The sequence below is a fragment of the Colwellia sp. 75C3 genome (assembly GCF_002836255.1).
In the GTDB taxonomy this organism is placed as follows: domain Bacteria; phylum Pseudomonadota; class Gammaproteobacteria; order Enterobacterales; family Alteromonadaceae; genus Colwellia.
In genome coordinates this window covers 173,015-230,685 of record NZ_PJAU01000054.1, presented here as the reverse complement: position 1 = coordinate 230,685, position 57,671 = coordinate 173,015, and the positions used below count along the sequence as shown (strand labels likewise).

Sequence of the window (57,671 nt, the reverse complement as noted above, 5' to 3'; positions counted from 1 at the left end):
GCAGACTGCCTATTTGTCAGATCTTCCCGGCTTAAGTTCATTGGAACGCCATGCGGAACAAGGTAAAGACCTCACAATTTCCCAGTCATTTTTACAAGATAATGACATTGATTGTTTAGTTAATGTTGTTGATATTAATCAGCTGAGTCGCCAACTTTATTTAACCAGCCAGTTATTAGAGCTGGGAGTACCTATGATAGTGGTACTCAATAAAACCGATCGACAAAAACATTTAGATATCGATATCTCACAGTTAGCTGAAGAATTAGGTTGCCCTGTTATTGCTATCAGTGCGCAAAATGATGATGCCTTAGCAAAAGTACAACAAGCACTAGGTCAAATGACCGCTGACATATCAGTTAATCATCAAAAAATTGTTGATAGTGCTAGCTTAGAAAAAAATAATGAGCAGCCCAAGACAAATGTTAAAGCAATGCAAGGCCGTTATGATTACATTAGCGATATGCTTGCGCGTGTTAGCAGTGTTGAAGCAACTAACGCTGCATATGCCAATCCAGCGTCGGCTAATAAACCTTTCTCAGAGAAAATAGATAGTATCGTCTTACATCCATTATTGGGCGTGCCGGTATTCCTTGGCGTGATGTACTTACTCTTTATGTTTGCCATTAATGTAGGCAGTGCTTTTATCGACTTCTTCGATATTCTCAGTGGTACTTTGTTTGTTGCTTATCCGTTGCATTTTCTTGCACCGTTAGATTTACCCCAATGGATTTTGACTATTGTTGAGGGCTTTGGCAGCGGATTACAAACAGTAGCGACATTTATCCCTGTGATTGCTTGTTTATTTATTGGTTTATCACTGCTTGAAAGCTCAGGTTATTTAGCGCGAGCTGCCTTTGTTGTCGACAGTGTCATGCAAAAAATTGGCTTACCTGGCAAGGCTTTTGTGCCTTTGATTGTTGGTTTTGGTTGTACTGTTCCGGCGGTAATGTCAGCAAGAATTCTTGATAGTGAACGAGAGCGCATTACCACCGTAATGATGTCACCCTTTATGTCATGTGGTGCAAGGTTACCTGTTTATGCACTATTTGCTGCAGCATTTTTTCCTGATAATGGTCAGAACTTAGTGTTTTTATTGTATTTAGTGGGTATTGCCGCCGCTATATTTACCGGGTTTTTATTAAAGAAAACCGTCTTATCAGGTAATACCTCATTAAACATAATGGAATTACCTAACTATGAAATGCCAAAAATTAGCAATCTAAGTAAGCGAGTATGGCAGCGTACCAGTGGCTTTGTCACCGGAGCAGGTAAAACCATCGTGATTGTGGTTTGTATATTAAACTTTTTTAACTCAATTGGCACTGATGGTCAATTTGGTAATCAAGACAGTGAAAACTCGGTCTTGAGCCAAGGTGCAAAAGTAGTTATGCCACTATTAGCACCTATGGGCGTTCAAGAAGATAACTGGCAAGCAGGCGTGGGAATTATCACGGGAATATTTGCCAAAGAAGTACTGGTTGCTACGTTTAACAATTTATACTCACCGCATGCGGGAGAGGGCGAAACAGAACCATCATTATCACAAAGTTGGCAGGATGCTACTGATAGTATAAAAGAAAACTTATTAGGTATTGCCCCTGATGATCCTTTGGGTTTCAGTGTTGGCGAAATCAGTGACTTAAACCTTGCAGCTCAAGAGCAGGGCGTTGAATTAACAACTTATCAGCGCATGCAATTAGCTTTTGTTAGTCAGTTAGGCGCTTTTAGTTATTTATTGTTTATCTTACTTTATACGCCTTGCGTTGCTGCGATGGGAGCCATTAAAAATGAAGTAGGCAGTCGCTGGGCAGGATTTGCCGCAATATGGAGTTTTACTTTTGCTTATTTGGTCGCAACTTTATGTTATCAAGTTGGTACTCTTTTGGTTACTCCTGTTAGCTCTAGTATCACCATTGCTCTTGCTTTATTAACTTTTGTGCTGATTTATTTTTGGCTCAAACATAAAGGTAAACAGGTGTTAACAATTCCCGTTCGAGTCAGTTACTCTTCTTAGCTATTATTCTTAATAATTCGTTATAGCCATTTTATTTTTTATTGTGATAAATAAGATAGTTAAACACTTGCCTAGCAAGAATAACCCACGTAATTTAACCGCTAAGTAGGGAATAACTTAGGGTTAGATTATGTGGTTTTTAGGTCAACTTTTTCAAACGGACAGGCTAACGTGCTTAACACGTTCATTCACTTTATTTTACAGTGCACTCTGTGTTGCTTTCATGCTCTCGGGTTGCGGTGACTCTCGCTCAAGTTCCCCAGAGGTAGTCATTGATGAAATAGTCATTCAGCCGAGCATCGCTGAGAAGACTAATTTTTCCGATGAAAGTTATAATTTAGTAAGCTTGGACGGTTATGAAAAATCCAGCTTACAAGTTTACTGGCCAGGTAGTAGCGATATCCCTGTCGCCTTGCAAGCACGTTTACAATTATTAATCCCCCAACTAAATAAATTATTCACCCAACAAAACTTTGCCTTTAGCCACCCCTCACCCGAAGGGTTTGTGCCTCTTTATAAAAAACTGCTTTTCAGTCCAATAACATCAACAGTCGTTGATGAAGAGCCGGCTGGCGAACTTAGTTTTTCACTAACGAATAATGACTCAATTATTGTGATGTTAGATGTTGATGCACTACTTAATAACGCTAATGGTAATACGTTATTAATAGAATTAACCAACAGCATTTACCAAAGTGAGCGCATCAAACACCAAGTTGATAATGGTCTATTAAATCGCTTAGTTTCTCGCGGTTTAGCATTACATTTCTTACAACAAAACTTAGCGACGGGTGATTTTACATTGGTTGTCGATATTGAAGAAACTGAATTGTCGGTAGCTTTAGCACAAGTTAAAGTTGGCTTAACTGGAGGTGGTCTTATCGATAACTGGTTTACTGAAGAACGATTGAGTGAACAAACTAAAGCCAACGCGGTAGGTTATTATTTAGCGGCACAACATTTTTTATTTTATAGTGGCAGTGATGCGACTAATAGCTTCGCTGTTTATAGTGAGCTATTTTTACCTTGGTTAGATAAAGTGAATAATGCCGATAAAAAATCTGAGCAATATGTTCGAACAGGTAATGTTCCCGATCAAATTGTCATTGAAGAGTTAGCGAGACAAGCCAACTTATACCAAGGTAGTTATTTTATTGAAGGATTAAACCATGAAAAACTCATCGCTTTGTCCTTTGATGACGGGCCGTCAGAGTACACCACACAAATTTTAGATGTACTGGAAAGCGCAAATGTACCAGCAAGTTTTTTTTGGCAGGGACAGAACTTAGCTAACTATCAGGCTGTTATTGATCGCAGCATAGCAGCAGGTCATACGGTGGCTAATCATAGTTGGAATCATGTTAATGGCATGAGCTCAACTAGTGAGGAGTTATGGCAAAAACAGGTTTCTCCAACGAATGATGAATTTCAACAATTATTTAATATTACCCCACGCTTTTATCGACCACCCTACGGTGAAATTACTGATGCTCAAATTGAGTATTTAGCCAGTAAGGGTATGAAAGTCTTACTCTGGTCAGTCGACTCAAGAGATTGGAATCCCGCTTTAAATAGTGTTACTAACATTGAAAGTGCCCTGATAAATAATCAGCATGAAGAGATGATTACCTTGATGCATGATGCTGGCGGAAATCGACAAAATACGGTTGATTCATTACCTGCAATTATTACCCATTATAAAACCCAAGGTTATCGTTTTGTTAATCTTGAAACCTTGCTAGGTATTAGTGATAAACATTAGCATTGATGTTAATCAGATAGAATTTAGTTACAAATTATCAAAGCTTAAATCATGGTTGAAATGGAAATCCCAGTCAGATGAATCATACTTATTGAGGTGAAAATTATGCTTTTATGCATAACTTAATAAGTGTTTTTTATTAGATTGGAGAAATTACTATGATGATCGCAAAATGGTATATTGATGCTAAATTTGGCCACAAACCAGAAGTCGTAGAGTCATTAACTCAGTGGTTTGAAGAGATAGGCTCTCAAATAGGTTGGACTAAAGATAACTCTAGAATTTTAGTCGGCTCTGTTGGAGCGCTTGAGTCGAGTATTATTTCGGAAATAACGATAGAAAGTTTGACTGAGCTCAATGATGCTTGGCAGAAACTAGGTGATATTGAAGAACATAAAGCATGGAGTAAAACCTTAGAGCCACATGTGGTTTCGGGTACGCCCAAGTGGGAAATATACCGAATCATTGATTAAAAGGATCGAGTTATCACTAGCAATGCAGCGATTAAAATTAAACGAATTGGCATTTTAACTAGTGGTGGCGATGCGCCAGGAATGAACGCCGCTATTCGTGCGGTAGTGTTAGCTGCTCATCACCATCATATAGAGGTGGTAGGATTTTATCATGGCTTTAATGGTTTGGTATGTGAAGAGCATATTGCTATGGCTGAACCATTAACCTTGGTAAAGGTAAATAGCATCATCCACCTAGGTGGCACAATATTGAAAAGTGCTCGCTGTCAGTTAATGCATGAAGAAAAAGGTTTAAAAATAGCAGCAAAGACGTTAAATGAGCATGATATCGATGGACTTATTGTCATAGGTGGTGATGGCTCTTTTTCTGGCTTATTGGCGCTTAAACAACATTGGTCGGGTCGGATGATTGGTATTCCCGGCACGATAGATAATGACTTAGATGGGACTGACTACACCATAGGTTTTGCCACGGCTGTTAATACCGGCATAGAAGCGATTGATAAAATTCGTGATACCGCTGATGCATTTGAACGGATATTTATTGTTGAATTAATGGGACGACATAGTGGCCACATTACCTTTAATGTTGGTATTGCTTGTGCGGCAGAGCAAGTGCTCTCTTTTGAAAATTTCCCTGTTGATGATCAACAAGTAAGGTTATTGCAGTTAGCTAATGAAATTAAAGCGGCGCAAAAAAATCGTCATGGTAGTTATATTATTGTTATTGCGGAAAACCTTTGGCCTGGTGGCGCTTTTGAACTAGCTAAACAATTAAATAAGCAAGCTGACATTGAATGTACCGCTTGTCTTTTAGGGCATATTCAACGAGGTGGATCACCTATTGCTAAAGATAGAATATTAGCAACAAAGATGGGCGTGGCTGCTGTTCAAGCTATTATTAGTGGTGAAAGCAATGTGATGGTGGCAGAGAAGAATAATGCTATGCACCTTATCGCCCTTGATGAGGCGATTAAGCATCAAAAGCTAGTAAGTAAACAACTGATTGATGCACAACAAAATATCTTGGCGTTAACGGCACAAACGCAATGTTAAATTAGCTTAGTTACTCATTTAAATCCATTGTGTGACTATACATAATGTCACCGCGAATGACGCTGAGCTGATTATACTACTAGGTTTTTTCAGGCTACAATAATACAAAATCGTAGCAAGAGGAGCCTTTCATTTTTGAATTATCAGGCGACCAAAAAATTTCGATTATTGCTTTATCCCTGTAATCACTTTTACGACAGATTCTCTTTTAATGAGTTCAGGGGAAAATAAATTCTTTATCTCTAGGTCTTTTTGCTTGTAAACATTTTTTAATATCCATTCCGTGGACATTTTTGCCATTGCTTTAATTGGGTTGTTAATTGTCGATAATTGCGGAAATAAATACTCTGTAAAATAAGCATTATCAAAACCAATAATTGAGCAATCAGAAGGAATATTAATGCTATTATCTCTTGCTCCCCTCATTGCTCCTGATGCCATTTCATCATTTGCACAAGCTACAGCAGTGAATAAAACTTTATTTTCGATAAAATTGCTAATTCCGTCTCTACCACTTTGGGTCAGATAATCACCTTCATAAAATAAAGCCTTATTAAAAGGGATTTTAGCTTCGATTAATGCTCTTTTATGACCCGTTAAGCGTTCAGTCGAATCTTGTTTTGATAGTGGACCCGAGATATATGCGATATCTTTATGACCCAATTCTATTAAATGTTTCGCGGCTAAATAGCCACCTAATTCATTATCTAAATAGAAACAGTTTTCTCTTATTTCAGGGATATTACGGTTTAAAATAACGAAAGGTGTTTTATTTCGACTGAGTTTAATTAAATCGTCATCTGACATTGCATCTACTAATAATATAAGCGCATCGCAATTTCGATCTATTAAAAAATCTAAGCCCTTCTTTTCACTTTCTTCATCACTGTGTCCTGCTGTTATCACAGCGTGCTTTCCTGCATTTCTTAGCGCTAATTCAATACTACTTAACATGTCACCAAAAAATGGTCCGTGAAGCTCTGAAACTAATACACCGATACTGTCTGAACGACTGGAAGCTAAAGAACGAGCAACCGGATTTGGGCGATACTCTAATTCAGCCATTGCCGCCATGACTTTCTTTTTAGTTTTTTCACTAACGTGCTCATGATCATTTAAAACTCTTGATACAGAAGATAGTGATACGCCAGCAAGTGCTGAAACTTCGTAGATCGTCGCCATTATTGTCCTTTAGCGTGATAATGAATATAAATATTTTGATTACTTTAACATGAAAATAAATGTCATACCCAGCTGAATACCTGATGCGACATAAGTTTACTATCCCATAGGCGTCTATTGATTGAAAGCGCTTCCAGTTTTTTCTGTAAATGTGTTGCAATTTGTACGATATGGATCAAGAATGGAAGCGCTTCCAGTTGTTTGGCAGGCGCAAAAAAAACTAAAACACATATTAGTTAATACATAAAACAAAGAACTTACGCGGGGAGAAAAAGATGGCGAGCTCATCAATACAGACACAGAATATTGAATATTCAACCAAAGGTGGTAGTGAAAATTATACTTTTGCACTAACGTCATTAACCTCTTTATTTTTTATGTGGGGGTTTATTACCTGTTTAAATGATATTTTAATTCCGCACTTAAAAGGCGTGTTCGACTTATCGTATAGTCAGGCTATGTTGGTACAATTTTGCTTTTTTGGAGCTTATTTTATTGTTTCTCTGCCTGCAGGTTTGCTGGTTAAAAAGCTTGGTTATCAAAAGGGCATTGTTTTAGGCTTGGTCATTGCAGCCATTGGTTGTTTATGTTTTTATCCCGCGGCCAACATGCACAGCTACCCGGTTTTCTTGATGGCACTATTTATCCTTGCCAGTGGAATTACTGTATTGCAAGTATCCGCTAACCCTTATGTCAGTATGTTAGGCGATGCTAAAACGGCTTCATCTCGTTTAACCATGACTCAAGCGTTTAATGCTTTAGGTACGACCGTAGCACCATTTTTTGGCGCATTTTTGATATTGAACCATGCCTCAGAATCAATGTCTGCTCAAGCGTCAGCAGAAGCGGTGCAAATGCCTTATGTATTTCTTGCCGCAATGTTATTAGGGCTTGCTGCTATTTTTGCTTGGTTAAAACTACCTAACTTATCGGTTACAGATGATATAGATAATAAATACTTATCTAAAGATACGGGTAGTGCATGGCAATACAGCCACTTAGTACTCGGTGCTGTTGGTATCTTCGTTTATGTTGGTGCCGAAGTCGCAATAGGGAGTTTTTTAGTTAGCTTTTTAGCTGACCCTACTATCGCTGGTCTGGAAGAATCCGAGGCGGCAAAATATATTGCTTATTACTGGGGCGGAGCCATGGTTGGTCGTTTTGTCGGTGCTGTTGTTATGCAGAAAGTAGCTGCGGGTAAAGCGCTATTTTTTAACGCGACTCTTGCCGTTATATTGATTTTAGTGGCTGTTTTATCATCTGGCACACTTGCGATGGTAGCCATTTTATTGGTTGGATTATGTAATTCAATTATGTTCCCAACTATTTTTAGTTTAGCGATTAATGGTCTTGGCAAACATACCAGCCAAGGGTCGGGTATATTATGTTTAGCGATTGTTGGCGGAGCCATTATACCTCTTTTTCAAGGGCTTTTAGCTGACAGTATTGGTGTTCAACCTGCATTTGTCCTACCTATATTCTGCTATTTCTTTATCGCTTATTACGGTCTTTCAGGCAGTAAAGTCAAAGTGAAAGCCAACTAGATGGTATTCGATTTTTCGCGGATTAAATATTAATAATTAGCGCCAATAATTAACGTAATTAAGAAAAAACTATGAAACATATAATTAAAAGCAACCTACTTAGTTCTAAGGCTAGTGCCAGTATATTTTGCTTGGCGATAACATCGCTGCTTGTTGGCTGTAATGGCACAAAGCAAGAAACAGACTCGACCATAACGCTCGATAAAGCCGCATCATCGGAACAGTCAAAAGCATCAACTAATGTTGGTATCTGGCCAAAACTTGATATAGCAGTAAAGGCCGATCCGATTATTGAAGCTAAAGTCGCATCATTATTAGCTACCATGACACTTGAACAAAAAGTGGCACAAATGATTCAACCAGAGATTAAAGATATTACCGTTGAAGATATGCGTAAATATGGTTTTGGCTCTTACCTTAATGGAGGAGGTGCTTTTCCAAATAATGATAAACATGCAACACCGAATGACTGGGTCAATTTAGCTGAAGACATGTACCAAGCATCAATCGACGATAGCTTAGATGGCAATAGTATTCCTACTATCTGGGGCACAGATGCCGTTCACGGACATAACAATGTTATCGGGGCTACTTTGTTTCCTCATAATATTGGTTTAGGGGCAACAAATAATCCTGAGTTAATTGAAAAAATTGCTGCTATTACCGCAACAGAAGTCATGGTCACCGGTATAGACTGGGTTTTTGCGCCCACAGTTGCTGTCGTGCTTGATGACCGTTGGGGCAGAACGTATGAAGGTTATTCTGAAGATGCTGAGATTGTTAGAAAATATTCATCGGCGATAGTAGAAGGATTGCAAGGCGCTGCGAATAAAGATTTTCTTGGTGATAAGCGTGTTATCAGTACAGTAAAGCACTTTATCGGTGATGGTGGGACTGAAGGTGGCGATGATCAAGGAAATAATATCTCATCTGAGCAAGTCTTACTTGATGTGCATGGTCAAGGTTACGTTGGTGGTTTAACTGCTGGCGCTCAATCCGTTATGGCATCGTTTAATAGTTGGCATGGTAAAAAGAATCATGGCAATAAATACTTACTCACCGATGTGTTAAAAGATCGTATGGGGTTTGATGGTTTTGTTGTGGGTGACTGGAATGGTCATGGACAAATCAAAGGTTGTTCAAATGAAAGCTGTGCTCAAGCGGTAAATGCGGGTTTAGATATTTTTATGGTGCCAACAGATGCTTGGAAGCCACTTTATGAGAATACTATTGCCCAAGTAAAAAGTGGTGAGATTGCGCAAACTCGTATCGATGATGCTGTCACTAGAATATTGCGGGTTAAGTTTAGAGCGGGGATTTTTGATAAACCAAGCCCTGCTAAAAGAGCACTTTCAGGAAAAACAGCACTAATTGGTGCTATTGAGCACAGAGAAGTTGCCAGACAAGCCGTAAGAGAGTCATTAGTTTTATTGAAAAACAACGGCAATTTATTACCGCTGTCAGCAAACCAGCATATTCTTGTTGCGGGTGATGGCGCCGATAATATTGGCAAACAGTCCGGTGGTTGGACTATTACATGGCAAGGCACTAATAACGTTAATGATGACTTTCCTGGTGGCAGTTCTATTTATACGGGCATTGAGCAGATAATTAAGACTCAAGGAGGCAGTGTTGAACTCAATGTTGATGGCATTTATAAAGCTAAGCCTGATGTTGCTATTGTTGTTTTTGGTGAAGAGCCCTATGCAGAAGGCGTAGGCGATATTGAAAACCTAGAATACCAACAAGGTGTTAAACAAGATTTAGCATTATTAACGAAACTTAAAGCAGAGGGCATACCCGTTGTTTCGTTATTTATTAGTGGTCGTCCACTGTGGATTAATGCTGAACTAAATGCATCAGATGCGTTTGTTGTCCTGTGGTTACCAGGCTCAGAAGGTGTTGCAGTGGCTGACGTGCTTTTTACTCAGGAAAATGGTGCTATCAACTATGACTTCACTGGTAAGTTGTCATACTCTTGGCCTTCAGCCGCTAACCAAACTAAGGTAAATCGTTTTGATAAAGATTATCAGCCGTTACTGCCTTATGGTTTTGGTTTGAGCTACGGTGATAAAAGTATATTGTCCGATGATTTAGACGTTAGCATCCAACAAACTACAGCAAGTTTACAAAAAATCACCCTCTTTGAAAGCGCTATAAAGGCACCATGGAAAATGGTGATAACAGATAGTGATTCTTCTCGTGTTATGACCAGCAGTATCATTGAAAATAAAGCGGTATATTTACGAACCATTGATAGAAATGTTCAAGAAGATGCCAGAAGAGTTGTCTTTAAGGGCTCAGAAAAGGGTAACGTTGCTTTTACTAGCTTACATGCCATTGATTTAACGCCTTATAACAAGGCTAATTCGATACTTGAACTAACGGTGCGCTTACCTGAGAAGCAAGATTTATTAGCACAGCAAGGCATATATGTATCAATGTCTTGTGGTGATAAATGTCTAGGTAAAGTCAATATCGCGAAGACGCTATCATCATTAAAGGTTAATGAATGGCAGACCCTTACTATTGATTTACAGTGCTTTGAAAAAGCGGGGGCAGATTTAAGTAAAATTATCGGTCCATTTGCTTTATCCACTGAGGCACAATTGGACATCGATTTCATGGATGTTTTTATAAAGCCAAATAGTGCTGATTCAGCAAATATCTCTTGTCATGAATAAATAGGTTAAGTTTAAGTAATGCATAGTTTTTATAGCATTTTCATAGTGATTCTCTTCTCAATGAGCAGTGTAGCTCACGCTACTGATACTATATTTTATCCTTGGTATGATGAGGGGAAATTCAAAGAGGATGCGTATTACCTGGCATTACTTAAACTAGCGCTTGAAAATTCGAAAGAAGAATTTGGTGAATATCAGCTTAAAAAAGCTATTCAACCTATGTTTCAAAATAGAGCGATAGTTGAGATTAAAAATAATCGAAACTTAAGCGTCATTTGGACGATGACCTCGCAAAAGCGTGAGCAAGAATTAAATCCTATCAGGATACCAATACTCAGAGGTTTAGGTGGTTACCGCATTTTTTTAATAAAACAGGGCCAACAAGACACGTTTTCTAAAATAAAAAGTGCGAAACAACTTAAAAAACTCTTTGCGGGACAAGGATATGATTGGCCAGATTCTTATATTTTAACCGATAACCATTATCGGTTAATCACTGGCCCTGGCCATAAAACTTTATTTAATATGCTCCAGCACGGTCGCTTTGATTATATGCCCAGAGCATTACATGAACCTTGGAATGAAATAACGATGTTTAAAGGACTGCAAGTAGAGTCATCACTGGCGCTACACTATCCTTCGCCCTATTATTTTTTTGTCAGTAATGATAATCAAAAACTAAAAAAACGTATAGAAATAGGTTTAATAAAAGCTGAAAAAAACGGAAGTTTTCTCCGACTGTTTGATAGTCACCCCGTGACTAAAAATATGCTAACGTCCGCAAAACTTGGTCAAAGAAAAATATTCAACTTAAAAAATTCATTTTTGTCTAAGCAGACTCAAGAGGTTATTGAAAAAGTAGCGCCTTTAACGTTTTAGCGTCTCTTTTTTTCATAAAAACTCACCTAATGAAAATGAATACATAATAGACTTTTAGAAAGTCACTACAGAAGTTTCTTGAACGTTTAAGAATATGGATAAAATATGAAACAGTTTTCAAAAAAGATGATGATAATTTGTGTTGTCATCATCTTATCATTTGCCTGTAATTTTATTTTATATAAAGTTACAGCCATAGCTTTATAGAAGACTTTAACTAACTAACTAACTAACTAAAATAATAAAAATAGAGGTGAAATTATGAGACGTTTTTCAAAAGGCATGATGATAATTTGTATTACCATCGGCTTAACCGCTTGTGGTGGCAGTTCTGAATCAGCAGCACCAGCAGAATTAACAACTCCAGATAACTCAATAATACCTGATACCATTACTGACACTAATACTGAAGATCCTGCCCAAATGGTATTAATTAGTGACCAATGGCAACTGGTTTGGCAGGATGAGTTTGAAAATGAAATCATTGATTTAACTAAGTGGTCTTTGGAAGTTAATTGTTTTGGCGGAGGTAATAACGAGCAGCAATGTTATACCGACCGCGCTGAAAATGCCTTTATTGAGCAAGGTATTTTGAAAGTCGTTGCTTTGAAGGAAAACTTTACTGGTCCGGCGGCTCAAGATGATGATGCTAATTATAATCCGAGTAATACCCGCACTTTACCTTATACTTCGGCGAGATTACGCAGTAAAAGCAAAGGTGATTGGACATTTGGTCGCTTTGAAATTCGCGCGAAATTACCACAAGGACAAGGGACTTGGCCTGCTATTTGGATGTTACCCACTGACTGGGCATACGGCGGTTGGGCTGGCTCTGGCGAAATCGATATTATGGAAGCGGTTAACTTAAAAGCCAAATCTGATGAGAGTGGTGCCTCGGCAGATCAGGAAGAATCAAGAGTTCATGGTACCTTACATTATGGACGAGCATGGCCTGAGAATGTGTATTCGGGGCAAGCATTTAATTTACCTGGAGGCATAAACCCAGCAGATGATTTTCATGAATACGCGGTTGAATGGCAAGCCGGAGAGATTCGCTGGTATGTTGATGATATTCATTTTGCTACGCAACGGGATACTGGATGGTACTCACAATATATGAATAATGATGGCGTATTAGTTAATGGTGAAGATGGTGCCCCATTTGACCAAAAATTTCATTTATTGTTAAACTTTGCTGTGGGTGGCGCTTGGGCTGCCAATGTTAATGGGAAAGGTATTGATGAAAGTATTTTTCCTCAATCATTAGAAATTGATTATGTCAGAGTGTATGAATGTTCTGTTTCGCCATCAACAGGAGCAGGTTGTGAAGCGATTGCTGATGATGCTGCGTTGGTCGAAGGCCATCAAGCACCAGCGCTTTAATATATACCCGTTACTAATCAAAGAAGCGCTTGAGCAACATCACTCCATCGTTGCTGTGAAATTGCTCAAGCACTCTGAGACCCGCATCTTAAATGATAACGGGTATAAATATAGTTAAGTGCTTTTTTTTCAGTATTATAAACAAAAATAGCGACCTATAGGTCGCTATTTTTATTTAAAAACCAATGATTGTCAGGGCTATTTATTGAAGGGGAGTGTTATTGTTCTTATTAATATAGAGGCTGATATTGCGGTATGTATCTACCCAATAACTGGCTTTGTTTTTTGCTAAATAGTCTAAAAGTTGTTGGTGAGCCTCAGTAGAAACCGCCAAATGCTCAGCGCCGATACCATGAAAGGTAAAGCTAGCAATACTATTGTTTTGTGCCGCTAATATAACCTGATCTATTAAGGCTTGACCGCTGACTCCTACAGGCGCAACAACGGGGGCATTCATCGGATTAAAGCTACTCATGGAGGTTGGAATAACATTAACATGGCTTTTAATACCGATAAAGTACTCCGCTATTTCAGGCAGTAAATTTTTTCCGTCAACGATAGCGTCGCCGCAGGGCAGGGTGAAGGTTCTAATGGTTTGACCGTCAATGGCATTTAATAAGTTATTAGCGTCGATAATTTCTTGTTTTATCTGCGCCATTGTTTTGTTATCAAGATCGTTATGTTTATCTACCCATTGCCGGTTGGGTAAAGAGCCGCTACAGGCATGATTGATAGTATGGTTACCTAGTTCATGGCCTTGCTCGGCAATAGTGCGCCAATCTTCTCTACGTTCCTTGACTACCTTTGAAGCTAAAGTCAGGTAAAAAGATCCTTTAAAACCATATTTATTAAGCGCCGGAATAGCGTTATCTAACTGACTATTCAGGGCGTCATCGTAAGACAAGCTGACCGCAGCTCTAGCGCCACCGGGCCAGTTAAAGCTATCGTCATTAGGGTTATTGTCATTAGGGGCAATGTAGGCGCTGACATTAGCAGAAATCATGCAAGTGATAGTCATCATGCTAACGATAGGAAGGTGAGAAATAGTGAACCGTTTTAGTCTGATGTCCATGTTTTAAATACCTCTTAACTTATCATCCGAAATATTATTGACTAACAGAATGTTGTTTTAAGCATTAAATATCAATTTATTGTAACCATGTGCCTTAATCATTACTTATTAAACACTTAGAGCCGTATCAAAGTGATAGCTATGCTCTAAGTATTTATTATTACGGTGATTAGATTTTTGATTTACAATATTGATCTAAATATTGTTTATGCGTAGGTAGTGACTTGACTGTTTTCTCTATCGAGTTTTTGATACCACCTAAGAACAGCTCTTGTTCATCTACTGATAACATATCAGCTATTGGATGATGACTTTGTGGCGATAAACCTTGTCCTAACATAACTTGAATCCAAGAGTTTTCAGCAAATAAATCCCATGGTGCTTTAAATACATAGCCGTGCTCCTTAAATAGCTCAATACGATGACTCAGTGAGCTTGGCACATCCATTTTGCTGCAATAACGCCAGAAGTTTGAATCGTTTCTATTGGTAACATGATAGTGCAAAATGATAAAATCTCTAATGTATCGAATCTCTTCTTCGGATTGATAATTATATTCATTTATTACAGAGTCAGTTATCCCTGTTTTAGGGAACATTTGCATCAGTCTAATAATACCTCGTTGAATTAAATGAATGCTGGTAGATTCTAATGGCTCAATGAAACCACTAGATAAACCTAATGCAACGCAGTTTTTATTCCAATGCTTGCGGCGCTGGCCAGGGGTAAACTTAATAAATAAAGGTTTTTTTAATAACTTCCCCTCAACATTTTCAAGTAAAAGCTTTTCAGCATTTTCATCATTTAAATATTTACTACAATAGACAAGGCCGTTACCCGTTCTATTTTGTAATGGGATCTTCCATTGCCATCCGGATTCATGAGCAATTGAACGTGTATAAGGTTTAGGCTCTTCAGTACTTTCAGTTTGCACTGCAACAGCGCGATCACATGGCAACCAGTGTGACCAATCATCATAGCCAGTATGCAAAGCTTGTTCAATTAGCACGCCCCTAAAACCGGTACAGTCAATAAATAAATCACCTGCTATCGTTTGACCTGAAAGTAAGGTGAGTGATTTTATAAAGCCTGAATTCTCATCAATATTTACTTGCTCTATTTTACCTTCAACTCTGTTAACACCATGCTTTTCAGATATGTTACGTAAAAATTTTGCGTATAACGTGGCATCCATGTGGTAAGCGTATTTCAAACCACTATTCGGCAGGTGGGCAAACTTTTCATTTAATCCTGCTTGGAGTTCTAAACAGTATTCTTCATACTTTGCTTGATAGCCTTCTTTTTTACTTCGATGGTAAAATTGTAAAAATGTTGTCGCCCAACAATCTCTACCAGTGGTACCAAAGGAATGAAAATATTCACTACTGGTATCTTTCCAGTTTTCAAAGTTGATGCCTAGTTTAAATGTTGCATTTACACTACTCATGAATTCAGCTTCATCAATCTTTAACATTTTATGAAAGGTTAACAAGGGAGGAATGGTTGCTTCACCAACACCAACCGTGGATATTGCATCTGATTCCACTAAAGTAATATTTAAATTATTACCAATGAGCTTTGCTAATGCTGTTGCCGCCATCCAACCAGCAGTTCCTCCACCAGCAATAACAACATTTTTTACTTCTGATAAATTATTCATGGTAATTCCTTTCTAATAGCGTAAACGTTTAATTAGATAATCTTTAAACTTTCGTAATGCACTTGCATTTTGGGGATTGAGCAGCCCTTTTGCATGTTCTGGAATGTGATCTAGCGGTGGAGCATCAAAAATATAATGTTTGAATAAGTTAAACCAGATATCTTTTTTATCTTTAGGTAAGTGTCGAAGTGCCATGACTGAATACAGTAAAGCGTTACCCGACTCATCGTTAAGATGATCAGTGGATGACCACCAAAATGTCGCTAATAAATTAAAATGCGCTAGGCCTTCTACATGATGCCACCACATGCTGGGTAAGAATAAGGCATCACCTGCCTCTAGCTCAGCAACTTGAGCATGTTCTAATGCTTGTTTAAATTTAGGGTATTTATTAAAGTCGGTTTTTTTAAAATCAACGAGGCTTATTGATTGTCCTGCAGGAGTAAAATCAAGCGGACCAATATAAAGATTGTCAATTTGTTCAGGAGGAAATAAAGTAAAACGCCTTTTACCATATACATTACAGGCAATATTGTTAGGCACATCGTAATGGGCAGGTATTGTGCTTTGATTACCCATCCACAGATTCATAGCCGGCGATTTACCTTCAATATGAATATTGTTTTCTTCTCTTAAATTGGAAAAGTGACCTTCTACTGAAGTCGTGCCCATATAATACAGCGGAGGAGTCGTATCATTTTGGTGCTTATTTATATGCTCAAATAAGTTTGATAAAGACATTTTGTAGGCTTTACAATTCAGCGCGGTAACGGCTTCGTTGTAGAATATTCGTCCGTCAATATCAGCCGGCCCGTGACCAACCACTACATCTTGGCCATTAGCATGTTTTAATAGATAATTTTGTAATGATGCTTTTGATTCTTGCCCTTTTTTAACGATAGGCCAGTCGTTAAGAAACCCTTTTAAAATAAGTGGTTGTTTAGAATTGTAAATAAAAGCAGGAACATCACAAGCTTTAATGCCTTCCACTTTGACAACGTCTTTAAGGGTTCCTAACATGTTATTTCTCTATTTTATTTGTATTTTTTTGTTTTTTCTTTTGATTAGTTCACCCATATTTAGCAGTGATGCGACAGCCATATAGAGAGGTTTTAAAAAACCTTTCTTACTTAACTCAGTAAGCTGTTGAGATGTTAAGTTATTCAGTGTTTCTTCGTTTATAGTATAGAAGCCTGATAATCTATTATGACTTTTATCGATTAGTTCTATATCAAAAACAAATTTCTCTAGCAAGTCGTACTGAGTTAACAAGTTTAAAAAGTCTTCACTTTCTTCAAATCCCTTATCTATTTCCCCTAAAACGTCGCCTATATGCTCAATAAAAGGCGTATTTTGACCGAACTCGGTAAATATATTTTCACCTTGTTCTTTATTTAGCTTAGGGCTATCGACATCAAGGTGGATTACTCTTTGCTTTTGTATTTTTCCATTAAGTTCTTGGTTCTGGAAACCAATTAAGAACGGTTGAGCCTTAATGGTATAAGGAAGATAACCACAATCCCAACCGCCGTTGTTTAAAAACAAATTTTCTTGTTTTTCTAAGCCTAGCAAAACATATGATTGAAATTTCTCTGTTACTTCATCTTTGTGAAAAACAATAGGGTAATGCGCTTGGATGTTGTAAAACTCATTAGGAAAGGTAAGCGTAAGCATTATATTATCGCCCAATGCTGAGCTTCTTTGTGTATGAACCTTCAAGCCTTTATGTTGCTCATTATTCAACATTTGATGATTTGACATAATTAACCTCTTTTAAATTGAAATATAACGTAAAGAAATATTTGTTTTAATTGATAAAAAAACCGCCCGAAGGCGGTTTTTTAAAATATAGCTACGTCGTTAGAAAGTATAACGAGCGCCGATATTGTAACGAGGACCGGATTGAATAGCATTTAACAATTCGTTTCTGCTACGGCTATACATACGTTGAGTTTCATCGGTAATGTTAATACCTTCAATAAACACAACGAAGTCTTCACTTATGTTATAGCTCGCATTGATATCAATTTGTGAGTAAGACTCATTAATACGCGGGTTATTAAGGTTGTTGTTTGTTGAAACTAAGAATTCGTCACGCCAGTTATAAGCGATACGCACTTGGATACCATTTTTATCATAAAATGCGACTAAGTTGGCAGTATCACTTAAACCAGGTAGAGCAAACTGACTGTCAAAAACGCTAGCATCATATTTAGCATTACTATCGACAAACGTTAAGTTGGCTTGAATACCAAATCCACTTTCTAAGGCATGTTGGAAAGCAATCTCAAAACCGTCGACAGTAGCATCGCGCTCATTAAATGGCACAGTGATATCAAATTGAATTAGATCATCTCCGGCAACTGAATGTATTTGACCTGTAGTTGTTCCTCCAGCGTCTACACCTGTTATGGTGCTTGATTCTGGATAGTTATCAAAAATGTATTGTCTAATGGCAGTATTATCACTACTACCAACGGCGGCCATGGCTTCTTCAAAGCGAGGTCCACTGGTAGGGCTTCTTAGACCAAATAATTCACCTGGTGTTGTCTTCGTGCCAATAAAGTTTTCGATATCTTTCTTAAAGTAACCGACAGATAAGTAGCTTCCTTCATCAAAGTACCACTCTAAAGATAAATCAACATTGGTCGATTCAAAAGGAATCAAACCTGGATCACCACTGCTAGCTGTAGCGAAACCTTGTCTTACTTCACCAATACCAACACCACCGCGAATGTTATTGTAGGTAGGTCTTGAAAGTGTTTTGCCAAATGACGCTCTAGCGACCAAGTCATCAGTAATATCTAAACTGATATCAAGGTTAGGTAAAAAGTTATTATAATCACCACTAAAGTTCGTAAATGCGCTTTCACCGGTATCAACAGTCGCAAATTCGTTGTTAGAAACCCAATCTACACCCGTATAAGCAGGTACCATGGCACTAGCATTAACTTTAGTCTCTTCATATCTGAAACCTGCTGATATATCTAGTGGCATATCTGCAATTTCAAACTCCATGTTTATTTGACCATAAATAGCCGTATATTCTTCTGATATTAGCTCGTCAGTGGTCCAGTTTTCATTGACACAAAAACGATCTGCACAAGGCCAGATACCCGCTGAAACTTCGTTGTTACTATTATTTGGAGCAGCGTAAGAAGCTACTTCAGCTGCGGCATCGGCAAAACTGAAATTGTAGAACAAGTCAAAAAGTTCAATAGTTTCACCAGCAGCATTGGTGCCTGTACTTGGTAAATCATCTAGTTGAGAAGAGCTGCTGTTAGCAGTGAATAAATCATCGGTAACGTCATCAACACTGCCTTCACCACCCCAAGTATCACGTTGGGCTGTCATAATAGAAGCACGAACATCGTTATCTGTTTTAGATATACCAAAGTCGATACTACTAATAACGCCGTCATCAAAAACGTATTGCCCGGATAATTGAATTTGAGACAGGTCATTTTCAAACTGACTGTTTCTAAGGGAGCTACCTGTAGTAATCAATTCAGATGGAGCGCCGGTCAATCCGTCTAATTGTGAAATAGACATTACTGGGAAGTCAGGTCTGAAATCAATGGTGGTGCTTTGACGAGAGTTAACTGCATACTCAATGGTAGAGCTATTACCGTATGGGCTATCAGCTTTTGACGTTGCTGAGGAATCGTGGAAATCAACACCAAAACTTAGATTATCATTAACTTGCCATTCTAAATTTAAGCCAATAGATTCATTTTTATTTTTTTGAGCTGACTCTGATGTTGAAAATGATAAATCAGGGCCTGCACCAGAATGCCAGACAACAGGGGAGTGGTTTGTGCCCGTTGTGAATTCATTTAAACTGCCATCAATAGTTTCGCCTTCCCAAAACCAAGCACCGATACCGTTTGATGTTGACTCAACGGTTTGTTCTGAAAAAGTATAATCAGCGGTAATAATAAGGTTATCACTTGGTGCATATTGAAATACTAGCTGTCCATTATCTCTGGTGCGATCAAATTCAGTAAAGTTGTAACGAAATTGCTGTGGGCGGTTGAATGTGTCACCTTCTTCCCAATCAGTATTGTTGATACCACCATTCCAGCCGTCAACGGGGGCAATTGCTTGGGTATGCCATTGTGGAACAACGGCTTCTTTAGTCGCCCCATTTCTCTCTTGATGACTAAATGAAACGCCAAAACCAATCGTATCATCGGCAAAAGTATTACTATAAAGACCTGATAACTCAGGAGTGACGCTATCCCCTTCATCCGTTGATTGGTCCATTACGGCTTTGATGCCAATGGATGCTTTTTGTCCAGGAGTATCAAGGGGTCTTGCTGTTAAAATGTTTATAGTTGCGCCGATACCACCACTAGAAACATCAGCTCTTCCTGTTTTATAAACCTCTACACCACTGATCGCTTCAGAGGCAATATTTGCAAAGTCGTAAGAACGTGAATTACTAATGACGGTAGATTCAAGGTTGGACGAAGGCATTTGACGGCCATTTAAGGTGACTAAGTTGAAGTCTGGACCTAAACCACGAACAGTTACTTTAGAGCCTTCACCGTTAGAGCGGTCGATGGATACACCTGAGATGCGCTGTAACGACTCTGCTAAGTTAGAATCTGGGAATTTACCCATGTCTTCTGATGATATGGCATCCACTACACCTTGTGAGCTACGCTTGATATCCATTGATTTAATTAAGCTACCGCGAATACCGGTAACTTCAATCACTTCAACATTGTCTGTTTTTTTCACTTCAGTTTCTGCAGCAAAAGTAGGAGCTATCACTGTTGCGCCTAATATTAATGATAAGCTTGTTGCTAAACGTGTCTTTTTAAAATTATGTTGTCTCATGTGTATCCCCTTAACACTTAATTATATGTCTTTTAATATATTATATTTTGGAAGCGCTTCCAGTTTGAGTTAAAAAAAATACAACTTGCTTTGGAAGCGCTTTCACAAATTAAAACAGTTTCATTACTAGGTCAATACAAATTTGTTAAATAGTGTAAAAAACATTTAGAGTTTTTACTCATTTTTATCGGTGTTTTAATTGGCAGGTCATTGAATTTTAGTTGTTTACTTAATGTGCAGGTGTCGGTTGATATTTATACCTATCGAACTTTTTTGTGACTGTAATAACAGAGAAGATAAGTCTTACTCAATTGTAGTGCCTAAAATTGAATAGGCTCAAAAAAGTGAAATTACATTTTGAACAGTAGGGGATATTCAGGTGGACTTTAACTTTGTAGAATTATCAGTAACGGCTATAAGACTAATCATCAATAAAGAAAAATAGTGATTAGTCTTATGCAAGCCTGGTTATTTTTGTGGGATTACAATGCTCGTTGTTGTAATGTTTTATGGATCTGATCTACTTTTTTATCATCTAAGGTGTACCAACGCATTACCCAGGCAACTAAGATTGAACCTAAGGCTGGAAATATGGTAAATGACAGTAGAATACCCTGCTGGGTGAGTTCTGTTTGTTCTACATCCGCTTGATAACCATAATACGCTAATGACCAACCAGCTAATGCTCCGCCAATGGCTACACCGAGTTTGATAAAAAATACCACCGCGGAATAAATCATGCCCGTGATACGGATGCCCGTTTTCCAGTGTCCATAATCGATGGTATCAGCCATTTTTGCCCACAGTAGTGGTGTTGCCATTTGTAAGAAAAAATTCCAGAGGAAGAATAAGCTAAAAGCCATAGTGATTTGGTCTTTACCAACAAAGTAGCTAATAATACAAATGAATGCGGCGATAGATTGTAGGGCAATATAAGCTTTTATTTTACACACTCTTTTCGCTAATATTTGTGATAAACCCGCGCCAAGAATACTGCCGATCATACCTAAAGTCATAAATAAGGTAATTAGCTCAGCTTGGCCAAGATAATATTTCACATAATAAACAGCAAGGGTTCCTCTTAAAACTTGACCACTTAAAAGAAATAAACCAGCAATACAAAGTATTCGCCATTGGTCGTTTTGCCAAAGGTGAGCAAAATTTTCTTTAAATGTTGAACTTTGATCTTTTGGGGGGCTAACTCTTTCTTTAGTGCCAGCAAAACAAAGTAGAAAAAGTATTACGCCTAATGTACTCATTGCGATCATCGTATACTGATAACCTAGCGCTTTGTCACCTTCACCAAACCATTCAACTAACGGCATGGTGCCGGCGGCAACAATCAAGCCGCCTAGCATACCAAATACAAAACGATAAGATTGCACACTGACGCGTTCTTTTGGATCTGCGGTTAGCACGCCACCCAGCGCAGAGTAAGGAATATTGATTGCGGTATAAACAATCATTAATAAACTGTAGGTAGCAAAGGCGTAGATGATTTTACCATTGTCAGATAAATCAAAGGTTGAAAAAGCTAAAACACTAATGAGGCCAAAAGGAACGGCTAACCAGAGTAAATAGGGTCTAAATTGCCCCCACTTGGTGTTGGTACGATCAGCCATCGCCCCCATTAGAGGATCGGTTATTGCGTCAAATATTCGTACAACCAGAAAAAGAGTACCCACTAACGCCGGGGATAGACCAACGACATCAGTATAATAGATAAGCAGAAACATCATCACCGTTTGGAAGATGATATTACTAGCCGTATCGCCTAAGCCGTAGGCAATTTTTTCTTTTATTTTAAGCATGTTAATCTCGTCTGTTAGGCTGTTTTTTTATTTTCTTTAATGTAATTTAAATTATTTTCGTTGATTTAGAAAGTCCCGATAAGCATAACCACTAGCCTTAATGGTTCGCTTTTGAGTTTGATAATCAACATAAACAATGCCAAATCTTTTCATGTAACCTAGTGCCCATTCAAAATTGTCCATTAAGCTCCAAGCGAAGTAACCTCTAATATCAACCCCCGCTTTAATCGCCTTATCAACAGCATTTAAATGACTGTTATAGTAATTAATTCTGTGTTGATCATCGACGATATCATTTTTTATTGTGTCTGGCATCGCCGCGCCATTTTCGGTGATATAAACCGGTGGTAATGTGTAGGCTTTATTTAAAGAGACTAATAAGTCAGTAAAACCTTGCGGATATATTTCCCAGCCCATATCGGTTAATGGCACATTTTTAGGTTCTACTGCGCTAAATATCTCTTTGTCATCGGCTTGATAAACTGCTCTTGTATAATAATTTATACCTAAGTAATCAATTGGTTGAGATATTATCTCTAGGTCATCTTGATGAACTTCTGGATGATGTGATTCAGGGAGTTGTGATAATATTTCAGGGTATTGCCCATCGATAATAGGTTTTATATACCATTGATTAAAATAGTCATCTGCATATTTTGCAGCATTGATATCGGCTACACTTTCAGAAAGCGGGTAACAAGGGGTAAAATTAAGCACTATGCCGCTTAAGGTGTTTGGACTTAGTTTTTTTAATACTTGCATCGCTAAACCATGGGCAAGTAATAAGTGATGAGCCGCTTTTTTACCAAACTCTTTACCTTTAATGCCTGGCGCATGAATGCCTATTTCATAACCTAGATAGGCACTACAAAAAGGTTCGTTGAGTGTTGCGTAAGAATGCACACGGTCACCGAATGCTTTCACCACTATTTCGGTATATTCTTGAAACTTATAAGCCGTTTCTCTATTCAACCAACCACCTTTATCCTCAAGATGTTGAGGAAGGTCCCAATGATAAAGGGTAACAAATGCTTTTATGTTAGCGGCCTTTAACTCATCTAATAAATTAATATAAAACGCAATGCCTTCATTATTAGGGCTACCGTCTTGATTAATTACTCTACCCCACGAGATAGAAAGACGATAAGCATCAACATTTAAAGATTTGATCATTGCAACATCATTTTTCCATAGGTGGTAATGATCGCAGGCAATATCCCCGTTTGAATTATCGGCGATATTTCCTTCATCCGCACAAAACGAATCCCAAATGCAGGGTAAGCGCTGCGCTATTCCACCTTCAATTTGAAAGGAAGCGGTAGCGACTCCGAAGAGAAACTCTTTTGATGTTAATTTAGAATCATTAGGTAAAGATATTTTCATGGTTATATAACACTTATTTGCTGTAGTTTTAGTTATTGTTGGTAGCGCTTCCAATTATATTGTTTTTAATGCTGGAAGCGCTTTCAATTTAGCGTGGATAGTTTTGAAGGTCAATAAATTTTATTGCTACTTATTGTCTTATTTGTATATCAGTAGTGGTGGGGTTTGAAGTAATTCAGTTTTTCAATAGCGTATGAGAACATTACTTGTCGTCATATTAACAAGGTGATTTGTTAACCTTTAGGCAATACTTTGTTGTGATATAAGTCGATGCAAGCCCTTATTTAATATGCTTTGTAAGTTAAATAAAGCTCAATGGTAAGGTTAAATTAAAAATAAGTTATTTAGCCTCATACTTGATGGTCAAAAGTGTGAGGCTAAACAGTAAGTGTATCTGTTTCTTTTAAAAAAATAATAGACTTAATTATGCTGTTTTCAATGAAAATGAAAAATTACTACCTTGTCCTAATTCGCTGCTAACCATTAACTCTGAGTTTAATATCAGGCTTAGCTTTTGGCTAATTGCTAAACCTAAACCCGTATGATGAGTACTATCCTCAATAGCATTACTTGCACGATATCTCGCGTCAAATATATAAGCAATATCCGCTTTACTAATGCCACTTCCATTATCGATAACCGCAATTTTTATTTTATTGTTTTGTTTATTGTCGCCTTGACTGACGTTAATAATTATTTCACCGCCTTCGTTCGTATGACGAATCGCATTTTCAAGTAAATTGGTCATGATGCGCTCAAGCTTGGCAATATCTGAATAAACCATAAAACGGCATTGCGCGGGTTTTAAGGCTAATGAAATTTTCTTCTCATCCGCTTTGAGTACAAACTTTGCCATGATGTCATGTAATAACTCTCCTATGGCAAATGTTTCTAAGTTGACGGTTACCTGGCCATTCTCTAAGTGGGCTAATTCAAATATTTGGTCAATTAGGCGTTTCAATTGAGCGATACTACGTTGTACGGTTACTAAGTATTGTGCACGCTCAATATCTGTAATTGAGTCAGCCTTGATAACCAGTGTTTCAACATAACCTTGCATTGTCGCTAACGGTGTACGTAAATCGTGAGATAAGTGCGCTAATAACTCTCGACGTATTCGATCGTTTTCAGTCAATAAAGAGAATTGTTGATTAATTTGTACCACCATGTCGTTAAACGTAGCACCGAGGAAGTGTACTTCATTATTATCAATACTGTGGTCTGATACTGATCCCCATTGTTTTAGCTGTATTTTTGTTTGATCGTATTGCACCGCTTTAAGTGCCTGCATTTGTCTTGCTAGCTCTCTTACTGGATGGGTGAAGTAGTGGAATACCGCTAATAAAACTAGTAGAAGTAATAACAAGCTGGCGATAACAAAGGCACCGTATTTCTGTAAATCTTTATCCCCTTGTACTTGGCTAAAAATAGAATCATAAATTTCTCCGCCAATAATAATATATAAATAGCCTTGCAGCAGATCACCTTGATATACGGGGGAAGCTGAAAATATTTTTTTATTACTAAATCCTCGAGGATCATCACCAAAAACAGGCACTTGTTGTGGGTTAGCAATTAACTGCTTGAGTGGTGCTAATGAGACAGCTTTACGTTTGATTTTAGCTGGGTCTGCGGAGTAAGTTAAAATATTACCTTCAGCATCTAAAAAATAAAATTCAAAAGCAGGTCCTAGTAACATCAGTGTATGAAAAAGATTTTCTAAGGCGGGTTTATCATAAACACCATCTTGTAATAACGGGTTATCATGGGCTAAATGTTCAGCTAGATTTACATGTAATTTTTGCTCTGCTTGGTACTTTGACTGTTCTACTAAAGAGTTACTCCAAGCAACGAGTAATGAAGCCATTATTATGAAAGCAGCGCAAAGAGTTAGTGCTAAACGTTGGTAAAGTGATATTTTCATCGAGGAAGTCCTTATGCTATTTTTGGGAGTAAATTATGATGACGCTAGGGGCATTACACCGGCAGAATTAAGTTTATAACCAACGCCCCAAACGGTTTGGATTATCTTTGGCTCAGCACAATCTTCCTCAAGTTTACTTCTAAGGCGATTAATATGAGAATTAACAGTATGTTCATAACCATTGTGATGATAACCCCAAACACCATCAAGTAATTGAGCGCGCGAAAATACCTGATCAGGGTGTTTACAGAAAAAATCAATCAGATCAAACTCTGTCGCCGTTAAGTTAATTGCTTTATTTTTGTAGGTCACTTGATGATATCTATGATCAACCTGCAATTCTCCTATTGATGTACCTGTTTCTTCTAACAGTTCGGATTTTTCAGGTACTTTCTCTTCATCGATTAAGCTATTTATCTCACTGGAGTTTTTAGCGATGACCGCATGAACCCTCCGTAATTGACTTCTTACACGGGCTTGTAATTCTCGAATACTAAATGGCTTAGTCATATAGTCATCAGCACCTAACTCAAGCCCCAATATTCGGTCTATTTCTGACGTTTTTGAAGTCAGCATAATAATGGATTGTAAGGGTTTTTCTTGTCTAACTTGTCGACAAATATCTAAGCCGCTAATACCTGGCAGCATCACATCAAGCAAAATAAGTTGATAGTCTTTTGTCAAAGCTTGTTGTAAAGCTTCATCACCTTGAGTGCAAATATCGCAGTGTAAATCCAGTTCGGATAAATGCACTTTAATAAGTTTAGCAATATCAATTTCGTCTTCAATAATTAGGATGTTATCTTTCATATTTTGGCCAATGAGTGAACTAAAGCGCTCATTGGCCTAGTGCACTACTTCGTTCGAGTAATAGTTAATTTAACTGCAGGGTTATCAAAGCGATGAGCCTGAGTTAATACTGAGCTGGATAAACCATCATCTTTACTAACAACACCGGAATGATAACCGACTAGGTCTATGTCATTTCGTGTTGCATCATAACCAACCCCACCATCAGCAGGGCCCGGAATAGTACCGACCGCTTCGTTATTTAGCTCGGTACCGGCATCATAGACGTTTAATCGCCATGATTTTTCTTGGTTAAGCATTAATGTTGATATATCTACACCAGTAAGACCCGAGAAAGCGTCATTTGTATTCACTAACATGGTCGCAACCGTTAAATAAGTTGCCATAGGCTCGGTGGTGGTGATGTCTAAAGTGACGCTAGCACCCGGCGGGACTGCTCCTTCGCTCGATGTTGTCGCCATATTACTTGTCAGTGCAATGAAGTCAGCATTGTCGCCACCTTCAGCTAGCTTTTCTAAAGCAACAGAGGCTGACTGGCCCACTTGCCACATTTTAGTATCGCCGTGCAACGCTACAGCAACAGGTGATAAAGGCTGCGCATAGGTTAGATTAGTCAAGGTTATTGAATAGCTATATTCCATAACAGGCGTAACCGGAACAACAACTACTTCTTCAACAACGTTATCGTTATCATTACAAGCGGCTAGCCCTAATGTGAGTACACTAGCAATAAGTAGTTGCAGCGTTAATTTGTTGCTACTCTTTTTTTGAGTGATAAAAGTTAACATGTTGCCTCCTTATTGCACGGTAATAGTAAGTTTAGCAACCGGGTTTAACCAACGTTGCACGCTATTGTTAATATCACTTGTACCTGCAGACATATCACTATCACCTAAGCTGCCACGGTGAATATGTACTTTGTCATTAGATTCCATATCGGTAACACCTGTGCCATTCATACCGATAACAGCATCTAATGGTGGCGGCACTGGCATACCGGCTTCTCCAGGTGCGCCACTGCCACGAATTTCATCATTGGCTTCAGTACCGGCATCATAGGCATTTAAAAATACGGTATAAGTGCCGGCTGCTTCAGGTATTACCCAGCTATCTAAACCGACAAAACCATCATTAGAAGGTAATACCATAGCGGCAAGTGATAAATGCGTATTGGCGCTGTCATTTGTTAAGGTAAAGCTTGCTGACATAGCGGGTGCTAATAAACCTGCAGCAGGATTTTCATTAATATTAGCGTCGGCATTGTTTAACATACTTACTAAGCCTGAAATATCACCACCTTCGGCCATGGCTTGTAGTTCAGTACTGGCCATTTCACTCGCCATAAAAATGTGATTGTCGCTAGCATGCGCTGCCGTAATTACGGGAGTAAAATGCAAGCCTTGCGTTAAGTTTGTGACAGTAATGGATAATTCTTGTGCCATAGTCGTTGAACTTGCAAGAGATAGTGCTAGTACAGTTAATGCCGACTTGATTGGCGATTGCTTGATTACTTTCATGATACTTTCCTTTGTAGGTAGATTTATTTTATGTTGTTTTGTTTAACTAAAAGAGAGTATGAAGTGGAATTATCGCTGTGAGATCACGCTTTTATCACTTTTTATAGGAAGTTTAATCACAGAAGTATCACAGCGGGAAAAGCTATAAGAACAATCAGAAATAGTGGCAAGAAGGAGGTGAAATAAAGAGGGCAGGGATTGTTTGTTTTGTTGGAAGATTATTGCGCTTTCCTGTGAGTGATAAAACTTACAAGAAAGCTGACAATATTTTTGAGTTAGCTTACTGGGCTAATTCCACTAACTCAGATTCAGCTTCAGAAACTAAGCTAAATAATTGAATTTGGCTGATAGCGCGATCTAAATTATGGTTTATACGGCTTACTTGGAAATAGTTATCGCCATTTAAATGATCCGTTAAAAAACGCGTACCGATAATAAACGGTAATAATTTTGCGCCCACAATTAAGCTGTCTTTTTCAAGGGTTGTCATTTTATCGCCAAACGCATTCTGATAGTTTTGAATAAGTGCTTCAAATATATCAAGCTTGAGAAACATTTTATCTGTGCTGGTATCGTCTTCTGCAAGGTTACTACAACAGGTTCTTACCATGTCACCAAAGTCATGCATGAGTAAGCCTGGCATACAGGTATCAAGATCGATGACGGCACACGGCTTATCACCGGAGGTAAATAAGAGGTTATTTATCTTAGTATCGTTGTGAGTTACATGTAGCGGTAACTTCTTACTGATGTCGACCACATGATTAATAAAGTTTTGTTGGTCAAAGCAAAAATTGACTAAGGCTTGACAGTCAGCTAAGCGATCTTGTAAGTCATTTTCAACAGCTTCTTTAAGCTGACGCATACGAAAGCTAATGTCATGAAAATCTTCGATAATGACAGCGATGTCATTCGCAGGGAAGTCACTCAACGCACAACTGAAGTTTGCGAAGGCTGTGGCAACAAGCGCAGCTTGCTCTGGGGACTCAACTTCTTCAAGGGTATAAGAGTTGCTAATGAATTCCATTAAACGCCAGTAATTAGTACCGATTTTAATGCAGGTTGCACCGGCTTTGGTCAATACTTGTTGTGGGACCGATAACGGGTAGTTGCCATTATTTTTTTGATTTAACAGATGCAGATTTATTTTTTGTGCGTTGCTGCTTAACTCGACAGTTTTAGTGAAAATATCGTGATTAATTTGTTGTAAGACAAATTCAAACTCAGGAGTGGTTAACTTATAGGTATTATTAATATGACCATTACCTAGAATGACAATCTCAACTTTTGAGAAATCATAGTCATAGTTATTTAAAACCGTATCTATATCCGTATGTAGTGATTTTGCTTTGTTATGCATTGCTTTTAATACTTATATTGTAGTTACTTTATTGTTAGCAATGTGATTATTCTAGTAAGTACTTACCAGCTGGCTTATGCTAATACCTTAATCTGTAACAAATGTGTGTGTGGCAAATTAACGCAAGATAGTACTATTTTTTAGCAAATAGTGCAGTAACTTTTTCATGCACTTGCTCGCTGTCTTGTGGGTAGGTTAAGCCAAACCAACTATCATCAGTGCTGAGTACTTTGACTTTTTTGTTTTTATTTTGGATCTGCTGCATGACCACTGCAGGTAAATAACATTCTTTATTTAGCTCACTTTCTTGTTCATTTGCCAGCGAAAGTATATTTATAACGGCATGCTCTAATGCTAGGAATATGTCGGGAGTGAAAAACCAGCAGTTCATCGAGATTAAGCATTCAGCAGCTAGTTCTATTTGTTGTTGGCTCGCACTGAGGATGCCTTTTATTTTCTGTTTGTCAGTTTTTATCTGCTCGCATTCTTCTATGGCGGTTAAATAACCTTGTTTATCAAACTGACATAAACCTCGATTGACACCACCGAAATCCGACAAGGTATTTTGTAATTGATAAGCCACCATCAAATAGTCATTAGGTGTTTTTCGGGCTTGTTGCAATAATAAACTAAATGCTTGTTTGCCATAATAATCATCCGCGTTAATCACGGAAAAACTCTCTTTGAGTATATGGCGACAGCACCACAGCGCATGCGCTGTACCGAGTGGTTTTGTCCGCTGCGCAGGCACATTACAATTTAATGGTAAGTCGTCAAATGACTGATAAGCAAAGGCATAATCAATATTGTCAGGTAATCTAGTGATAATTTGCTGTTTTAAAAGCGGCTCCAACTCTGGGCGAATGACAAATACCACACGATTAAAACCTGCATCAACAGCATTAATTAAATTATATTCCATTAAGGTGAGTTGCTGCGGACCAAACTCAGCTAATTGCTTATTTCCGCCAAAGCGGGAGCCTAGTCCCGCTGCTAATATAACAAGAGTCGTCATTTAAGTAACAATCCCAAGTGGCTTGGCTTGCTGCCAGATCCCGCGAGTAAAATCAGGAATATCTTTCGAGTTACTGCGATCAGCTACGGATTCTGCACTTAAAGGAGTGATAACAGACCATGCCGCAGCATCATAGACATCTTGATCTAATGGTTGGCCGTTACGTAAACAATAAACCATACGCCAAAGCATTAAGAAATCCATACCACCATGACCACCATTACGTTCTGCTTCAGCACCCATTTGTAACCACAATGGATGGTCATAATTTTCTTGCCACTTGGCCATATCATGATCCCAGCGGTGGAAACTTGTGTGGCTAGGTTTACGACCTTGTTCACCATTCTTTTGCCATTGTTTTACCGCTAATTCATATTGCTGCTGATATTGTTTTTTAATATTCGTTGGTGCGTTTTCTAGTGCTATTCTATTGGGGAAACCAGCAAAAGTGCCGTTAGTACCCTGGATGTAATTATGTCGAGAATAAGGTCGTGGGCTAGTGGTATCATGTTGCACCATTATTGTTCGACCTTGTACCGTTTTAATGATGCTGGTATTCATATCGCCGGCAATATAATCAAGCTGGTTTCGCTGATGATCAGCTGGAAACTCTTTAGCAGCATATGCTTGTCGTCCCAATGCCGGCGAGCTAGTTGAGGTTAAATAGTCGAAACGATCGCCTCGGTTAATATTCATATATTGAGCAACCGGTCCTAAACCATGGGTTGGGTATAAGTTGCCATTTGTTTTAGCATGCCAAGCGGTGCGCCAAGAACCAGTTTTTTCGGTAATTTCTTTCATTTGCCAGCGTAGCTCATGAATATATGCCGCTTCACCGTGAAGTAAGTCACCGAATAAACCTTGGCGTACCATATTTAATACCATGAGTTCATCACGACCGTAGCAGACATTCTCCATCATCATACAGTTTTTTTGTGTACGTTCAGCAGTATCAACCAATTGCCAACATTCTTCCCTTGTGGTCGCAGCGGGCACTTCAACAAAGGCATGTTTACCACTTTCCATTGTCTCAACACACATAGGGGTGTGCCAGCGCCATGGTGTAGAGATGATGACGATATCGATATCGTTTCTCTCAAGCATCTTTTTATAGGCTAATTCTGAACCAGTATACTGATCGGGTTTAGCAAAACCTTTATTGACTACCGTGGCTATCGATTCATTTAATACGCGTTCATTAGTATCGCAAATTGCTTTTATTTCAACACCATCAATATGACAATAATGTTTAACATGGCCAGACCCACGCTCACCAACACCAATAAAACCTATGCGTACTACATCCATTTTAGGTACTACTAAGCCCATAACAGACTTACCTTGGGCAGTAGGTGAGTTTAGCGTTGGCGTGCTTGATGAAGCGCAACCTGTTGTAACACTAGTGGCAACACCTGCGGCGGTTATGGCTGCAACAGATTTTAAAAATTGGCGACGGTCATGACTCATAAACTTATCCTATATTGTGTTTGGCTAAATAGTAGATTATTAAAGAGTAGAGTTTATATTATTTGTTGACTGACTTAGCAAGACGTTAGCAATGATGGGAGCGTGGGAATAGTAGTAAACTGGCTAGATATATTGACAACAATTAATGTTGTGGATGGTTTGCTTGCTCATCTATTGTGAGACTAAAGGAAATTCGATTAAAAATTGCGTGCCTTTATTTACCTCACTTATGCAGGATATTGTCCCCGACAAACTTTGACTGACTAAGTTGTACACTATGTACATGCCTAAACCGCTACCTCCAGCGCCTCGCTTTGTGGTAAAGAAAGGTTCGAAGATCATTTTGCTCGTTGATTTTTCCATACCTTGCCCATCATCATTATAAGTGAGTACTACAGTTTTATTTACTTGTTTCACAGTAATGGTTATGTTGCCTTGTTCACCATTTTTATAGCCATGAGTGATTGAATTCATAATCAGGTTAGTGACAATTTGTGATATATCACCGGGAATAGTATGCAGTTCAATTAGGTTATCACCTAGTACGTTTACCTTATGCGCAGCCACTTTTAGAGCGGGAGACAAGCTATTCACTACTTGGTTTATATAATCAATTAAATTAATATCACGTTTTCTTTCACTTGTTTGGTCTACGGCTACAAGTTTAAAGTTAGTAATTTGTTCTGCTGCTCGGTGTAAGTTGGTTAAAATAATCTCGGTAGATTGTGGTGCGCACTCAATAAAATCAGTCAACTCTTTACGACGAATATCACCACTTTCAAAGCTTTTTTTGAGATGTAAAATTTTTTTATGAAGAAATGATGCACCGGTAATACCAACGCCTATGGGGGTATTAAGTTCGTGAGCAACACCGGCAACCAGACGACCTAATGAAGCCATCTTTTCTGACTCGACTAATTGATTCTGAGTAGTCATCAAGCTTTCAATAGAACCTTCTAACTCTTGCGTTCGCTCTTTCACTAATTCTTCTAAATGCTGCTTGTGGACTCTTAGTTCAGCTTCTGCTTGATCGCGAACTTTACAAGCATGACTTAACTGTAGCTTTTCCTTATGTAAGGCTAAAAAGATCGATACTTTACTACGAACTACATTTTCATTAATAGGTTTAACCAAGTAGTCAACAGCGCCACTGTCATAACCTTTAAATTCAAACACTTCATCTCGGGCAAAAGCCGTAATAAATATTATCGGAATACGACAGGTTTTAGGGTGGTCAAGAATAAGCGAAGCTGTTTCAAAACCGTCCATACAAGGCATTTGCACATCCATTAATATTAAGGCAAAGTCATGCTTGTGGGCAATAGCTAAAGCTTCTTGTCCTGAGAAGGCTTTCACTATTTCAATATTAAGCGGAGCAAGAGTACGCTCGTAAACGCGTAAGTTATTAGGCTCATCATCAACAACAAGAATTTTTGGTGGTGCATTTAGATCCATATTAACCCTTTTCTTCTTGCATTAAATCGCACAAAAACGGCGCGATTTCAAGCAAGGGCAAAATGTAATCGACAGTATGTGATTCCATAGCCGCCTTAGGCATAACATCTACGTCGGCAGTGGCCGGGTTTTGTACCAATGTTAAACCATTATTGAGGTGAATCTCCCTTAATCCCATACTACCGTCACTATTTGCTCCTGTAAGTATAAGACCAATTAAGCAATTTTTGTAGCAAGCGCTAGCGCTTTCAAATAATACATCAATAGAGGGGATGGAAAAATTCACGGGTGGCTCCAGGCTTAAACTAAAAGACTCTTCCTTTTCAATAAGTAAGTGATATTTTGCAGGGGCAAAGTAAATAGTACTTTTACAAATTTTCTCCCCTGAAATAGCTTCCTTAACAGTCATTTGGCAATGTTGCTGAAAGTGGTGAATCAAAAAATCGTCTTTGCTCGAAGTCTCTTGAACGGCTTCACCGCGGTGCTGCACGATGATAACCGACAAAGGAAAGTTTTTAGGAAACCTGGGTAATATATGCTTAAGCGCTTGAAATCCACCCGCGGAAACGCCGATGACTAATGCTTTATAAGTGTTATTTAGGGCTGCTATTTTCATCAGTAACATAGCTTTAAGCGGCGTTCATCTTTAAGGCTATTCATAACTTACCTTTTGAAAAATTCTTTGCTCTTTGGCGATCGCGGTAAAGCAATTTTTTTTCTGACTAAAGTCGAGAGACTCTTTATCTCCCAGTAATAAGTAACCTCGATGTACTAAACTTTGATGAAATAACCCTAATACAGAATCTTGCAACGTACGATCAAAATAAATTAGTACATTGCGACAAATGATGAGATGCATTTGCGCAAAACATTGATCTTTAATTAAATTATGATGTGCAAAGGTCATATGCTGCTTTAATTCCTCATGCATAATGGCGTGGCTGTGTTTGGCTTGGTAATAATCAGCAAATGATGCTTTACCACCGGTAAGTAAATAATTTTTGGTGAAAAGAGGTATTTTCTCCGCTTTATAGATACCTTGTTCGGCAATGGCAAGCGAGTGATTATTAAAGTCAGTGGCATAAATTCGGCTTCGAGAAAGTAAACCTTCTTCTTTTAACATAATCGCTAATGAATAGACTTCTTCTCCTGTGGCACAACCAGCATGCCATATGTTTATCCGAGAGTAGGTTTGTAGTTGGGTGAATATTTTATCTCTTAATACCTTGAATACTAAAGGGTCACGAAACATTTCAGTAACGGTAACTGACACCTCACGAAGAAATGATTCGAAATATTCAACGTCGTGAATAATCTTTGGAATTAGTTCAGAAACGTTCCCTAGCTCAAACTTCTTTAGGCAACTACTGATTCTGCGAGTCAGTGATGCTTGTGCATAATGGCTAAAATCATAACCATAACGAAATTGGATTGCTTCAATCAGTAATTTAATTTCAAAGTCGATTATCTCCCCATGAGAGGGCAGTTGGCTAACCGTTTTTTGTTTTATAGTGCTTTCAGCCTGCATTTTCATTGAGGTTATACCTTACTCACTATTTAAAGCTATGATCTTAGCGTTGTTTGAATAGCCATATCCGTAAAATAGAAATAAGCTTTTCAAAATCGACAGGTTTAGTTAAATACTCAGACGCGCCTGCTTTAATTGCTCTGTCTCTATCTTCGGGCATCGTTTTGGCCGTTAAGGCGATAATAGGAATTTTTCTATATTGTTTCATCGCTCTAATAGCCATGGTTGCTTCGTTACCATCCATCACTGGCATCATGGTATCCATGAGAATAAGCTCAAAATCATTGTCATTCTCAAGTAGTTCAATGGCCTCTTTACCATTGTTAGCCATTTCAACATTACAACCAAGATCAATTAATTTTTTTGATAATGCATAGGTATTTCTCATATCATCATCAGCGAGTAATATTTTTCGTCCTTGTAAAACGGCATCTTCATCATGCAGTAAGCGCATTGTTTTTTTATCTTTATCGGTCATAATCTTATTAAATTTGTCATCGATACCATGTAGAAAAAGTGAAATATCATCGAGTAACCGCTCAGGTGAGCCAACCCCTTTAATAACAATCATAGAGGAGTATTTATCTAATTTTTTTTGTTCTTCATCGGTTATTTCTTTACCGGTATAAATTATGACAGGGGGTAACACTGACATATCAGCTGAATTGACTTGCTCTAATAGTTCTATTCCAGTCATATCAGGTAAACCTAAGTCTAAGATGACACAATCATACTTACCACTGCGTATTGCCTCACAGCCTTCCTCTCCAGTCGTTACTGATGTCGCTTTTAGACCGATGTTTTCCAATAATCTTTTCGTCGCCGTACTGTGGTGAACGTTATCTTCGATGATGAGTACTTGCCTTATTTTTGCTTTTGCAAGGTTTTCTATTTCGATTAATACTTGTTGTAACTGTTCACTACTGACGGGTTTTGTTTGTAGTCCAATGGCACCGCCAGCGAGTACTTCACTGCGATTTTCACTGTGAGCAGAGATAACTTCAACGGGAATATGTTGAGTTTTCAAGCTAGACTTTAACTGTTCAAGTACTTGGTGACCATCAATGTCCGGCAGCATAAGATCAAGGATAATACCACTGGGTTGATATTGTTGAGCTAAGTAAATACCTGAGCGTCCATCACCAGCCACTAAACATTTGTAACCGCTTTTTCGCGCATGATCGCGGAGTATTTTTGCAAAGTGCCTATCATCATCAATGACGAGTAAACTTTTGTCGGCAGCGGTTATCGAATTTCTGTCGTCATCAATAAATATGTTGAGTTGTTGATCGGTATTATTAATGCTATTACCCATCAAACCACTTATTTTACTGGTTAGTATGGTTTGTTTCATTTGCTCTCTAGCGATTGTACTTTTTGCTTCGATATCGTTTTCTATTGTGCTAGTTGACGTGATTTTTTGCTGGCTTACTACCGATGAAGATATCGTCGTTTCAGCCGCAGTAAATAATGGTAGGTACAGCGTAAAGCAGCTACCCTTGTGTAGCTCACTAGTTAGTTGAATTTCACCACCAAGTAAATGACTTAATTCTCGAGCAATAGTTAACCCTAATCCCGTGCCGCCATACCTTCTACTGGTAGAGCCATCTTCTTGTTGGAATGCTTCAAAAATATCCAATATTTTATCTTCACTAATACCTATGCCAGTATCGGTGACGTTAATGGCGAGGCTATTGCTAATAGAAAGATTCTCATCGCGAAAGATAGTGTCTGCTTTTGGCTGAGTAAAGAGCACTTTCACTGAGCCCATTTCAGTGAATTTTATTGCATTGGCTAATAAGTTTCTCAAAATTTGTTCTAATCGTTGGCAATCGGTTGAAATTTTAGCGGGTAAGTTGTCGGCAATATCTATCGTTAGTTCTACGTTTCTATTCTTGGCGAGCGGTTGGAATAATCGAAGTAAGCTTTCCCTTAATTGTGTCAGTAACGTATCTTCAATATGAATGTTAAGTTTACCAGCCTCTACTTTTGATAGGTCTAAAATGTCATTGATTAATGATAATAGACTTTGGCCACCCTCATAAATAATATGTGCATCTTCTACTTCCACTTCATCTAAGTTGCCACTGCCATTATCAGCTAAGCCTTTAGCTAACAGTAATAAGCTGTTCAGCGGTGTTCTAAGTTCATGACTCATATTAGCTAAAAATTCTGATTTGTATTTACTGGCAATCATCAATTCATTGGCTTTAATGGTTAAGCTTTGTTCTGATGCGGCAATTTTATCTTTTTGAGCTTGTAGGTCTTTTTGTCTTTGCCCAAGCTCTTCATTTGAGACTTTAAGCTCTTCACTTTGTTGTGATAACTCTTCTTCAGAGGCCTTTAATTGCTGGGTTTGTTCAATCAAATCTTCGTTGGAACTTTTGAGTTCTTCTTGTTGCTCTTGCATTTCTTCTGCTTGTTTTTTTGAGACATCAAGCAGAGTTTCAATGCGCTGACGCGCTAAAACATTATTAATCAAAACGCCTAGATTCACGCTGACTTGATGAAGTAAATCTTGTTGGTTTTTAGTGAATGGATGAAATGAGGCAAGTTCAATTACGCCAAGGCAGTTATGATCAAAAATAATAGGAATGGCAATAACGTTTAGTGGTGTATGTTGCCCTAATCCTGATGATATTTGAACATAGTCACTGGGGACCTCGGTAAGCATAATAACTTGCTTTTCTAACGCACATTGACCGACTAGACCTTCGCCTAGATGAATCTCGGTAGTCATATTTTTTCTTTGAGAAAAGGCATAACTACCCAATAGCTTGAGGGTCATGCTCTTACTGTTTTCTTCGCTATTATGGGCGATATAAAAAACCCCATGGCCGGCGCTAATAACTTTAGCAAGTTGCTTTATTGATTTTTCCGTTAGAGCTTGTAAGTCACTGACTCCTTGGACTAAGTTACTTACTTTAGCCACTTCTGTTTTAAGCCAGCTCTGTTGTTCAATATCAGCCATTACGGCTGATTTTTCTTTACTTTCGCGCAGTAACTTTTCATTTCGCTCTTTTAATTGCGCTAACATTGCTTGCAGCGCCAAGCCAAAAGTATCCTCTTTTGAGAGTAAGTTAACTTCAACGTTCCAATTACCTTGAGCAATATCTTGCGCTAGTTTTATTCTAAGATTAAGTGTTTGAACCATGCTTTGTAAGGCGGCAAATATACCGGTTAATTGATGTTTAGATTGAAAATCAATATCGGTTTTACCCTTAGCCACTTGTTGGGTAATAGCCATTATTTCTAATGGCTCGCCACCAATAGGCTGTTTTATCTTTTTAGCAATAAACCAAGCAAAAATAATGGAAAATAAGGTACCCAAAAATGAAAAAACACCAATTAGAAATAGAAATTCTTCACTTTGGTTTTGTAATTTAGGACCTAATAGGTCTTGGTCTTTTTTTACTGAAAGTTTCACATCTTCAGCGGCAGAGGAAATTATCGGGCCTATAATATCAAGTTGCTTATTAATAATTCTGTTACGTTTAAATATTAACTTTTCTAACGCAATAAAATGTTTTAGGTAAAGTTTTTTAGCCGTTAAAAACTCGCTAAACAATTCTCTCCGTAGTGGATTCTCTAACTGATCATCGAGCGTTGATACCAAGGTATCTATTTCTATGCCAATTTCTTCTTCAACACGTTTTGCTGCCGCGGGGGAGTTACTGGTTAAAAATTTATTGGCATATAATCTTGCCAGTAACACATGTTCTTGAATACGTGCGGCGTAATAGGAAGCATCAGGGTCTCTGTCGTTAAAAGCACTCTTCATTATCGCTGATAGCTTGAGACGCATTTCTAACCCTTCAGGGTCTAGCTTATCGAAAACGAGATGATCTCTTTCTTTTTTAAACTCAACAACAGTATCAAAGTTCCTAACGTAATCATTTATCGAGTCACTGATAACGGCAATTTTTTTCGTCCTTTCTACTTGTATAATTTCTTGCTCAGCCTCTTTAAGGAATTGATTCAACTTTGCTAGGCGGGATTGGTAATTAACGACACTGGTTTGACTCCCCGTTTTAAAAAACTCTTTTACATATAAACGTACAAACAGCATGTTGGCTTGCAGTCTACCGGCTAAATTGGTGTCCCTTGCTAATAACCGATATTGCTTAAAACCTTCGTTACCATCACTTAAGGCGCTAAAAGAAAGTGTTGAGGTGAGAATTAAAATGGAGACTAGCAGGCCAAAACCTAGCGCTAATAAAGTAGACAATTTTATACTATCAAACATAACTAGCCTCAATTTTACCAGCACAAATATGCGGTAAACTTTTGTAATTATAGTTAATAGTAGGGCATGACTGAAATTTTGCCACGGGCAAGCAGGTTATTGATAAATAGACTGATAAAAGAATAAAGTTTTAAGTGAAAATGATTAGTTAACTGGAAATTTTAAAGTGAAGTTAGCGCCACAAAGTTGTGTGCCATTAGATACGCTAATACTGCCTTGATGCCAATCCATCACCTTGGTACAAATCGCTAACCCTAAGCCAAAGTGGCCCTGCTCTCGGCTTCTATCTGCATCAAGCTTTACAAAGGGATTGAAAATTATATCGAGTTTGTCTTCACTAATCCCCTTACCGTCATCAGCGACAGTAATGGTCATCGAGTTGTTACTACTTTCTAGATGAATGATGACACTTCGGTCAGCATAACCAATAGCATTACTGATTAAGTTTACGATAGCGCGATAACCCCAGTGGTAATCTAGTTGATAGCTCACTGAATCATCAGGAGCAAGCATACTAACTTCAATGTTTTTTTGTTTGGCAAGTACTTGGCAGTCAGTTATTGCGGAGGTTATTAATGCCAGGACATTGGTTGGTTGTTTTTTTAAATTGAGAGCTTGTCGTTCCATTGATGCGTAATCAAGAAATAACGATGTCATCTCTTCCATACGCGTTAATTCATTATCCATACGGTTCAAATAACTATTCTTTTTTTCAATAGATTTACTATCAAGAGCGGCTTCTATGCCAAAGCGTAAACAGGCCATAGGTGTACGAATATCATGAGATAAACTGCGCGCCAGAATTTTATTATCGGCAACCAGTTTTTCTATTTTACTGGCCATGGTATTAAAGCTTTGCTCTAACATTTTTATATAAGAGAATCGACTGCTGGCGATACGTGCCTCAAGTTGTCCTGAGCCTATTTTAGCGGCAGCATTGTTGAGTAGGTACAAACGTCTTGTTAAGGGGATTAACCATAAAATCAACATGCCACAAATACTTAAATAGAGTATTAAGGTTAAAATAAAATTAAAGTTATTGTCTTCAATTGTTTGAACCGGTAGCTCGATACGCAAGAGGAAATCGGGGTGATTAGAAATGTTTTTTAATAGGTATTGATTAGCGCTTGAGGCAAGTAATAAACCGCCTTGTTGGTTTAATTCTGTAACTAAAGAACTCGGTAAAGCAATTTTCTTGCTCGACGCTAGGCTAGTGTCTATTTGATAATGCTGTTTAAATTGCTCAACTTTGTCATTTAATTGTGAATGATTAAGTACACTCAGTTCACTCGATAGGCCGTCGAGTAAATGTCGGTAAACTGTTGTTGCTGGTGTCTCAGTAACTTTATCTTCGGTTGAATACTCTACAAGTTTATCTAAGCCCCAGCCAATAAAAAATAGCGAACCTAATACGGTAAAGATGATACTAATATAGAGACCACGCATGTTTGTTACTCAGTATCTCGCGTTGATTGTTCTTGCCAAGCATCACCAACAAATAGGTAACCTTTGCCCCATATAGTTTTAAACTTTTGTGGTTTTTGTGGATCATCATTAAATACTTTACGTAAGCTAGATAACATCACGTCAAAGCGTCGATCTTGGCCATCATATTCACGTTTTTTAAGTGCTTTGAAAACTGAATCTCTATCGACAACATTACCTGCGTGTTGAGCTAAGTAAGTAAGAAAAGCAAATAAGCTTGTGGATAGCTCTACTTCTTTACCTTGATAAAGCACACGTTTTGCTTCTTGATTGATGGTGAGATCACCAAAAACAAGGTGACTGCTTAGCTTGTTTTCTGTTTTATCATTATGGCTTAACTGGCGGTTAATTCTGGCTAATAAGGCTCTTGGGCGAACAGGCTTTATTACATAATCATCAGCGCCAGCTTCTAAGCCGATTACTTCATCAAACTCATCAGCTCGAGCAGTTAGCATAATAATAGGAACTGTTTTACTGGGTTCATGTTGGCGAATAAGGCGACATACTTCTATGCCATTTAAGCCAGGAAGCATAACGTCAAGTAAGACAATATCAGTGGTGTTTTTTTTGATTACATCAAGAACGAGATCACCTCGCGCAACATGCGTAACATTGAAGCCTTGTTCGCTTAAGTATTCACATACCCAATTAGCCAGGCTAATATCATCTTCAACGAGTAAAATATTGTGCATGTTCTTTATTCCTACAATGTCATTGGGTGCCACATAGTTATTATTAATTAAAATAATCGCCACCGGCGTTTGCGTGTGGTGTTTTTATGCTGCCAACTTACTTCTACCTGAGTTTCTGCAATTATTTTATTATTACTTACAGCACGTAACTGATATTTAATGCTTTTGTTTGATTCAAATTCAACTTTTACTTGCACGTTATCATTGTCTTGCCAACAGCCTAGTTGTTTGTTTTTACCTTCTTGGTATAAACAAAAACTTTGTTTTGAAGGTGATTGCCATGTTAGTTCTACCGTCGCAAAACAGTTACGGCCTTGCCTCAAAGTTACGCACTGCTCGGGTAGTGCTGTAAACGCTATATCTACCTTATTAACAGGTTTAGTCACTGTTTTTGGCTCTTGAGCATTAACTTGCTCACACACAAATAAGCTATAAAGTAATAATAACGGTACTATGGCAATTCCTTTGCCAACATTAGAATACATACAATACTCCAAGCATAACTTGGGTTACTTGGTTCGTATCTACTAGAGGGCTTTTTTTCACATCATTTGAAAAAATGCTATGAGTCATTCCAGCCTGAAAAGACCAACTCGCCGATAAAGGATGTTGTACATAAAGTTCAACTTGCCCTCTAAACCCTCCATTTGCAGTATATGCCGGTCTAATATCAGTGACTTCATCACTACCCACTCCAATATAATGATTAACAATATCTTGGCTAAAATAGGTTAAACCTGTGCCTAAATAAATGTCCCAATTTTTATAGGGTAATAAATGGCTGTAGAAACTATCAATGATTATGCCACCAACATGGTCGCCATTAACATCATCACTGGAACTACCATAAGCAAAATCAAGGGTGAATAATGCATCTTGTAAATAGTGTGAGTAACGTACCGCAATTCCGATTGTAGCGTCACGCTCTCTGAGGCCTTCAAGTAACTCATCATCACCACCGCCATATTCAATGAGTGAATCAGAATCATAGCCTTGCATATAAGCTTTGGCTATTAGATCAAGTTGCCAATTTTCTTCAACAATTACCTGGTAACCAAGCTCAGTACCCCCGAGTAAAGCATTAGAGCGTCTTTGATTCGTCTGTAAAAAAAATCCTTTATACGAGATATCGACCAACAATCCGGGCATAAAATACTGTGATAATTCGTTCTGCTCAATGCCTGCTATTATTTGAGGGTCATAAACTAAAGATAAGTCGAGTAGAAACTGCCATTCAAATCCATCTTTAATTACGGGTTTACTGTCATCATTAACTTGGATCTCGCTGGTATCTTGTCCGTAACTTAAGCAGCTAAATATCAATAAATTCAGGGCAAGTAGCCAAGAAAATCTTTTATTGTGTATTCGTCTGATATTATTTTTTTTAAAGGGCATAGCAGAGCACAAAGAATCTTTACAAAACGTAATCATATGTTACCACGCTGTAAATGCGACTTGTGCCTAACTAGTCATTTTATTGTTTAAAAAGTGTAAGTAAACTTCAACACTATGTTTCGAGTTAACTAAAAAGACATCTTTAAACCGACATAAGGAAATACGCCAATATCCTCTTCGCCTGAAATATTGTATTCAGTTAACGTATCGTTATCACTTGGCTCATAGTAATAACCAGAGACATTTTTTTGCGCCATCGCGTTAATAATTGCCCATGTCCATTTTGCATCGTAACCCCAATACTTCGTTTTGTAATTAGCTTCTAGATCTAAGCGATGATAAACAGGTAAGGTTTTTGCGTTTAGCTCGCCATAATCAGGTAAAAAGTGGTCTTCATAGTCAGGGTTTTCACGTAAACCAACGATAGGTGTGTACTTTGCACCGCTACGAAGGGTGAAACGTAAACCAAAATCCCAGCGCTCATTTAGCTCATAGTTAACGACAACGTTTGCAACTAAAGGCGTATCCAGGTAGTAGTCGGCACTAATATTAGTTAAATCATCAGTACGTTGACTTTGTGACCAACTTAACGATGCCCAACCAAACCAGCCATTATTACGTTCATGCCTAACTAACCATTCAACCCCTTGTGCATCGCCTGAAGTATCGTTGGTGTAGTGCGCATCAAAATCTTCTTCGGCTGAGTTTTCATCAACAGAACGTGGTAACTCAGTTAATTCTTTATGGTAGATATCAAGTGAGGTGAACCAAATACCGTTTAAATCATAATCTACACCTAATGAATAATGCGTTGCTTGGGGAGATTTAATATTTGGATTACCTAATTTATTTAACGCAGTATCGACATCAGGAAAGCGGCTATAAGTACCTGCTTTTGCTTTAATGGTTAAGCCATCGGCAACAAACCAATCAAGAGCAAGCCTAGGGTGAATAAAGTCTTGTTCGGTATAATCATTGCGTTCCGCTCGAAGACCAGCGGTTAACTGCCAGTTATCACTCAATTGCCAAATATCATGAACATAAATGGCTATGTCTTCATCGGTTAGGTTGGCAACATCTTGAATACGGTCCCCTTTTTTTTCATTACAATCGGCATCATTTTCAGTGCAGTAATAAGGGATAATATCAAAGCTGTAATCAACATCGGCTTTACTGTAATCCAGTCCAAATCCTAATTTATGACCTTCAAGCCAAGTAATTTGAGATGAAAAACGCAGGTTATATATTTCTTCATCAACTTTGATAAATTGACCTTGTCCAAACATTTGATCTGTTGTGTTGACCGTATGGCCAGCAACCAGCTGCATGATTTTTTCTTCGTCGCCATAATATTGCCAAGAAAGACTTTGACTATCAAACTTGGTTGTTATTTTCAAATCACCAACACTATCTGGGTCAATTTTACCTTCTTCTGATTCTTCAGATATATTTATGCCGCCAGTATCACTCGCACCAGAGGCACTGAACGTAAGCTTATGAGCGTCACCTATTAGCCATTGGTATTTACCTTGGTAATCTTCACTTATCGGTGCTTTAAATATGGTATATCCTTCATCTTCCTCACCTTCAGGTAAAAATAAATGAATCTGACTACGACGATAGGACAGGTAGAACGCCTGGTCTTCAAACGTTTCACCTTCGACCATAAAACCACTTTTAAGCATACTTAAATCAATGGTAGTCTCAATTTCTTGCTGGCGAGGATCACGCAGTTGCACATCAAAAACGCCACCGGTAGCATTGCCGTACTCACTGCCAAAAGCTGCAGGGTGCAAACTAAAATCTTGAATAAGATTTTCATTAAAAATACTGTCGCCAAACAAATGGAAAATATAACCAACTTGTATGTCATCAATATAAAATGCATTGTCATCAGGGGAAGAACCACGTACTGCTGGTGAACCCGTATCACCGCCAGCATAAACAATACCAGGTAAACTATATACGGCACTTAACGGATCATTACCTATGCCGGCAACACTCATTAACTGCTCAGTTTGCTCGGTCATCTCACTATTAGCTTGATTACGTTTTGAAGTCACTTCTATCACCTCAATATCTTTATCTGTTGTTTTATTCGTCGCAACTATAGCTTTGTCTTTTGATTCGTTTTCCGCCATTGCAGTTAGAGGCAGTGCGGCGATAAAGAGTAAAATCGAACTTGCTATGCGCGTGATTGATGTTTTTTTCATTTTTGGCTATCCATGGCTATGTTTTCGATGGTGATGTCTATTTATATGGACTTATTTTGCCGTACACGTATGTATAAATCAGTAACCTAAGTGTCGAAAAACTGTCAGCTAGCTGTCAGAAAGTGTAAGTAATACTTTTTTATTAAATTAATCCGCTAGCTGAAGCCATTTTATTGTTCTATCGCATGATGCCGTCTTCATTGGATTGACTTGTGAAAGCTTTCCATTACTATTTTAGCTATAACGTCCCTATCCTTTTTTTAGGTAAATTTTATGTCAAATATCAACGTCAGCAAAACCAAGCAAACAGCCAAAGTAAAAAAAGTACATTTCAATTGGCAAGACCCTTTAATGCTTGAATCACTGTTATCTGAAGAAGAACGCTTACTACGCGATACTGCGCATCAGTATTGCCAAGAAAAACTCATGCCACGTATTTTATTAGCTAATAGACATGAAAAGTTTGACGTTGAAATTATGAAAGAATTTGGTGCGCTTGGTTTACTGGGCGCGACCATTGAAGAGAAATATGGCTGTGCAGGTATTAACTATGTTAGCTATGGTTTGATTGCTCGCGAAGTTGAAAGAGTGGATAGCGGTTATCGCAGCGCGATGAGTGTGCAATCGTCATTGGTCATGCATCCTATCCATGCTTATGGCAGCGAGTCACAAAAAATGAAATATTTACCTAAGTTAGCAACCGGCGAGTATATCGGCTGCTTTGGCTTAACTGAGCCTAACTCAGGGTCAGATCCTGCCAGTATGGCGACTAAAGCAATTGTGGTTGACGGCGGATATCAACTTAATGGCAGTAAAATGTGGATTACTAATTCACCCATTGCAGATGTATTTATCGTTTGGGCAAAGTTAGCAGGTGTCATCAAAGGTTTTATTCTTGAAAAAGGCATGGCAGGTTTATCCGCACCAAAAATTGAAGGTAAGTTCTCGCTGCGTGCCTCTATCACCGGTGAAATAGTCATGGAAGATGTTTTTGTGCCGGCAGAAAATATGCTACCTAAGGCAAGTGGTTTATCAGGGCCTTTTGGTTGCTTGAATAAAGCACGTTATGGCATTGCTTGGGGCGCATTAGGTGCTGCTGAATTTTGTTGGCATGGAGCACGTCAATATACTTTAGACCGAGAGCAATTTGGTAAACCCCTAGCGGCGACTCAGCTCATTCAAAAGAAACTCGCTGATATGCAAACTGAGATCACCATAGGACTGCTGGCTTGTTTACAAGCAGGGCGCTTAATGGACTGTGGTAATTTAGCCCCTGAAGCTATCTCGTTGATCAAACGTAATTCATGCGGTAAAGCGTTAGACATTGCCAGACAAGCACGAGACATGCATGGCGGTAACGGTATTAGTGATGAATTTCATATCATTCGACATGTAATGAATCTTGAAGCGGTTAATACGTATGAAGGAACACATGATGTGCATGCACTGATATTAGGGCGAGCACAAACGGGCATACAGGCATTTTTCTAGTCATCATTTACTGAAATTGTAGGATAAAGCACAGATAAACATTTAATAATCAGTACAATGATCCAAAAAGTATAAAGTTTTCTATACTCAAGTAATGCGTATTAATGTGTATTAATTATTTTGATTAAAAAAGCCCTCTCGTTGTCTTTGGTCACACTGCTTGTATTGATTGGCGCAGGCTTGTTTTATTTAAATTTTGAATATCGTTGGCAGCCGCCAAAATATCCGGTAATTATTGCTGTTTCAAAAACGCCATTATCTAGCCCTTTCTATGTGGCTAAGGCTATAGGTGCCTTTGACGGAACTTGTGTCGATGTTGAATTTGACGAGGTTGTTGGTGGGCAAAGGGCCTTTGCTAAAGTAATGAATGGTGACGCTGATTTTGGTACCAGTTCTGACTCAGTTATTGCCTTTAAGAGCTTAGCAAGCAGGGCATTTGTTACTCATGCTATGTTTGTTCAATCAGACAACGACGTCAAACTCATCACCAGAGCCTCAGAAAAAATAAATTCAGCGATAAATTTAAAAGGAAGAAAAATAGGCGTTACTAAGGGAACCGCAAGTGAATATTTTTTAAGTAATTTGTTAGCACTTGAAGGTTTAACAACAGAAGATGTAAAGCTTTATCATTACAAACCAGAGCAGTTAGTGAATGGTTTTATAAATAATGAAATTGATACCTTTGTTCCTTGGGAGCCCTTTGGATTTAAAAGTGCTCAATTACTCCACGATATAGTTAAAGTACACAAAACTAAAGGTCTGAATACCTTAAGCTTTAATTTGATTTCAGCAAAGGCAGATAATTTACTGGTCGAAAAAGCAAAATGCGTTATTCAGGGGCTGAGTATTGCCATTGATTATATTGCCTCGTATCCAGCTAAGTCTAAAAAAATTGTAATGAATGAACTCCAGCTTTCGGCTGAGTTTATTGACTGGGTATGGCCTGATTATATTTTCAAACTAGGCTTAAATCAGTCTTTACTATTAAGTGTTAAATCACAGGCTGTTTGGGCGATTGCGACACAAATGAGTCAATTTAATGAAGTCCCTAATGTTGAGCGATTTATTGATAGTAGAGCCTTGTTGCAAGTTATCCCCGACGCTGTGAGTATCCCTCATTAAAGGAAGTTGATATGAATATAAGTCTTTTGCAACGGATATTCTTTTTTGCCCTAAGTTGCTGCTTCTTATTTGTTCTGTTGGTTGGCAGCGTCATTTGGTCATCACAATCGTTAGACCTTGCTTTTAGTCGTGATAATTACGGACAGCAGCTAACTAACCAAACTAATAAATTAAAACAGTTGGTTGCCAATGATAATATTTATGACAGTAACTATAGTCTTCATCAGTGGCAAAGCTTACAGCTAAAACTAACCAGCTTACTCAAATTGTCACCGAATTTAACGGTACAACAACATACCATCCAAATTAGTCTTCAAAGTCAAAATGAAAGCTTAAAAAGCCTGTTCACCCTGATAAACAAAAATAAACTAAAACATGCTAGCGAAGCAATTAAGAAACATCTAAAAGCAAGATTGATGATTCAGCTAGAAGCCATTCGTTCTGATTCATTACAGCTGTCAGCCATTGCGAAAAAAGATATCTACAACACCATGGAGAGTGAGGCTCTATTTATCATTTCAGTCTCTATTGCCAGTATACTTGCTTTGTTATTAGGTGCTTTTAGCTTGACCAATATAGTAAGAAAATCACTGAATGAAGTTAAGCGTGCTTTTGAAGAAAACAGCGGTGGTGATTATCAAAAGATAAAGCTTTCTCATCACTCTCAAGAGTTTGATAGCATTGCGGAAGCATTCAATCATATGAATGAAAAGCTCAGTGAGTCTACTGTTTCCCTAACGATGATGAAAAAAATAGTTGAGGATAGAACGCATGTGTTAGAGCAGTTATCAAATACTGACCCGCTGACGAAAGTCGCCAATCGACGCGCACTGTTTGAACGTGCCAATATGGAATTCTCGCGCGCAATCAGAAATAAAAGCAAATTAACGTTATTACTATTAGATTGCGATTTATTTAAAAAGGTTAATGATGAATTTGGTCACTTATTTGGTGATGAGGTGTTAACACATATTTGCAAGATTTGTGATCAAGAGATACGTGACATTGATTTTTTAGCGCGATATGGAGGAGAGGAGTTTATTATCGTTTTACCAAACTGCGACATAGCGGGGGGCATTGAAACGGCTAATCGTATACAGCACTCATTAGCTAAGCACTGTTTGTCAATGGACGGTAAAGCAATCAGTGTTACGTTAAGTATTGGCATTTGTATGCTCAATGAACAACACAAAAGCTTAGACGAACTGATCAATGATGCTGATAAAGCCATGTATTTAGCCAAGGAAAATGGTCGTAATCGTATCGAAGTTCTTCCTAGCCCTAATCTGCACTAAAACAATACCTGTAATAATGCCTGCAACAAAGGCATTTACAGGATTGTTACATATTTTGAAACAAGTTATTTATTGCCTCAAGTAAACTCTGTTATAGACTGTCAGCTTACTTCAAGCGTTGTCCATTCATGTCATGGTGATATTTAGTAAGTTATTTAACTTTAAATGACTTACGTAAGCGCTTTAATAATCGTTAGGGATATAACAATGATCACGAAGAAATTTCAAGGTAAAGTCACCGCTAAATTAGCTGCACTTTCGGCCATGAGTTTACTGGCTTTTAGTGCGCCACTCTTAGCCGGTTCACTCGATTTATCAGGAAGAAGTGATGACGATAGCCAGCAAGATAATGGCAGAAAACCTGCACAAGTGATCGACTTTGTCGGCGTTAAAAAAGGAGACAAAGTACTCGATTTGTTGGCTGGCGGTGGCTATTACTCTGAATTGTTATCTCGCGTGGTGGGTGATAAAGGCGCAGTAACCTTACAAATTCCTAAGGCCTATCTTAAATATGCAGAAAAATCACTGGAAGTAAGACTTGCTAACGACAGACTAGAAAATGTGACTTATTTACTGAGTGAAGCAGAGAACTTAAAACTTAACGAAAACACCTATGATAGTGCTTTTTTGGTACTAGGTTTTCATGACATGTTCTTCAAAGAAGAGGGCTGGAACTTCACTGCTGATGAAGTGATACCACAAGTGCTTAAATCACTGAAGAAGGGCGGTAAGTTATTAGTTATTGACCATGATGCCGAAGACAAAAGTGGTATTCGTGATGTTAAATCACTGCATAGAATTGATAGTGCATTTGTTAAAACCGATTTAGAAAAACGTGGTTTCAAGTTAATTAAAACATCAAAAATATTAGAAAATAATAACGATGATCATTCCAAGTTAGTTTTTGTTCCAGAGTTACGTCGCAAGACTGATCGTTTTGTTATGTTGTTTGAGAAAATTTAGTCTCAGCTAAAATTCTATTGTTATCTTTCATAGGAATGTTTATTGTATTGATTGGTGAACATTCCTTATCACTTTAGTTAATTTATCCCCTTAATTTATCTTCTGCCTCAGTTTCCTCTTACTTGGTAAAATTTTATCAAGGCGCTGCTAATAGCTATTCAAAACGTCACCTTTACAAAATCTGTACAAAAGCCTGCACACCTATCCCAACAGTGATTTACCCTAAAGATCAGATAATATGATCTTAATCATATTGCTTGTTTTTCGAGCCTTTAAAGTAGTGCGATAAACTTTAAGGAGAGCAATGATATGTCGTATGAAATGAATTTTGGCAAAGCTTACAATGAACAATTACCTACCTTAGGCGAAACCATGAGCGATGTTATTCGCTTTTTTGGCGGTCAACACATTTATGGTGTTGGTGGCGATTTTGCGGCAAATTTAATTGCTGCGCTTGGTGTTAATGAGCAAGGCGAGGGCATTCAAATTAACCCTTCGAGTAATGAGATGCATGCCGGGTTTTCAGCGTGTGCTCAGGCTGAAGTCGACGGTATGGGTTTTTGCTTAACGACCTATATGGTGGGCAGCTTACCTTGTACTAGTGCTGCAGCATTGGCGGTAACTGAAGGTTTACCGGTAGTTTTTATTTCAGGAGCACCAGCTGAAAGTGAAGTGAATCAAGTTGCTATTCACCATACCATTCACCCTAATGCTTCATGGAAAACTGAGTACGATAATGCTTTAGAAGCTTTTTCTGCCTTAGGTATGCGAGTAGAGCGTCTACAAGGGCAGCGAGTAGAAGGTCATCCTAATATTGCCGGACAACGTTTTTATCAAATTGTTAGTGAGGCTTATAAGAATAAGCAGCCCGTTTTTATTGAAGTACCACGAGATCAAGTTTTTGCTAAAACCCAACCTATCAAGTTACCAAAAACCTTAGATAATATTTGTTGCGGCAGTAATATTTTAGCGGGTACCGAGTTAATTGTTGATAATATTCTGGATAAATTGGCCCAAGCTAAGGCGCCATTGCTCTACTTAGGCGATCGCTTAAAGCACAATGAAAAACTTAAAGACTTAATCATTAGCTTCGCTGAAAAATTTAATATTCCTTATGCCACTACTTGGTTTGCTAAAGGCTTGTTTGATGAATATAAACCACTGTGTTTAGGTGCTTATAATGGTATTTTCACGCAAACCGCTGGCCGAGAATATATTGAGCAACAAGTTGATTATGTTATTGATGTGGCGACCAGTATTTTTCCGCAAGACAGTAATATTGCCTTTGGCACGGGGACTCATAAAATTGAGTGCTTTGAGAATAAAACCTTATTAAAAGGAGGATCATTGTTAGAAAAGGATCTTCTCGTTATCTTTGAGCGTTTATTGGAACAAGATATCACCGCTTTTACGTTTACAGAGCCGTCAGAAATAAACGTGAACGATGAGTCATTAGCTAAAGGTGATGATGACATCGATTTTAATAACTTGGCGCAAACACTCAATGACTTACAAGCCCAAGATGCCAGTACCTACGTTTATTTGCCTGAAGTGGGTAATTCATACTTTGCCAGTTACAGCTTAAAAGTTCGTCAATCAACACTGGGTCGCTCATGGCTTACTAATCCTTGGTATGGTGCTATGGGCACAGCATTACCTTATGCCAGAGTTGTTGCTCAGCGGATAAAGTCAGATGAAATAGACGAGCGTGCGGTGGTAATTATTGGTGACGGTGGTTTTCATTTTCAGCTCAATGAACTTATTCACTTCTTAAAGGACAAGTCAGACGTCACCATTATTTATATGCGTAATAATATTTTCCACTTAGGGAAAAGTGGTGATGGCGCTATTTATCACTGTAATGATAGTGAGTTTAATGTGCACAGCTTAGTCAAAGCGTATCAAGGTCAAAGCGAAACATGTACTAGCGTTAGTGACTTTAAAGCGTATTTTAAAGCCAGCAGTCAGCAAACGGGCATATCTTTAATTGAAGTGCTCGCTAAGCCGATAGAAGCAAGACAAAGTAATGAATTGAAACTGCTGAATCTTTATATTAAAGCGCAGAATGGTCAAACTGACGCGGTAAAAGCATGGCAGAAATTAACTCAATAGTTTTTTAATAATGTGTTGAGTAACGTTTATATTCGCTTGAAAGTGTGGGACATTAACCCTCTGGTTAACCGCACACTTTTAAGCAATAGGCAGCATATTGAGAAAACTATTAATTTTTGGTAACTCGGCTAGTGGTAAGTCAACACTCGCTAAACAGTTAGCTAAGTCAGAAAGCCTCGCGCATTTAGATCTCGACTTGTTGGCGTGGCAACCGACTAATCCGCCAACAAGAACACCTTTACACGAGAGTACATTAGCTATTGAGCAATTTATGCAGCAGCATACTAGCTGGGTTATCGAAGGTTGTTACACTGACTTATTAACTATTGCGGAGTCACAATCATCAGAAATTATATTTATGAACTTACCGACGGAGGAGTGCATTACCAATGCAAAAAATCGTCCATGGGAGCCACATAAATATGAGTCTAAAAGCGCGCAGGATGCTAATTTAGCCATGTTGATAGCGTGGATTTCACAATATGAACAAAGAAACGATACTTTCTCAAAAGCAGCACATCTGAATTTTTATCAACACTATGCAGGCGAGAAGAAAATGCTAACGCGTAATAGCAACGCTTCAACTGATTCTATGGCTAAGTCTAAGCCTAAGTAAGAGTAGAAGTAGGGGGAAGAGTCGAAGTGAAAAGTAAAGTCAGTAATCAGTAATCAGTAATCAGTGAGCAGTGATGAAAGAAAGATATCAGGAACAAGGTTATGTACTTATTCGAAACTTCCTTAGTGATAATGAAGTACTTGAACTACGTGCAATATTGAATGAATTTCATCATTTATGGCAGCAAGAAAATAGTAGTTTTTATGCTGAAAAAGCAGTTAACTCCGCCTATCTAACAACTAATAAATTCTTAAATAACGCGCAGCGAAATCACTTGTTCAGCTTCATTGGTTCAGAAAAAGTGATGGCTCTTGTTAATGAGTTATTACCTAAGCAGCCATGCTTTTTAAATACTCAGTTATTCTTTAATCCCATGCAGGATCAACAGACTAACTATTGGCATCGAGACCCACAATATCACTTATCAATTGAGCAACAACAAGCGGCTTTAGCTGCCTTTGATGTTATTCACTTTCGTTTACCGGTCATGGATGAGCCAGGAATTGAATTAATTCCTGGCACCCATAAACGTTGGGACTCTACAGAAGAGCTTGATGTACGATTAGAACAGAATGACCATAAAAATAATGAAGCGCTTTCACAAGGTAACGTTATTAAGTTAGCAGCGGGTGATTTGTTGATCTTTTCTGCCAATATGATCCACCGAGGTTTGTATGGCATGGATCGTTTAGCCTTTGACATACTCTTTTGTCCGCCGGGGCCGAGTGTTATCAAATTTGTTGATGAGGACTGTTTACCCGCTGAGGACACTTTACAAAATATCGAAAATCCCAGTGCTTTTCGTAATACTATTAAGCTAAAGTCGGCATTGAATAAATCATAAAGTGTATAGCAGATGTTTTGTTGCAGAAGCTATCACAAACACGCATTGTTGACGTTAGCTACTGGATGTTCTTTAGGTCAACTGCTAGCCAAAAGCGGAAGTTAGCTTTTGAGTTAAAAACGGCAGATCAGGGACCCTAAAGTTGTCGTTTTTATATAAAAACTCACATCCATTCACAATTGAGATTGTGCCGAAAATTTTTGCACGGAATTAGATCTCAAATCCCCAAAGCGGACATTGAATCATGTAAGCTTTAAATAAATTTAGAGTATTAAATCTAAGGCGCTTTCGCCCCCAAAGCGCCATAGAACCTTCAAGTTATTTATGTAAAGTGTCTACTTTAAAAATAATGTCCTCGCATTAATTTATAAATAGATTAAAATTTTAAACCCTAATACTTAGCTGATATTTATTTAATTTTCATTTAAAGTCTATTGATTTGTTTTATTTCAATTTTAATAACACATCTAAAGCTTCTACCCTGGATTCTATTGAAGAACGAAGCATTGCGTCGTACATTTGTGCAGTACCTGTTTCTTTATTCACAACGTCCTCAATACTGGCATTATAATCTGGATGATTCCTGACATGAGATAGCCCTGTATTTTTCATATAAACACCTCTGAGGTTAATTATTAATGTGAAGTACTCAGCCATTTTCAACTGAGTACTTCAATAAATATTAAGTTAAGCTGCCATTTAAAAAAAACATTTCTTTTCTAATTCTGACTAATACGGAAAGTAGCAGCAACCAAGCCATTGAACCACCGCTACTTTTCTTCGGCGGTGTAACCGTTATGACTTCAACCGCATCAGTGATAGTAAAGCTAGTTGTCTCAACAGACGTTAACTCGCCATCACTTATTGTTACTTGCAGCTCTATTATTTCATCCTTGGTCACCGCGGGTAAAATTATACTCACTTGAGCGGTAGTGACCTCGTTAAAACTAATGCTTGGACCTGATATTTGTTCCCAAAAATAAGTAACATTATCACCATCAGGATCACTTCCTATAGACGTTAAGCTAATTGTTGTGCTCTCAACAAAGTTTTCATCATGGATATTAAGGCTAATACTTGGTGCTTGATTTTCAGGCTCGATTACAACTGTTTTCTCAATCACTATCGCTCCAGGGTCTTCTACTTCACTATTAACACTAAAGTCTGCATCATTAGCACCACCATCTTGGATGATAAGTTGGAAACAATTATCTCCTATCGTTAACCCTTGAGTATAACTTGCATCATAGGCAGCAGGACAGTTACCGTTTCCATCTGTTGACGAAGAACTAATACTGTTATTGGCATCTTCGACGAAAGTAAACCAACCGGTCGCGATATTATACTTACGGAAGATAGCTCCCTCGGGCAGAGTTTTACCTTCTGCTAAAGGAATAACCACAACAACGGAGTCTTCATCTTGTGCTAAACCATAAAGGATAAAGTTATACAGTGGTGTGAACAATTCAAAGTTATCATCACTGGTATCTGCAGCATCTTCACCAACCGCTTCAGCTAGTTCAGCTAAAGTGAAGCTGGCATTAGCACTCAACGTCCCTTTTGCTGCTCGTACTAAATGGCCCAATTTCAACTTCAAGTTTGCACGAGTTTGTAGCGGTTGGTTGTTAGCACTACTTGGCAGCCTTGTTGGGTTATCATCATTATCAAGATAATCAACAATACCGTCATTGTCAGTATCCGCATAACCTTCGTCACTATCACTGGTACCATCATTGTCGCTATCGTTATCAGCTGATAACTCGGCAAGGTTTTCAACAATAACAGTAAGCTCTTGCGTACTAGATAAACTCGCTTCGGTATTATTTTCGCTTACCTGTACTTGTAAGGTGTAACTCCCTTCAGGTAAATTTTCAGGATTAAGCTCAAAGGTGAATAAATTATCATCAAGTTCACTATCAACAAAGTCGGTACTTGTCTCTGAACTTTCAACCGTCCAAATAATGTCGTGGCTATCTAAACTATTAACATCATTAACAAGCGCGGTAAAAGTAACTAGCCCTTTGTTGGTATCAACAATACTCGTTACTTCACCCTCTTGACTCATACTGATTTGAATACTTGGCGCAACACTGTCTTCAGTGATGGTTAAAGTGCTTTGACTATTTTTGTCAGTAAACGCATTACTCACATTAATCAACATCACTTCTAGGCTGTCGGTGGTTAATACTGCAGAGTCTACATTAACCATCAGTTGTGCTGTAGTACCTGAATCAATCGTCATTGAGCTCGTTTCAATAACAACATCATTAAAGATAACATTGTAATCGAAGCTCACTGGGTATACCGCTGCATCACCGCTTAACCGTACTGTTAAAGGGTAAACTCCTGATGCTTCAACGGTTAACTCGGCTTCAAGGCTAAGCTCAGGGTTAATATCAACTTCTATTGTAGCTAGCGCTTCGTTACCGGCACTATCCGTTGCGCTCAATTGCACCGAATGATGTCCTGATACTAACTGGCTATCACCAACAATTTCAGCATTAATTTCACCATCTACACCATCAAGAGCAATAAGATTAATATGCTCGGTAATATCGGTCAGTAATCCTGCTGCATTTAATGTCACTAGGGTCAATGAAGAAAATTCTGGCGGAGTAATATCTCCAATTTCATCATTTAACGGATCACCATCAAGTTCATCGGCAATACCATCGTTATCATCGTCAAGGTCGGCATTATCACCGTTACCATCGCCATCAGTATCAACAGTCTCTGTTGCATCATCAGGGAATGCGTCACTCACATCAGGAACACCATCACCATCAGTGTCAATTAAATTAAAGTTTTGTACTGTCACATTTCTTGTTACAGCAGCCGCAGAATTTCCAGCGATATCACTGACGTTATAAGTCAAGGTGTAGGTGCCAACAGCTGTATTATTCTCCGATCCGCTGACAACAACAGCCCCACTAAGATCACCATCCACATTATCGCTCACGCTATAACCCTGTTCAGTATAAGTGCCATTTAAATCAATGGTCACTGCGCCACCGCTTAATGTGATTACAGGAACTGTTTGGTCGCTAACGGTAACGGTTGCCGTGTTTGTTCCTGTGTTACCTGACTCATCTGTAGATGAGAATGTCACCGTGGTTGTTCCAATTGGAAAAGTACTTGGGGCATCGTTAGCCACAATCACATTAGTATCAAAATTATCACTGACAGTTGATGACGCTAAGAAGCTAGCAATAGTCGTTTCAGAATTTTCTGTGCCATTACTGTCAAGCGCTGCAACAATGATATTACTTGGCACAGTTACAGCAGGTGCAGTTAAGTCGTATACATCAGCATCAAGTGGTGCATCATCAAGCGTATCTTCAACGCCGTCATTATCATCATCGGTATCAAAAGCATCCGTAATAAAATCTATATCGGTATCTAACCCTAACTTAAATGATGAAGTAGGAATCACTTTTTTCGTCAGTTGTGATGATTCATAGCTCACTGTTAGTGATTCAGAGCCTGACACTTCATAGTATTCCAATTGAATATCATGCCAACCTCCGGTCAATGTTATTTCACCTGTGGCCTCTTCACTTTCTCCCGCAGAGTCATCAATCACTAATACTTCATCAATCGATAAACGCTTTATTTCTGTCGATTGAACCGTAAAGGTATATGTTTCATCTTGAGGAATATAAACTTGGCCTGTGTAGCTGAAAAAGAAATCATCGCTGCCCACTTCGCGACTAATATCAAACCCAACGCTGTATCCGGTTGATAATTCAGGGGTATCAGAATAGCTACGGTAAAGTAAATAGTTTAAACGGTTATCTACCTCATCAGTATTGTCCCCTAAACTATCTAAATCTGTATCGCTAGTTTCTGTTGAATCTAGAGGGAAAGCATCAAATTCATCATCAATACCATCGTTATCGTCATCAGTATCGATGCTGTCGGCAATACCATCCTGATCAAAGTCGCCACTCGAATAAGGATCAGCATCACTATTATCTCCTACACCATCACCGTCAGAATCAACCCATTCATCAGCATTGTCAGGAAATGCATCTAACGAATCACTGTAACCATCAGCATCACTATCAACACTTGCTACATCAAAAGACAGTTCAATGGTATAACTTGGTAAATCAAACGAGAATTGAACGGGATCAAGATACGTGGTCACTTCATTGGTGAGGCTTTCTTTTTCAGCAATCAGTTTTTCAGACACTTCAGGAAAGTTTGGAACGTCGACCTTTATATCTAGATGGCCAACATTTAAGGTATATCCAAAATTGTAACCAATTCCCAACGTATTAGTGAACGTTTGTACGGGAGTTACCGCCAACGTTGCGGTAACGGTACCGTCACCATTACTATCGGCATCGCCAGGTAAATCAAAGTCG

The 57,671-nt window shown here is 38.4% G+C and carries 41 protein-coding genes (2 of these 41 running past the window's edge); 15 read left to right on the top strand and 26 right to left on the bottom strand.

Annotation, left to right across the window (positions count from 1 at the left end; all coding sequences use genetic code 11):
* The 4 genes from feoB to CXF85_RS13505 all read left to right on the top strand — a co-directional run.
* Positions 1–2,017, top strand: the 3' portion of a protein-coding gene (feoB, locus tag CXF85_RS13520) for a ferrous iron transport protein B (protein ID WP_101229183.1). It extends 173 nt beyond the left edge of the window; the window shows 2,017 of its 2,190 coding nt (coding positions 174–2,190); the start codon falls outside the window, past its left edge; the stop codon is at positions 2,015–2,017.
* Between the two features lie 130 nt (positions 2,018–2,147).
* On the top strand, positions 2,148–3,779 hold the full coding sequence (locus CXF85_RS13515) for a polysaccharide deacetylase family protein (protein ID WP_101229182.1): 1,632 nt from the start codon (positions 2,148–2,150) through the stop codon (positions 3,777–3,779).
* Between the two features lie 158 nt (positions 3,780–3,937).
* Positions 3,938–4,252, top strand: a complete 315-nt coding sequence (locus tag CXF85_RS13510; RefSeq protein ID WP_101229181.1) for a hypothetical protein — start codon at positions 3,938–3,940, stop codon at positions 4,250–4,252.
* Between the two features lie 36 nt (positions 4,253–4,288).
* Positions 4,289–5,308: an ATP-dependent 6-phosphofructokinase gene (locus CXF85_RS13505; protein WP_269801182.1), complete on the top strand. Its 1,020-nt coding sequence runs from the start codon at positions 4,289–4,291 to the stop codon at positions 5,306–5,308.
* 165 nt (positions 5,309–5,473) lie between these two features.
* Here the strand turns inward: CXF85_RS13505 and CXF85_RS13500 are convergent, their stop codons facing one another.
* Entirely contained in the window at positions 5,474–6,490 is a 1,017-nt protein-coding gene (locus CXF85_RS13500; protein WP_101229179.1) for a LacI family DNA-binding transcriptional regulator, read from the bottom strand.
* Positions 6,491–6,765: 275 nt separating this feature from the next.
* On the opposite strand from CXF85_RS13500, the gene CXF85_RS13495 reads away from it, so the two are divergent.
* From CXF85_RS13495 to CXF85_RS13480, 4 genes are all read left to right on the top strand, one after another.
* A complete protein-coding gene (locus CXF85_RS13495) occupies positions 6,766–8,034 on the top strand; it encodes a sugar MFS transporter (RefSeq protein ID WP_101229178.1) in 1,269 nt (422 codons plus the stop codon).
* A 71-nt stretch (positions 8,035–8,105) separates the two neighbouring features.
* A complete protein-coding gene (locus CXF85_RS13490) occupies positions 8,106–10,718 on the top strand; it encodes a glycoside hydrolase family 3 protein (RefSeq protein WP_101229177.1) in 2,613 nt (870 codons plus the stop codon).
* An 18-nt stretch (positions 10,719–10,736) separates the two neighbouring features.
* On the top strand, positions 10,737–11,597 hold the full coding sequence (locus CXF85_RS13485) for a hypothetical protein (protein ID WP_157829106.1): 861 nt from the start codon (positions 10,737–10,739) through the stop codon (positions 11,595–11,597).
* A 261-nt stretch (positions 11,598–11,858) separates the two neighbouring features.
* Entirely contained in the window at positions 11,859–12,980 is a 1,122-nt protein-coding gene (locus CXF85_RS13480; protein ID WP_442871870.1) for a glycoside hydrolase family 16 protein, read from the top strand.
* Between the two features lie 202 nt (positions 12,981–13,182).
* Here the strand turns inward: CXF85_RS13480 and CXF85_RS13475 are convergent, their stop codons facing one another.
* From CXF85_RS13475 to CXF85_RS13365, 23 genes are all read right to left on the bottom strand, one after another.
* Positions 13,183–14,052 (bottom strand): polysaccharide deacetylase family protein, encoded by an 870-nt coding sequence (locus CXF85_RS13475; protein WP_101229175.1) that lies wholly within the window; start codon positions 14,050–14,052, stop codon positions 13,183–13,185.
* Between the two features lie 169 nt (positions 14,053–14,221).
* Entirely contained in the window at positions 14,222–15,712 is a 1,491-nt protein-coding gene (locus CXF85_RS13470; RefSeq protein ID WP_101229174.1) for a tryptophan halogenase family protein, read from the bottom strand.
* Positions 15,713–15,724: 12 nt separating this feature from the next.
* A complete protein-coding gene (locus CXF85_RS13465) occupies positions 15,725–16,732 on the bottom strand; it encodes a cupin-like domain-containing protein (RefSeq protein WP_101229173.1) in 1,008 nt (335 codons plus the stop codon).
* Positions 16,733–16,741: 9 nt separating this feature from the next.
* Complete coding sequence (locus CXF85_RS13460) at positions 16,742–17,473, bottom strand: SapC family protein (RefSeq protein WP_101229172.1); 732 nt, start codon at positions 17,471–17,473, stop codon at positions 16,742–16,744.
* A 99-nt stretch (positions 17,474–17,572) separates the two neighbouring features.
* The gene (locus tag CXF85_RS13455) at positions 17,573–20,557 is read right to left on the bottom strand and encodes a TonB-dependent receptor (RefSeq protein ID WP_101229171.1); all 2,985 of its coding nucleotides are present in this window, start codon (positions 20,555–20,557) and stop codon (positions 17,573–17,575) included.
* A gap of 482 nt (positions 20,558–21,039) precedes the next feature.
* On the bottom strand, positions 21,040–22,368 hold the full coding sequence (locus tag CXF85_RS13450; protein WP_101229170.1) for a glycoside-pentoside-hexuronide (GPH):cation symporter: 1,329 nt from the start codon (positions 22,366–22,368) through the stop codon (positions 21,040–21,042).
* Positions 22,369–22,419: 51 nt separating this feature from the next.
* A complete protein-coding gene (locus tag CXF85_RS13445; RefSeq protein WP_198555638.1) occupies positions 22,420–23,751 on the bottom strand; it encodes a GH1 family beta-glucosidase in 1,332 nt (443 codons plus the stop codon).
* Between the two features lie 424 nt (positions 23,752–24,175).
* Positions 24,176–25,675: a sensor histidine kinase gene (locus tag CXF85_RS13440; RefSeq protein WP_101229169.1), complete on the bottom strand. Its 1,500-nt coding sequence runs from the start codon at positions 25,673–25,675 to the stop codon at positions 24,176–24,178.
* A gap of 33 nt (positions 25,676–25,708) precedes the next feature.
* Positions 25,709–26,485 carry a response regulator transcription factor gene (locus tag CXF85_RS13435; protein ID WP_101229168.1) on the bottom strand — a complete coding sequence of 259 codons (777 nt, stop codon included), beginning with the start codon at positions 26,483–26,485 and terminating at the stop codon, positions 25,709–25,711.
* 44 nt (positions 26,486–26,529) lie between these two features.
* Complete coding sequence (locus CXF85_RS13430; RefSeq protein ID WP_101229167.1) at positions 26,530–27,273, bottom strand: spondin domain-containing protein; 744 nt, start codon at positions 27,271–27,273, stop codon at positions 26,530–26,532.
* A 9-nt stretch (positions 27,274–27,282) separates the two neighbouring features.
* Positions 27,283–28,002: a spondin domain-containing protein gene (locus tag CXF85_RS13425; protein WP_198555636.1), complete on the bottom strand. Its 720-nt coding sequence runs from the start codon at positions 28,000–28,002 to the stop codon at positions 27,283–27,285.
* A gap of 280 nt (positions 28,003–28,282) precedes the next feature.
* Complete coding sequence (locus tag CXF85_RS13420; RefSeq protein WP_101229166.1) at positions 28,283–29,362, bottom strand: phosphotransferase enzyme family protein; 1,080 nt, start codon at positions 29,360–29,362, stop codon at positions 28,283–28,285.
* 133 nt (positions 29,363–29,495) lie between these two features.
* On the bottom strand, positions 29,496–30,377 hold the full coding sequence (locus CXF85_RS13415; RefSeq protein ID WP_101229165.1) for a nucleotidyltransferase family protein: 882 nt from the start codon (positions 30,375–30,377) through the stop codon (positions 29,496–29,498).
* Positions 30,378–31,844 (bottom strand): Gfo/Idh/MocA family protein, encoded by a 1,467-nt coding sequence (locus tag CXF85_RS13410; RefSeq protein WP_101229164.1) that lies wholly within the window; start codon positions 31,842–31,844, stop codon positions 30,378–30,380. It lies immediately after the preceding gene.
* 171 nt (positions 31,845–32,015) lie between these two features.
* Positions 32,016–33,299: a hybrid sensor histidine kinase/response regulator gene (locus CXF85_RS13405; protein ID WP_101229163.1), complete on the bottom strand. Its 1,284-nt coding sequence runs from the start codon at positions 33,297–33,299 to the stop codon at positions 32,016–32,018.
* A gap of 1 nt (position 33,300) precedes the next feature.
* Positions 33,301–33,915 carry a chemotaxis protein CheB gene (locus tag CXF85_RS13400; RefSeq protein WP_101229162.1) on the bottom strand — a complete coding sequence of 205 codons (615 nt, stop codon included), beginning with the start codon at positions 33,913–33,915 and terminating at the stop codon, positions 33,301–33,303.
* Between the two features lie 36 nt (positions 33,916–33,951).
* A complete protein-coding gene (locus CXF85_RS13395; RefSeq protein ID WP_232771193.1) occupies positions 33,952–34,833 on the bottom strand; it encodes a CheR family methyltransferase in 882 nt (293 codons plus the stop codon).
* Positions 34,834–34,870: 37 nt separating this feature from the next.
* Positions 34,871–39,073, bottom strand: a complete 4,203-nt coding sequence (locus tag CXF85_RS13390) for a response regulator (RefSeq protein ID WP_101229161.1) — start codon at positions 39,071–39,073, stop codon at positions 34,871–34,873.
* A 144-nt stretch (positions 39,074–39,217) separates the two neighbouring features.
* The gene (locus CXF85_RS13385; protein ID WP_101229160.1) at positions 39,218–40,519 is read right to left on the bottom strand and encodes a sensor histidine kinase; all 1,302 of its coding nucleotides are present in this window, start codon (positions 40,517–40,519) and stop codon (positions 39,218–39,220) included.
* Between the two features lie 5 nt (positions 40,520–40,524).
* Positions 40,525–41,259, bottom strand: coding sequence for a response regulator transcription factor (locus tag CXF85_RS13380; RefSeq protein ID WP_442871873.1), 735 nt, complete (start codon positions 41,257–41,259; stop codon positions 40,525–40,527).
* Positions 41,260–41,297: 38 nt separating this feature from the next.
* Positions 41,298–41,735: a DUF3019 domain-containing protein gene (locus tag CXF85_RS13375; protein WP_101229158.1), complete on the bottom strand. Its 438-nt coding sequence runs from the start codon at positions 41,733–41,735 to the stop codon at positions 41,298–41,300.
* The gene (locus tag CXF85_RS13370) at positions 41,725–42,681 is read right to left on the bottom strand and encodes a MipA/OmpV family protein (protein WP_101229157.1); all 957 of its coding nucleotides are present in this window, start codon (positions 42,679–42,681) and stop codon (positions 41,725–41,727) included. Before CXF85_RS13370 ends, CXF85_RS13375 begins: the two co-directional genes overlap by 11 nt.
* A gap of 92 nt (positions 42,682–42,773) precedes the next feature.
* Complete coding sequence (locus CXF85_RS13365) at positions 42,774–44,858, bottom strand: TonB-dependent receptor (protein WP_101229156.1); 2,085 nt, start codon at positions 44,856–44,858, stop codon at positions 42,774–42,776.
* A 273-nt stretch (positions 44,859–45,131) separates the two neighbouring features.
* Here CXF85_RS13365 and CXF85_RS13360 point away from each other — a divergent pair, with 273 nt between their 5' ends.
* From CXF85_RS13360 to CXF85_RS13330, 7 genes are all read left to right on the top strand, one after another.
* On the top strand, positions 45,132–46,349 hold the full coding sequence (locus CXF85_RS13360; RefSeq protein WP_101229155.1) for an acyl-CoA dehydrogenase: 1,218 nt from the start codon (positions 45,132–45,134) through the stop codon (positions 46,347–46,349).
* Positions 46,350–46,529: 180 nt separating this feature from the next.
* Positions 46,530–47,471, top strand: a complete 942-nt coding sequence (locus CXF85_RS13355; protein WP_232771192.1) for an ABC transporter substrate-binding protein — start codon at positions 46,530–46,532, stop codon at positions 47,469–47,471.
* An 11-nt stretch (positions 47,472–47,482) separates the two neighbouring features.
* Positions 47,483–48,766: a sensor domain-containing diguanylate cyclase gene (locus tag CXF85_RS13350; RefSeq protein WP_101229153.1), complete on the top strand. Its 1,284-nt coding sequence runs from the start codon at positions 47,483–47,485 to the stop codon at positions 48,764–48,766.
* A 207-nt stretch (positions 48,767–48,973) separates the two neighbouring features.
* On the top strand, positions 48,974–49,729 hold the full coding sequence (locus CXF85_RS13345; protein WP_101229152.1) for a class I SAM-dependent methyltransferase: 756 nt from the start codon (positions 48,974–48,976) through the stop codon (positions 49,727–49,729).
* A 309-nt stretch (positions 49,730–50,038) separates the two neighbouring features.
* Complete coding sequence (locus CXF85_RS13340) at positions 50,039–51,841, top strand: thiamine pyrophosphate-dependent enzyme (protein ID WP_232771191.1); 1,803 nt, start codon at positions 50,039–50,041, stop codon at positions 51,839–51,841.
* Positions 51,842–51,938: 97 nt separating this feature from the next.
* Positions 51,939–52,457 carry an AAA family ATPase gene (locus CXF85_RS13335; protein ID WP_101229151.1) on the top strand — a complete coding sequence of 173 codons (519 nt, stop codon included), beginning with the start codon at positions 51,939–51,941 and terminating at the stop codon, positions 52,455–52,457.
* Between the two features lie 73 nt (positions 52,458–52,530).
* Complete coding sequence (locus CXF85_RS13330) at positions 52,531–53,301, top strand: phytanoyl-CoA dioxygenase family protein (protein ID WP_101229150.1); 771 nt, start codon at positions 52,531–52,533, stop codon at positions 53,299–53,301.
* 444 nt (positions 53,302–53,745) lie between these two features.
* Here CXF85_RS13330 and CXF85_RS22805 read toward each other — a convergent pair whose 3' ends face one another.
* Together CXF85_RS22805 and CXF85_RS13325 are read right to left on the bottom strand one after the other, a co-directional pair.
* Positions 53,746–53,913, bottom strand: a complete 168-nt coding sequence (locus CXF85_RS22805) for a hypothetical protein (RefSeq protein ID WP_157829105.1) — start codon at positions 53,911–53,913, stop codon at positions 53,746–53,748.
* Positions 53,914–53,983: 70 nt separating this feature from the next.
* On the bottom strand, positions 53,984–57,671 hold the final stretch of the coding sequence (locus CXF85_RS13325; RefSeq protein WP_198555634.1) for a cadherin domain-containing protein. The gene runs 6,839 nt beyond the window's last position; 3,688 of the gene's 10,527 nt are visible here — the last part of the coding sequence; its start codon lies beyond the right edge, outside the window; the stop codon is at positions 53,984–53,986.

Excerpts from the sequence above, each read along its gene's own strand:
- CXF85_RS22805 (WP_157829105.1), bottom strand. The coding sequence starts at position 53,913 with ATGAAAAATACAGGGCTATCTCATGTCAGGAATCATCCAGATTATAAT.
- CXF85_RS13515 (WP_101229182.1), top strand. The coding sequence starts at position 2,148 with ATGTGGTTTTTAGGTCAACTTTTTCAAACGGACAGGCTAACGTGCTTA.
- CXF85_RS13430 (WP_101229167.1), bottom strand. The coding sequence starts at position 27,273 with ATGTTAACTTTTATCACTCAAAAAAAGAGTAGCAACAAATTAACGCTG.
- CXF85_RS13365 (WP_101229156.1), bottom strand. The coding sequence starts at position 44,858 with ATGAAAAAAACATCAATCACGCGCATAGCAAGTTCGATTTTACTCTTT.
- CXF85_RS13470 (WP_101229174.1), bottom strand. The coding sequence starts at position 15,712 with ATGAATAATTTATCAGAAGTAAAAAATGTTGTTATTGCTGGTGGAGGA.
- CXF85_RS13385 (WP_101229160.1), bottom strand. The coding sequence starts at position 40,519 with ATGCGTGGTCTCTATATTAGTATCATCTTTACCGTATTAGGTTCGCTA.
- CXF85_RS13465 (WP_101229173.1), bottom strand. The coding sequence starts at position 16,732 with ATGTTAGGAACCCTTAAAGACGTTGTCAAAGTGGAAGGCATTAAAGCT.
- CXF85_RS13345 (WP_101229152.1), top strand. The coding sequence starts at position 48,974 with ATGATCACGAAGAAATTTCAAGGTAAAGTCACCGCTAAATTAGCTGCA.
- CXF85_RS13485 (WP_157829106.1), top strand. The coding sequence starts at position 10,737 with ATGCATAGTTTTTATAGCATTTTCATAGTGATTCTCTTCTCAATGAGC.
- CXF85_RS13495 (WP_101229178.1), top strand. The coding sequence starts at position 6,766 with ATGGCGAGCTCATCAATACAGACACAGAATATTGAATATTCAACCAAA.
- CXF85_RS13395 (WP_232771193.1), bottom strand. The coding sequence starts at position 34,833 with ATGAAAATGCAGGCTGAAAGCACTATAAAACAAAAAACGGTTAGCCAA.
- CXF85_RS13410 (WP_101229164.1), bottom strand. The coding sequence starts at position 31,844 with ATGAGTCATGACCGTCGCCAATTTTTAAAATCTGTTGCAGCCATAACC.
- CXF85_RS13375 (WP_101229158.1), bottom strand. The coding sequence starts at position 41,735 with ATGTATTCTAATGTTGGCAAAGGAATTGCCATAGTACCGTTATTATTA.
- CXF85_RS13480 (WP_442871870.1), top strand. The coding sequence starts at position 11,859 with ATGAGACGTTTTTCAAAAGGCATGATGATAATTTGTATTACCATCGGC.
- CXF85_RS13350 (WP_101229153.1), top strand. The coding sequence starts at position 47,483 with ATGAATATAAGTCTTTTGCAACGGATATTCTTTTTTGCCCTAAGTTGC.
- CXF85_RS13500 (WP_101229179.1), bottom strand. The coding sequence starts at position 6,490 with ATGGCGACGATCTACGAAGTTTCAGCACTTGCTGGCGTATCACTATCT.
- CXF85_RS13490 (WP_101229177.1), top strand. The coding sequence starts at position 8,106 with ATGAAACATATAATTAAAAGCAACCTACTTAGTTCTAAGGCTAGTGCC.
- CXF85_RS13340 (WP_232771191.1), top strand. The coding sequence starts at position 50,039 with ATGTCGTATGAAATGAATTTTGGCAAAGCTTACAATGAACAATTACCT.
- CXF85_RS13415 (WP_101229165.1), bottom strand. The coding sequence starts at position 30,377 with ATGACGACTCTTGTTATATTAGCAGCGGGACTAGGCTCCCGCTTTGGC.
- CXF85_RS13370 (WP_101229157.1), bottom strand. The coding sequence starts at position 42,681 with ATGATTACGTTTTGTAAAGATTCTTTGTGCTCTGCTATGCCCTTTAAA.
- CXF85_RS13510 (WP_101229181.1), top strand. The coding sequence starts at position 3,938 with ATGATGATCGCAAAATGGTATATTGATGCTAAATTTGGCCACAAACCA.
- CXF85_RS13420 (WP_101229166.1), bottom strand. The coding sequence starts at position 29,362 with ATGCATAACAAAGCAAAATCACTACATACGGATATAGATACGGTTTTA.
- CXF85_RS13425 (WP_198555636.1), bottom strand. The coding sequence starts at position 28,002 with ATGAAAGTAATCAAGCAATCGCCAATCAAGTCGGCATTAACTGTACTA.
- CXF85_RS13390 (WP_101229161.1), bottom strand. The coding sequence starts at position 39,073 with ATGTTTGATAGTATAAAATTGTCTACTTTATTAGCGCTAGGTTTTGGC.
- CXF85_RS13475 (WP_101229175.1), bottom strand. The coding sequence starts at position 14,052 with ATGGACATCAGACTAAAACGGTTCACTATTTCTCACCTTCCTATCGTT.
- CXF85_RS13460 (WP_101229172.1), bottom strand. The coding sequence starts at position 17,473 with ATGTCAAATCATCAAATGTTGAATAATGAGCAACATAAAGGCTTGAAG.
- CXF85_RS13400 (WP_101229162.1), bottom strand. The coding sequence starts at position 33,915 with ATGAAAATAGCAGCCCTAAATAACACTTATAAAGCATTAGTCATCGGC.
- CXF85_RS13435 (WP_101229168.1), bottom strand. The coding sequence starts at position 26,485 with ATGAAAGATAACATCCTAATTATTGAAGACGAAATTGATATTGCTAAA.
- CXF85_RS13330 (WP_101229150.1), top strand. The coding sequence starts at position 52,531 with ATGAAAGAAAGATATCAGGAACAAGGTTATGTACTTATTCGAAACTTC.
- CXF85_RS13450 (WP_101229170.1), bottom strand. The coding sequence starts at position 22,368 with ATGCTTAAAATAAAAGAAAAAATTGCCTACGGCTTAGGCGATACGGCT.
- CXF85_RS13455 (WP_101229171.1), bottom strand. The coding sequence starts at position 20,557 with ATGAGACAACATAATTTTAAAAAGACACGTTTAGCAACAAGCTTATCA.
- CXF85_RS13445 (WP_198555638.1), bottom strand. The coding sequence starts at position 23,751 with ATGAAAATATCTTTACCTAATGATTCTAAATTAACATCAAAAGAGTTT.
- CXF85_RS13440 (WP_101229169.1), bottom strand. The coding sequence starts at position 25,675 with ATGAAAATATCACTTTACCAACGTTTAGCACTAACTCTTTGCGCTGCT.
- CXF85_RS13360 (WP_101229155.1), top strand. The coding sequence starts at position 45,132 with ATGTCAAATATCAACGTCAGCAAAACCAAGCAAACAGCCAAAGTAAAA.
- CXF85_RS13405 (WP_101229163.1), bottom strand. The coding sequence starts at position 33,299 with ATGGATCTAAATGCACCACCAAAAATTCTTGTTGTTGATGATGAGCCT.